Annotated in this window: 54 protein-coding genes, 1 pseudogene and 3 riboswitches (1 of these 58 only partly in view); of the genes and pseudogenes, 30 read left to right on the top strand and 25 right to left on the bottom strand. The window is 44.6% G+C overall.

From position 1 onward, the window contains the following. Positions 1-474, top strand: partial view of a DnaD domain-containing protein gene (locus tag ASC42_RS02105; protein WP_055440341.1) — the 3' portion only. Its footprint begins 345 nt before the window's first position; 474 of the gene's 819 nt are visible here — the last part of the coding sequence; its start codon lies off the left edge, out of view; the stop codon is at positions 472-474. A gap of 11 nt (positions 475-485) precedes the next feature. On the opposite strand, the gene ASC42_RS02100 is transcribed toward ASC42_RS02105, so the two are convergent. The 4 genes from ASC42_RS02100 to ASC42_RS02085 all read right to left on the bottom strand — a co-directional run bounded on the left by ASC42_RS02100 (position 486) and on the right by ASC42_RS02085 (position 6,281). After that, complete coding sequence (locus ASC42_RS02100) at positions 486-1,832, bottom strand: (Fe-S)-binding protein (protein WP_055440340.1); 1,347 nt, start codon at positions 1,830-1,832, stop codon at positions 486-488. After that, positions 1,829-3,241: a glycolate oxidase subunit GlcD gene (glcD, locus tag ASC42_RS02095; protein ID WP_055440339.1), complete on the bottom strand. Its 1,413-nt coding sequence runs from the start codon at positions 3,239-3,241 to the stop codon at positions 1,829-1,831. Before glcD ends, ASC42_RS02100 begins: the two co-directional genes overlap by 4 nt. A 94-nt stretch (positions 3,242-3,335) precedes the next feature. Then, entirely contained in the window at positions 3,336-4,439 is a 1,104-nt protein-coding gene (locus tag ASC42_RS02090) for a CdaR family transcriptional regulator (RefSeq protein ID WP_055440338.1), read from the bottom strand. A 75-nt stretch (positions 4,440-4,514) separates the two neighbouring features. Further along, positions 4,515-6,281, bottom strand: coding sequence for a methyl-accepting chemotaxis protein (locus ASC42_RS02085; RefSeq protein WP_055440337.1), 1,767 nt, complete (start codon positions 6,279-6,281; stop codon positions 4,515-4,517). A gap of 173 nt (positions 6,282-6,454) precedes the next feature. Between ASC42_RS02085 and ASC42_RS02080 the strand changes: the two genes are divergently transcribed. The 6 genes from ASC42_RS02080 (at position 6,455) to ASC42_RS02055 (ending at position 13,713) form a co-directional block, all read left to right on the top strand. Beyond that, on the top strand, positions 6,455-7,471 hold the full coding sequence (locus tag ASC42_RS02080) for a LacI family DNA-binding transcriptional regulator (protein WP_055440336.1): 1,017 nt from the start codon (positions 6,455-6,457) through the stop codon (positions 7,469-7,471). Positions 7,472-7,541: 70 nt separating this feature from the next. After that, on the top strand, positions 7,542-9,884 hold the full coding sequence (locus ASC42_RS02075; protein WP_055440335.1) for a glycoside hydrolase family 65 protein: 2,343 nt from the start codon (positions 7,542-7,544) through the stop codon (positions 9,882-9,884). Then, the gene (gene pgmB, locus ASC42_RS02070; protein ID WP_082435664.1) at positions 9,881-10,570 is read left to right on the top strand and encodes a beta-phosphoglucomutase; all 690 of its coding nucleotides are present in this window, start codon (positions 9,881-9,883) and stop codon (positions 10,568-10,570) included. Before ASC42_RS02075 ends, pgmB begins: the two co-directional genes overlap by 4 nt. 52 nt (positions 10,571-10,622) lie before the next feature. Continuing rightward, entirely contained in the window at positions 10,623-11,891 is a 1,269-nt protein-coding gene (locus ASC42_RS02065; RefSeq protein ID WP_055440395.1) for an ABC transporter substrate-binding protein, read from the top strand. Positions 11,892-11,994: 103 nt separating this feature from the next. After that, positions 11,995-12,885 carry a carbohydrate ABC transporter permease gene (locus ASC42_RS02060; protein WP_055440334.1) on the top strand — a complete coding sequence of 297 codons (891 nt, stop codon included), beginning with the start codon at positions 11,995-11,997 and terminating at the stop codon, positions 12,883-12,885. Between the two features lie 12 nt (positions 12,886-12,897). Continuing rightward, positions 12,898-13,713, top strand: coding sequence for a carbohydrate ABC transporter permease (locus ASC42_RS02055; protein WP_055440333.1), 816 nt, complete (start codon positions 12,898-12,900; stop codon positions 13,711-13,713). Between the two features lie 2 nt (positions 13,714-13,715). On the opposite strand, the gene ASC42_RS02050 is transcribed toward ASC42_RS02055, so the two are convergent. Beyond that, entirely contained in the window at positions 13,716-14,051 is a 336-nt protein-coding gene (locus ASC42_RS02050; RefSeq protein WP_055440332.1) for a DUF3905 domain-containing protein, read from the bottom strand. Positions 14,052-14,134: 83 nt separating this feature from the next. Here ASC42_RS02050 and ASC42_RS13975 point away from each other — a divergent pair, with 83 nt between their 5' ends. From ASC42_RS13975 to ASC42_RS13965, 3 genes are read left to right on the top strand one after another with little or no spacing between them, the layout of a single operon-like run. After that, entirely contained in the window at positions 14,135-14,281 is a 147-nt protein-coding gene (locus ASC42_RS13975) for a hypothetical protein (RefSeq protein WP_167338085.1), read from the top strand. After that, positions 14,278-14,433, top strand: coding sequence for a hypothetical protein (locus ASC42_RS13970; protein ID WP_032100646.1), 156 nt, complete (start codon positions 14,278-14,280; stop codon positions 14,431-14,433). Before ASC42_RS13975 ends, ASC42_RS13970 begins: the two co-directional genes overlap by 4 nt. Then, positions 14,430-14,573, top strand: coding sequence for a hypothetical protein (locus ASC42_RS13965; RefSeq protein ID WP_167338084.1), 144 nt, complete (start codon positions 14,430-14,432; stop codon positions 14,571-14,573). The genes ASC42_RS13970 and ASC42_RS13965 overlap by 4 nt, the downstream gene beginning before the upstream one ends. Before the next feature lie 105 nt (positions 14,574-14,678). Here the strand turns inward: ASC42_RS13965 and ASC42_RS02040 are convergent, their stop codons facing one another. From ASC42_RS02040 to ASC42_RS02030, 3 genes are all read right to left on the bottom strand, one after another. Further along, positions 14,679-15,221 (bottom strand): LabA-like NYN domain-containing protein, encoded by a 543-nt coding sequence (locus tag ASC42_RS02040; RefSeq protein WP_009362505.1) that lies wholly within the window; start codon positions 15,219-15,221, stop codon positions 14,679-14,681. A gap of 191 nt (positions 15,222-15,412) precedes the next feature. After that, the gene (locus ASC42_RS02035; protein WP_055440331.1) at positions 15,413-17,143 is read right to left on the bottom strand and encodes a B12-binding domain-containing radical SAM protein; all 1,731 of its coding nucleotides are present in this window, start codon (positions 17,141-17,143) and stop codon (positions 15,413-15,415) included. Between the two features lie 93 nt (positions 17,144-17,236). Then, the gene (locus tag ASC42_RS02030) at positions 17,237-19,012 is read right to left on the bottom strand and encodes an L-lactate permease (protein WP_055440330.1); all 1,776 of its coding nucleotides are present in this window, start codon (positions 19,010-19,012) and stop codon (positions 17,237-17,239) included. Between the two features lie 167 nt (positions 19,013-19,179). Between ASC42_RS02030 and ASC42_RS02025 the strand changes: the two genes are divergently transcribed. The 6 genes from ASC42_RS02025 (at position 19,180) to ASC42_RS02000 (ending at position 27,160) form a co-directional block, all read left to right on the top strand. Further along, entirely contained in the window at positions 19,180-19,926 is a 747-nt protein-coding gene (locus ASC42_RS02025) for a FadR/GntR family transcriptional regulator (protein ID WP_055440329.1), read from the top strand. Between the two features lie 106 nt (positions 19,927-20,032). Then, the gene (locus tag ASC42_RS02020) at positions 20,033-20,749 is read left to right on the top strand and encodes a (Fe-S)-binding protein (protein WP_055440328.1); all 717 of its coding nucleotides are present in this window, start codon (positions 20,033-20,035) and stop codon (positions 20,747-20,749) included. Between the two features lie 12 nt (positions 20,750-20,761). Next, positions 20,762-22,180, top strand: a complete 1,419-nt coding sequence (locus ASC42_RS02015; protein WP_055440327.1) for a LutB/LldF family L-lactate oxidation iron-sulfur protein — start codon at positions 20,762-20,764, stop codon at positions 22,178-22,180. Further along, a complete protein-coding gene (locus ASC42_RS02010; protein WP_055440326.1) occupies positions 22,180-22,842 on the top strand; it encodes a LutC/YkgG family protein in 663 nt (220 codons plus the stop codon). The genes ASC42_RS02015 and ASC42_RS02010 overlap by 1 nt, the downstream gene beginning before the upstream one ends. 359 nt (positions 22,843-23,201) lie before the next feature. After that, entirely contained in the window at positions 23,202-25,370 is a 2,169-nt protein-coding gene (locus tag ASC42_RS02005; protein ID WP_055440394.1) for a PAS domain-containing sensor histidine kinase, read from the top strand. Positions 25,371-25,423: 53 nt separating this feature from the next. Next, positions 25,424-27,160, top strand: coding sequence for a methyl-accepting chemotaxis protein (locus ASC42_RS02000; RefSeq protein WP_055440325.1), 1,737 nt, complete (start codon positions 25,424-25,426; stop codon positions 27,158-27,160). Between the two features lie 6 nt (positions 27,161-27,166). Here the strand turns inward: ASC42_RS02000 and ASC42_RS01995 are convergent, their stop codons facing one another. From ASC42_RS01995 to ASC42_RS01970, 6 genes are all read right to left on the bottom strand, one after another. Continuing rightward, positions 27,167-28,126: an ABC transporter permease gene (locus ASC42_RS01995; RefSeq protein ID WP_032100638.1), complete on the bottom strand. Its 960-nt coding sequence runs from the start codon at positions 28,124-28,126 to the stop codon at positions 27,167-27,169. After that, positions 28,123-29,616 (bottom strand): sugar ABC transporter ATP-binding protein, encoded by a 1,494-nt coding sequence (locus ASC42_RS01990; RefSeq protein WP_055440324.1) that lies wholly within the window; start codon positions 29,614-29,616, stop codon positions 28,123-28,125. Before ASC42_RS01990 ends, ASC42_RS01995 begins: the two co-directional genes overlap by 4 nt. Then, positions 29,613-30,731 carry a sugar ABC transporter substrate-binding protein gene (locus ASC42_RS01985; protein ID WP_055440323.1) on the bottom strand — a complete coding sequence of 373 codons (1,119 nt, stop codon included), beginning with the start codon at positions 30,729-30,731 and terminating at the stop codon, positions 29,613-29,615. The genes ASC42_RS01990 and ASC42_RS01985 overlap by 4 nt, the downstream gene beginning before the upstream one ends. Beyond that, positions 30,728-31,762 (bottom strand): S-methyl-5-thioribose-1-phosphate isomerase, encoded by a 1,035-nt coding sequence (gene mtnA / locus ASC42_RS01980; RefSeq protein ID WP_055440322.1) that lies wholly within the window; start codon positions 31,760-31,762, stop codon positions 30,728-30,730. Before mtnA ends, ASC42_RS01985 begins: the two co-directional genes overlap by 4 nt. A gap of 10 nt (positions 31,763-31,772) precedes the next feature. Then, positions 31,773-32,942: an S-methyl-5-thioribose kinase gene (gene mtnK, locus ASC42_RS01975; protein WP_055440321.1), complete on the bottom strand. Its 1,170-nt coding sequence runs from the start codon at positions 32,940-32,942 to the stop codon at positions 31,773-31,775. Between the two features lie 69 nt (positions 32,943-33,011). After that, positions 33,012-33,111: riboswitch (SAM riboswitch) on the bottom strand. An 87-nt stretch (positions 33,112-33,198) separates the two neighbouring features. Further along, a complete protein-coding gene (locus ASC42_RS01970) occupies positions 33,199-33,993 on the bottom strand; it encodes a carbon-nitrogen family hydrolase (RefSeq protein ID WP_055440320.1) in 795 nt (264 codons plus the stop codon). Positions 33,994-34,093: 100 nt separating this feature from the next. On the opposite strand from ASC42_RS01970, the gene ASC42_RS01965 reads away from it, so the two are divergent. The 5 genes from ASC42_RS01965 (at position 34,094) to ASC42_RS01945 (ending at position 38,556) form a co-directional block, all read left to right on the top strand. Further along, positions 34,094-35,266, top strand: coding sequence for a pyridoxal phosphate-dependent aminotransferase (locus tag ASC42_RS01965; protein ID WP_055440319.1), 1,173 nt, complete (start codon positions 34,094-34,096; stop codon positions 35,264-35,266). 89 nt (positions 35,267-35,355) lie between these two features. After that, a riboswitch (SAM riboswitch) is annotated at positions 35,356-35,465 on the top strand. Between the two features lie 59 nt (positions 35,466-35,524). Next, positions 35,525-36,748: a 2,3-diketo-5-methylthiopentyl-1-phosphate enolase gene (mtnW, locus tag ASC42_RS01960; protein WP_055440318.1), complete on the top strand. Its 1,224-nt coding sequence runs from the start codon at positions 35,525-35,527 to the stop codon at positions 36,746-36,748. Further along, complete coding sequence (locus ASC42_RS01955) at positions 36,745-37,401, top strand: 2-hydroxy-3-keto-5-methylthiopentenyl-1-phosphate phosphatase (RefSeq protein WP_141653480.1); 657 nt, start codon at positions 36,745-36,747, stop codon at positions 37,399-37,401. The genes mtnW and ASC42_RS01955 overlap by 4 nt, the downstream gene beginning before the upstream one ends. Next, complete coding sequence (locus tag ASC42_RS01950; RefSeq protein ID WP_055440316.1) at positions 37,398-38,006, top strand: methylthioribulose 1-phosphate dehydratase; 609 nt, start codon at positions 37,398-37,400, stop codon at positions 38,004-38,006. Before ASC42_RS01955 ends, ASC42_RS01950 begins: the two co-directional genes overlap by 4 nt. A 13-nt stretch (positions 38,007-38,019) precedes the next feature. Further along, positions 38,020-38,556: a 1,2-dihydroxy-3-keto-5-methylthiopentene dioxygenase gene (locus ASC42_RS01945; RefSeq protein ID WP_055440315.1), complete on the top strand. Its 537-nt coding sequence runs from the start codon at positions 38,020-38,022 to the stop codon at positions 38,554-38,556. A gap of 8 nt (positions 38,557-38,564) precedes the next feature. Here the strand turns inward: ASC42_RS01945 and ASC42_RS01940 are convergent, their stop codons facing one another. From ASC42_RS01940 to ASC42_RS01930, 3 genes are read right to left on the bottom strand one after another with little or no spacing between them, the layout of a single operon-like run. Then, the gene (locus tag ASC42_RS01940; protein ID WP_072242640.1) at positions 38,565-39,416 is read right to left on the bottom strand and encodes a DMT family transporter; all 852 of its coding nucleotides are present in this window, start codon (positions 39,414-39,416) and stop codon (positions 38,565-38,567) included. Between the two features lie 12 nt (positions 39,417-39,428). Continuing rightward, the gene (locus tag ASC42_RS01935; protein WP_055440313.1) at positions 39,429-40,163 is read right to left on the bottom strand and encodes a ZIP family metal transporter; all 735 of its coding nucleotides are present in this window, start codon (positions 40,161-40,163) and stop codon (positions 39,429-39,431) included. A gap of 11 nt (positions 40,164-40,174) precedes the next feature. Beyond that, on the bottom strand, positions 40,175-41,590 hold the full coding sequence (locus ASC42_RS01930; protein WP_055440312.1) for an ATP-binding protein: 1,416 nt from the start codon (positions 41,588-41,590) through the stop codon (positions 40,175-40,177). 181 nt (positions 41,591-41,771) lie between these two features. On the opposite strand from ASC42_RS01930, the gene ASC42_RS01925 reads away from it, so the two are divergent. Next, positions 41,772-42,317: a matrixin family metalloprotease gene (locus tag ASC42_RS01925; RefSeq protein WP_055440311.1), complete on the top strand. Its 546-nt coding sequence runs from the start codon at positions 41,772-41,774 to the stop codon at positions 42,315-42,317. 18 nt (positions 42,318-42,335) lie between these two features. Further along, complete coding sequence (locus ASC42_RS01920; protein ID WP_055440310.1) at positions 42,336-42,926, top strand: membrane lipoprotein lipid attachment site-containing protein; 591 nt, start codon at positions 42,336-42,338, stop codon at positions 42,924-42,926. Between the two features lie 44 nt (positions 42,927-42,970). Here ASC42_RS01920 and ASC42_RS01915 read toward each other — a convergent pair whose 3' ends face one another. After that, positions 42,971-44,392 carry an amino acid permease gene (locus ASC42_RS01915; RefSeq protein ID WP_055440309.1) on the bottom strand — a complete coding sequence of 474 codons (1,422 nt, stop codon included), beginning with the start codon at positions 44,390-44,392 and terminating at the stop codon, positions 42,971-42,973. Positions 44,393-44,527: 135 nt separating this feature from the next. Beyond that, a riboswitch (Lysine riboswitch) is annotated at positions 44,528-44,706 on the bottom strand. A 163-nt stretch (positions 44,707-44,869) separates the two neighbouring features. Between ASC42_RS01915 and ASC42_RS01910 the strand changes: the two genes are divergently transcribed. From ASC42_RS01910 to ASC42_RS01900, 3 genes are read left to right on the top strand one after another with little or no spacing between them, the layout of a single operon-like run. Next, the gene (locus ASC42_RS01910) at positions 44,870-45,586 is read left to right on the top strand and encodes an ABC transporter ATP-binding protein (RefSeq protein WP_141653482.1); all 717 of its coding nucleotides are present in this window, start codon (positions 44,870-44,872) and stop codon (positions 45,584-45,586) included. Next, positions 45,583-46,614 carry an ABC transporter permease gene (locus ASC42_RS01905; protein WP_055440307.1) on the top strand — a complete coding sequence of 344 codons (1,032 nt, stop codon included), beginning with the start codon at positions 45,583-45,585 and terminating at the stop codon, positions 46,612-46,614. The genes ASC42_RS01910 and ASC42_RS01905 overlap by 4 nt, the downstream gene beginning before the upstream one ends. 9 nt (positions 46,615-46,623) lie before the next feature. Further along, positions 46,624-47,271: a TetR/AcrR family transcriptional regulator gene (locus ASC42_RS01900; RefSeq protein WP_055440306.1), complete on the top strand. Its 648-nt coding sequence runs from the start codon at positions 46,624-46,626 to the stop codon at positions 47,269-47,271. 12 nt (positions 47,272-47,283) lie between these two features. Here ASC42_RS01900 and ASC42_RS01895 read toward each other — a convergent pair whose 3' ends face one another. The 5 genes from ASC42_RS01895 to ASC42_RS01875 form a co-directional block, all read right to left on the bottom strand. Further along, positions 47,284-49,365 carry an ATP-dependent Clp protease ATP-binding subunit gene (locus ASC42_RS01895; RefSeq protein WP_055440305.1) on the bottom strand — a complete coding sequence of 694 codons (2,082 nt, stop codon included), beginning with the start codon at positions 49,363-49,365 and terminating at the stop codon, positions 47,284-47,286. Between the two features lie 131 nt (positions 49,366-49,496). Further along, complete coding sequence (locus tag ASC42_RS14325; RefSeq protein WP_055440304.1) at positions 49,497-50,351, bottom strand: methyl-accepting chemotaxis protein; 855 nt, start codon at positions 50,349-50,351, stop codon at positions 49,497-49,499. 36 nt (positions 50,352-50,387) lie between these two features. Next, positions 50,388-51,794: a sensor histidine kinase gene (locus ASC42_RS01885; RefSeq protein WP_055440303.1), complete on the bottom strand. Its 1,407-nt coding sequence runs from the start codon at positions 51,792-51,794 to the stop codon at positions 50,388-50,390. Further along, on the bottom strand, positions 51,781-52,452 hold the full coding sequence (locus ASC42_RS01880) for a response regulator transcription factor (RefSeq protein ID WP_055440302.1): 672 nt from the start codon (positions 52,450-52,452) through the stop codon (positions 51,781-51,783). The genes ASC42_RS01885 and ASC42_RS01880 overlap by 14 nt, the downstream gene beginning before the upstream one ends. 2 nt (positions 52,453-52,454) lie before the next feature. Then, positions 52,455-53,429, bottom strand: coding sequence for a YncE family protein (locus ASC42_RS01875; RefSeq protein WP_055440301.1), 975 nt, complete (start codon positions 53,427-53,429; stop codon positions 52,455-52,457). A 92-nt stretch (positions 53,430-53,521) separates the two neighbouring features. Between ASC42_RS01875 and ASC42_RS01870 the strand changes: the two genes are divergently transcribed. From ASC42_RS01870 to ASC42_RS01860, 3 genes are all read left to right on the top strand, one after another. After that, complete coding sequence (locus ASC42_RS01870) at positions 53,522-53,896, top strand: FixH family protein (RefSeq protein WP_055440300.1); 375 nt, start codon at positions 53,522-53,524, stop codon at positions 53,894-53,896. A 72-nt stretch (positions 53,897-53,968) separates the two neighbouring features. Continuing rightward, positions 53,969-54,964, top strand: a complete 996-nt coding sequence (locus ASC42_RS01865) for a YkvI family membrane protein (protein ID WP_082435661.1) — start codon at positions 53,969-53,971, stop codon at positions 54,962-54,964. 42 nt (positions 54,965-55,006) lie between these two features. After that, entirely contained in the window at positions 55,007-55,465 is a 459-nt protein-coding gene (locus ASC42_RS01860; RefSeq protein WP_055440299.1) for a hypothetical protein, read from the top strand. Between the two features lie 15 nt (positions 55,466-55,480). On the opposite strand, the gene ASC42_RS01855 is transcribed toward ASC42_RS01860, so the two are convergent. Continuing rightward, a complete protein-coding gene (locus ASC42_RS01855) occupies positions 55,481-57,094 on the bottom strand; it encodes a methyl-accepting chemotaxis protein (protein ID WP_055440298.1) in 1,614 nt (537 codons plus the stop codon). A 106-nt stretch (positions 57,095-57,200) separates the two neighbouring features. Here ASC42_RS01855 and ASC42_RS14180 point away from each other — a divergent pair, with 106 nt between their 5' ends. Continuing rightward, positions 57,201-57,314 (top strand): DUF6254 family protein, encoded by a 114-nt coding sequence (locus tag ASC42_RS14180; RefSeq protein ID WP_245191130.1) that lies wholly within the window; start codon positions 57,201-57,203, stop codon positions 57,312-57,314. 45 nt (positions 57,315-57,359) lie between these two features. Here ASC42_RS14180 and ASC42_RS14175 read toward each other — a convergent pair. Next, positions 57,360-57,671, bottom strand: a pseudogene (locus tag ASC42_RS14175) (hypothetical protein); the annotation flags it as partial.

Below are 57,671 nucleotides of genomic sequence, written 5' to 3'. Positions count from 1 at the left end.
ACGAACGCGCAACATAAACAAACGACGATGCAACATGACGTGTCGCACATGTCAACGTGCCAAGACGCACATCGCAATATGAACAGACAAACAAATATAACAACAGATGATACGTTACAACATATTATCTATTTTTATGAACAAAACGGATTTGGGACGATAAATAGTTATGTCGAAGAAAAAATGGCGGTATGGGTGAATGAAACGTCAGAGGAATGGGTGCTAGAAGCGTTAGCGACTGCATTAAAAAACGGGGTGAAAACGTGGACATATGCGGAAGGTATTTTACGTAACTGGAAGAAAAACGGATATATGCGTTTCAAACATAAGGGAAAACGAGCGGTGCGAACGGAGATGATTCCAGAATGGCTACATATCGACTATGCACAATATGAACGAAAAACGTATAGCGAAGCAGAGCTCGAACAAAAGAGGCGTGAGTTAGAAGCGAGATTAAAAAAGAAAAGGGCATGAATCGTCATACCCTATCCCATTTGTTTGAGCGGTTCGTCCATTTGTTTTGTCGTTTCAACGGCTTCTAAAAGCAACTCAACGAGATGAACGGCGCGCACGTTTGTGAGTCCTTCCCGTTCAATGCCGAGTTTCATTTGCAGTAAGCAACCCGGATTAGCGGTTACAATCGTCGTCGCTTTCGTTTGTTTTGCTTGTTCCATTTTGTAATCGAGCACTTGCATCGACATGTCCGGCTCGATGATGTTATAAATGCCTGCAGACCCACAACATCGGTCGGCATCTTTCATTTCGCGAAATTCGATACCTGCAATAGATTGCAGAAGAAGGCGGGGCTCTTTTGCTGTTTTCATGACGTTTCGCAAATGGCACGAGTCTTGATACGTCACAATTTGGTTTGGTACGTGCCAATCTTTATGATGAAAGCCAAGCTCGACTAAAATGACCGATACGTCTTTTATTTTTGCGACAAACGCTTTTGCGCGCTCCGCCCAAACGGGATCGTCTTTTAACAAATGGTCATATTCGATTAAAAACGCGCCGCAGCCGCCAGCGTTTGTGATAATGTAGTCGACATCAAGTGTTTCAAACGCTTCAATATTGCGTTTTGCTAACGTTTTTGCGTCCGCTTTTTCACCGCTATGTCCATGAAGCGCCCCGCAACACGTTTGCGCCTCAGGAATGACGATGTCGCAACCAACAAGCTGTAACAGTTTCATCGTCGCATCGTTTATGTCCATAAACATCGTATCCATTAAACAACCGCGAAAAAAGGCAACGCGTCGCTTGCGAGGAATGAGTGCTTCAACATGCGTCGGACGTTCGTTCATTTGTTTCCACGTCGGCACGTTCGGCAATACGTTTTCCATCGTTGCTAAATGGCTTGGCAATAGGCGCAACAAGCCGAGTTGACGAACGAGCGTCTGCAAGCCTGAACGTTGATAAAAGCCGATCAGTGCCGTCACCATGCGCATTCGATTTGGATGTGGAAAAAGCTGTTTAAATACGATATGGCGAATGAAACGGACGATGGGCGAGTACGTTTTATGTTGTGCGATAATGTCGCGCGCTTCTTCAAGCAAATGACCGTAGCGCACGCCAGAAGGGCAAACCGGTTCACAGGCGCGGCAGCCAAGACATAGTTGAAGGGAACGTTCGACATCTTCATCCGGTTCAATGATTCCATCGACGACCGCTTTCATTAACGCAATGCGTCCGCGCGGCGAATGCGACTCTTGAAAGCCGGATTCAATATACGTCGGACATGTCGGCAAACAAAAGCCGCAACGCATACAATTTAATAGCTCGTCTTCATTCATGCGCGCTTGAAATTGTTGTTGAATATGCGGTTTGTTTGTCATCGTGTAATCACCACCCGTTTGCGCGTACTTTTCGCGAACACTTTCCCCGGATTCATAATGTTGTTCGGGTCAAGCGCTTGTTTAATCGCCTTCATCGCCGCAATGCCTTCTTTGCCAAGCTTCCATTCTAAATAAGGCGCTTTCATGACGCCGACGCCATGTTCGCCTGTAATTGTACCACCAAGTTCAATGGCTTTCGCGAATATGTCTTCAAACGCTTGCTCGACGCGATGTAGTTCGTCTTTGTCGCGCACATCCGTCGGGCATGTCGGATGAAGGTTGCCATCTCCAGCATGGCCGAACGTACAAATGTTGACGTTATATGTTTTTGCGATGTCGTTAATCGCTTTTACCATATTCGCAATTTGTGAACGAGGGACGGTCGCGTCTTCTAAAATTGTCGTCGGTTTTAGACGGGCGAGCGCTGATAACGCCGAGCGTCTTGCGGTGCGCAAGTTGTTTGCTTCTTCTTCCGTTTGCGCCACTTGGACAGAAATGGCGTTTTGTTCTCGGCAAATGCGCGCCATCGCTTTCATATCGCGTTCGACGACTTCTTTTGGTCCATCTTGTTCGATCAGTAAAACGGCTTTGACGTCCGTCGGTAAGCCGATGTTGACGAACGATTCAACGACTTGTAGCGTCGGTTGGTCTAAAAATTCAAGCGTCGTCGGGATGATTTTATTGGCGATGATCGCGGAAACGGAACGCGCTGCTGCTTCTAAATCTTCATATAGCGCAAGCATCGTTTTTTTCGTCTCGGGCATCGGAATGAGCTTTAACGTCGCTTCTGTAATAATGCCGAGCGTACCTTCCGAGCCGACAAAAAGGCGCGTTAAGTCGTAGCCCGCGACGTCTTTTGCGAGCTTTCCGCCTGTGCGAATGATGTCGCCGTTGGCAAGCACAACTTCCAGACCGATGACGTAATCGCGCGTCACCCCATATTTTAAGCCGCGCAAACCACCGGAGTTTTCGTTAATGTTGCCGCCGATCGTTGAAATTTTCATCGAGCTTGGATCGGGCGGGTAAAACAGCCCTTTTGCTTCAACGGCGTGAATGAGGTCAAGTGTAATGACGCCCGGCTGAACGGTCACCGTTAAGTTTTCTTCATCAATTTCTATTATGCGATTCATATGTTTAAACAACATCACGATGCCGCCTTCCGTTGGGCATGTGCCGGCGCAAAGGTTCGTGCCTGAGCCGCGCGGGATGATCGGAATGCGATGTTCGTTACAAATTTTTACGATTTCACTCACTTCTTTCGTATGGCGCGGGGCGATGACTGCATCAGGAAGCGATTGAAAGTTTGGGGTAGCGTCATATGAATAAACGAGCCGTCCGGCTTTCGAATCGTCATAGTTTTCGGCACCGACAATGTCAATGAGCTGTCGTTTTACTTGTTCGGTGATCATATCATCGACCTTCTTTCTCCGTTTTTACTATAAGCATAAAAAAAAGCGAGGGAGCCCGCTATGGATGAATATATAAAAATAAAACGCTTACTCATTATTTTTTTGTTGTTTCATCTAAAAAACGAATGGCTAAATATAAGGTGATGATATGTTCAAGGTTGCGTACGTGTAAATTTGTATATTGCTCTATTTTTTTCAGCCGATAATGAAGCGTATTAATATGAATATGAAGCGCTTCAGCGGTTTGTTTGAGCGATAAGTCGTTGGCGAAAAACGTGCGCAACGTATGAAGCAGTTCTTGTTCATGCATGAGCGGGTCGATCGTTCGTTTCACGAGCTCTTGTTTTGTTGGGAGTGAAATGTCTTCTAAACACATCTCTAATCGTAAATCTTCATCAAAGACGATCTTTTTTGTTTGTTTCGCAATATGAAGAGCGCGTTCCGCTTGTTTATACGAATGATGCACGTGTTTACTATCTACCATTTTTCCGCATCCGATATAAAGCGTTACAGCGTATTTTTCGATGAGCGCTCGTTGCACCGTTTTTATTTTTGCGGTCGTTCGTTCTTTATCTTCATCCGTTTGTAAAATAAGTAAGCGGTCGTTTCCCCAACGGACGATGATGTCACGTTGTTCGTTCCACATGTTTTGTACGTATTTCCACATATCAACAGAAAGCGATGGCTCGTTTTCATGAAATGAAGCGATAATTACGCGGCGCTTCATCGTCAAATCGATATGAAACAGTTGAGCGCGTTCGTAAAACGATGGCGACCAGTCGCGCGCTTGCAGCCATTCAAAAACGAACGTTTCAAGCGCGCGTGCTTCGAGTTGAAGCTGCTCTGTATAATAGTTTTCTTGAATGAGAAGCTCGGTCATTTTTTTTAACAGTTCTCCGTATGGCGACACTTTTTTCGGATCGCCTGTAATGCCGATGACACCGATGACGTCACCGCGAAAAAAGATCGGCAAGTTAATGCCAGCTTTCACGCCTCGCAATATGTTTTCATCTTGCTTTGTAATGATGCGTTTTTTCTTTTCTTGACAGACGAGAAACGCCCCTTCATGAAATTGACCGAGTCGCGTCGTATCGGTGCTTGCCATAATGATGCCGTTCGTATCGACGATAATAATGTCTTCATCAATGAGGCGGCGGACGTCAGATACAATTTTTTTCGCAAGGTGAGGGGAAAGCATTCATTCACTTCCTTTCGCAGCTAAACTAAAAAAGCAACCGTCCTTTTTGCTTGCAAAGAAGGACGGTTGTCCGAGTTACATATGAAAACGTGCGACCGCTTGGCGAAGTTGTTCGGCGGTGCTTGCGAGCTCTTGGGAAGAAGCGAGCAATTCTTGCATCGTTGCGTTTTGTTCTTCCGTCGTTGCGGCCACTTGTTCAATATTTCTTGCTGATTGTGATGAAATGTCAATAATTTGATCAGCAAATGCGGTCATCGTTTTTACTTTTTCATCTACAGCACGAATCGTATCATGCACTGTATTACTTTCTGATTGGACGCGTGCCATATGGGTGGAAATCGAACGGAAAATGTTTCCGACTTGTTCGACGAGCGAGTGACCAAATTGGAACGATTCGCTACTTTCGTTCATCACATGTACGGCATGTTCGGTTTGTGTTTGCGACTGCTCAGCCAGTTTGCGAATGTTTCCTGCCGCATGTGCGGTTTGTTCAGCTAGTTTTCGCACTTCTTCAGCGACGACCCCAAATCCTTTGCCATGTTCGCCTGCTCGTGCGGCTTCAATTGCGGCATTTAACGCAAGCAAATTCGTTTGATCGGAAATGTTCGTAATAAAGCCGACAATTTGATGAATTTCTTTTGACTTATCGTTGAGCGATTCAATGACGATAGCCAGACGTTCAATTTGTTCACGAATGAGCTTCATTTGCGCAACCGTTTGCTCTACTAGTTCCGTACCTTCATGGACGCGCTTCGTTGTTTCGTTTGTTCGTTTGGCTGTTTCAGATACTTTTTCCATGACAGTCGTTAACGCATCAGATACGTCATGCACTGCTTCGTTCGTTTGTTTCGATACATTCACTTGCTCATCTGCGCCGGAAGCGACTTCGAGAATAGCTTGCGTAATTTGTTCGTTCGCCTCCGTCGTTGCTTCGGCGTTCAGTCGCAACGTTTGCGACATGTCGTTGACATGCGTGGCAGCCGCTTGAATTTGGGCGATCGATTGTTCAAGCCCGTCCGCTAATTCATTCATCGCTTTCGCAATTTGTCCGACTTCATCGGTTTCTGTATCCGTTAAACGCTCAACGCGTAAATTGCCGCGTGCGAGCTCATGGCAAACGTCGACGACTTGCTTCAATCGTTTGCTTATTTTTCGGCTGACAACGATTAAGGAGATGACCGATAAAACGATCGCAACGATGACGGTCGCAATCATCATAAAAATATTTTTCGCAATGGTGTCGTTCATTTTCGTCGTTAATGTCGATCGATCATCTACGACGATTTTTCTTAATATATCAAGCTTTTCGATGCTCATATCGCGAATCGTTGCCGCTTTATTTTGAAAACTAATCACTTGGAAAATATCCATCACTTCCCCACGATCGCGGTATGACAACACAGCAGGTTGAATGGTTTTATAAAGCATTTCGTTCAGTTGGTTTTCAATCGAAATGGTCGAATGGTAAATCGTTTTTGCTTCTTCTGTGTTCATATGTGGCTCAAGCTGTTTCATTTTCTTATTGAATTGATCGGTTAAGTCGTTGTATTGCCAAAGCGTCTCTGGGCGCGGGTTTGTCATATAGTCGGTAATGACGATATATTTTTGTTTAAACAAAGCGTTAAGATCGGTAATTAAAATCGCTTGGTCGCTTTTTTGTTCGACTTGTTTGACGACGTTTGTTAAGTTGTTGACGAGTAAAAAGACAAAAATGAAAACGCTGACAAATAAAAGCGTAGCAAAGCTGAAAACGATCCCATATTTTTCCCCGATCGTCATCGTTTGTTTCGATTGCGCCGTTTTCGTTTTTTTCTGAAAACGCTTTGTCCATCGTCCGTTCATCGTGAAGCCTCCTTTGCTTTTTTCTCATTATAGCACGATCGATCGCAAAGAAGGGAGAGCATTTTTGGACAAAATGCCACGAATTTTGTCACAAATTTTTTGTTGCAATCGGTTTCAAGTTCGTTTACAATTCAAATCAACAAGGAATCCGAAACGTTTTGGAGGAAATGAAAGTGACAACGATTAAAGATATTGCGAAAGCAGCTGGCGTATCGGTCACGACCGTTTCGCGCGCGTTAAACGGTTATTCGGACGTCAGTGAAAAGACGCGCAAAAAAATTATGGATATCGCGAAGCAATTAAATTACAGTCCAAATACGCTGGCGCGAAGCCTTGTCATGAATAAATCGAAAACGATTGGGCTACTCGTTTCAGGCATGACGCGTTCGGCGTTAAAAGATAACTTTACGTTTGAAGTGATGACAGGCGTCAACGATTATATTGCGAAAACAGACTATGACGTCATTTTGTTTAATACAAATTCGACGAAACAACGAGAAAAAACATATTCGCAATTATGTCGCGAACGGCGCGTCGACGGCGTCATTTTACAAGGCATTAAAACGGATGATCCGTATTTAACAGAAGTCGTTGAAAGCGACATTCCGTGCGTATTAATCGACATTCCGATTCAGTCGGATCGCGTCGGCTATGTGACGACCGATAACGTGTACGGGGCAAAAAAAGCGGTGCAACATTTGCTTGAACTTGGTCATCGCAACATTGCGATGATGAACGGACACGATTACGCATTTGTGAGCAAACAGCGCCTGCAAGGGTTTTGTGAGGCGATGCAAGAAGCGAACGCGCCGATTCAAAAAGAGTGGATTGTAAATGGCGATTTTTCCGAGGAGATGGCGGAAGCGCGAGCGTATGAGCTGTTTACGAAACATGAAAACATTACCGCGGTGTTTTGCGCGAGCGATTTAATGGCGCTTGGCGTGATGAAGGCGCTCAAACAGCTTGGCTTGCGCGTACCTGAAGATGTGTCGGTCGTTGGATATGATGACATTTTGCTTGCTTCATACGTCTCCCCAGCGCTAACAACGATTGCGCAAAATAAATTTCAAATGGGCTATGAAGCAGCAAGCATGCTCATTGATATGCTCGAAGGAAATGAAGCGAAAGTCGTGACGTTGCGGACGCAACTTGTCGTGCGCGAGTCAACGACAGAAGTGAAAAAAGGGTAGCCCTTTTTTCATACACAAAATCCGAAACGTTTTGGAAAAACTACATTCACACGGGGAAAGGAAGTTTACGATGCTGCAATACAACTTAGGAACAGGCGAGTATAAAAACTGGATCGTGTCGGAAGTGCAATTTAACCCATATGCACTCGGAAAGTGTGAAGCGATTATGGCGCTCGGTAACGGGTATATGGGGCTTCGCTCGGCGACGGAAGAGTCGTACGTCGGGCAAGTGCGCAACTTGTTTGTCGCGGGGACGTTTAACCAGTTTGATGAATATGAAGTGACAGAATTGCCGAATGCGCCAGATGTCGTTGAATTGGACATTTGGTTAAATGGGGAAAAGTTTTCGCTAGAAAAAGGGGAAATCATACATTATCGCCGCGATTTAAACATAAAAGATGCGGAATTAGTGCGCCACGTCATTTGGGAAAATGCGCGCGGCGAGCAGTTTGAATTCATGTTTCGCCGGTTTGTATCGCTAAAAAACTTGCATCTCATCGGCATGAAAGTCGAGATCAAACCGTTGAATTGCGCGGCGAACATTCACATCACATCAGGCATTAACGGACAAATGACAAATAGCGGTGCGCAACATTTCCACGAAGGCGAAAAGCGCATTTTTGATAAAACATATTTGCAACTCATTCAAACGACAACCGAATCGAAAATTGATTTTGTTGTGAACGCGACGCATCGTTATATGATTGACGGAAAAGAAATTGAAAAAGAGCCGCGCATGGCGATCGACCGTCGCAAAGTGTTTATTCAAGTCGCATTTGATGTGAAACAAGGAGAGACGCTCACATTTGAAAAGCTTGCGAACGTGTATACAAGCCGCGATAAACAGTACGATCATGACGCATACAGCCTTGATGTCATGCGCCAAGATGCGTTAAACGACTTAAAAGAAGAAGCGAAAAAAGGATACGACGCGCTCTTTTCCGAAAACGTTTCGGAATGGAAAAAACGTTGGGAGCAAATGAACATTACGATTGAAAGTGAAAACGAATTTGACCAGCTCGCCATCCGTTTTGCGCATTATCATTTAATCATTATGACGCCAGCGCATGACGCCCGCTTTGGCGTTGCGGCGAAAGGATTAACAGGTGAAGGATATAAAGGTCATTCGTTTTGGGATACAGAAATTTTCATTTTGCCGTTTTTCACGTACACGTTCCCACATATTGCTCGCAGCTTGCTTGAATATCGCTACAACACGATTGAAGGAGCGCGCCGAAAAGCGAAAGCGAACGGCTATGAAGGAGCGATGTATCCGTGGGAGTCGGCGTTTACAGGCGATGAAGTGACGCCGGTATGGGGCGCAGTCGATATTGTAACAGGAAAAGCGACGAAAATTTGGTCGGGCTTTATCGAACAACATATTACGAGCGACATCGCCTTTGCGGTATGGCAATATTACAAAATTACGGGCGATGACGACTTTATGGAACGTTATGGCTATGAAATGTTGTTCGATACGGCAACGTTTTGGGCGAGCCGTCTAGAGTGGAACGAAGAAAAACAACAATACCATATTAACGACGTCATCGGCCCAGATGAATATAAAGAGCACGTCAACAATAACGCCTTTACGAACTATATGGCGCATTGGAACATCGAAACGGCGATTCGCTATTATGAAAGATTAAAAGAAACGAATCCCGCGCTTCTTGACGCATTACACGAAAAAATTGGCGTGCATGAAGCGTATAAAAAATGGAAAGAAAAAGTCGATCTCATTTACTTGCCACAGCCGCGCGAAGAAGATCTCGTCATCCCACAAGATGACACGTATTTAACAAAACAAATCATCGATTTAACGAAATATAAAAAGCAAACGCGCGTCGGCACGATTTTTGAAGATTACAACCTCGAACAAGTAAACAACATCCAAGTATCGAAACAAGCGGACATTATGGTGTTGTTTTACTTATTAGAAAATAAGTTTTCGCAAGAAGTGAAACGAGCGAACTGGAACTACTATGAGCCAAAAACGTTGCATGATTCTTCGCTCAGCTTATCGACGCATTGTATTTTAGCGAGCGATATGGACGATCGCGAGCTAGCGTATGCATTGTTTGAACAAGCAGCACGCATCGACTTAGGTCCGAATATGAAATCGTCGGATCACGGCATGCACACCGCGTCCATCGGTGGCGTCTGGCAATCGGTCGTGTGCGGATTTGGTGGCGTGCGCATGCTAGATGGAAAATTGCGCATTCATCCGAAGCTTCCAAAACAATGGACGAAACTATCGTTCCCGATCTATTGGCGCGGCGATCGGCTAGAAGTGACGGTGACGCATGAACAGCTTGTTGTGAAAAAAGTGACGAACGTTCACGATGCCGTGACGTTTGACGTGTTCGGCACAGCATATGAAGTAAAAGATGAAATCACAATTCCACTTGCATGAAAGGGTTTGACATGATGAACAAACAATTAAACGCAGTGATTTTCGATTTAGACGGTGTCATTACCGATACGGCAGAGTATCATTTTATCGCATGGAAACAGCTTGCAGAGGAATTAGGCATCACGTTTGATCGCGCGTTTAACGAGCAGTTAAAAGGAGTAAGCCGCATGGAGTCGCTTGAGCGCATTTTAGCGCTCGGCGACCAAGCGGATCGCTGTACGATGGCGGAAAAAGAGGCGCTTGCGCATAAAAAAAATGAGCATTACAAACAGCTCATTGCGCGCATGACGCCAGACGATTTACTTCCCGGCATGCTCGATTTATTGCGCGAGTTGAAACGCCAAAACGTAAAAATCGGCTTAGCCTCCGCAAGTAAAAACGCCTTTACGGTTATCGAGCGGCTACAAATTGGCGCATATTTCGATACGATCGTCGATGCCGCAAAAGTAAAAAACAGCAAGCCGCACCCAGAAATTTTTCTGACTGCCGCTAAGCAGTTACGTGTCGATCCGTCTACGTGCATTGGCGTAGAAGATGCCCAAGCAGGTGTGGCAGCCATCAAAGCAGCAAACATGTTCGCGATTGGCGTCGGCGACAAAGAAGCGTTAAAAGAAGCGGACTATATCGTCGAAACGACCGCCGATTTAACGTACGATGCGATTGTACGTGCATTTTATCGGGAATAAGGGAGCTCGTCTCCCTTCCATATAACATTCAATAAGAAAGGGGTCTTATATGATGAACAAGAAAACATGGTTTGCCGTCGGTATGTCGACAATGCTTTTTGGAAGCGTTTTAGCCGGATGTGGTGGTGAAGAGAAAACAGCGAAAAACGAAAACAAAAGTGACACGAAAGAAGAAACGGTTGAAGTGACGCTTGCCGGTTGGGGCGGCAACCCAATGGAGCAAAAATTGTTGAAACAAACGTTAGATGAATTTGAGAAAAAATATCCGAACATTAAAGTAAAACATGAAGTCATTTCCGATCAATATATGGACGTCATTAAAACGCGCTTAATTGGCGGCGAAGGTCCAGACGTATTTTATTTAGATGCGTTTGAAGCGCCAGCGATGATTGAAACAGGCGTGTTAGAGCCATTAGATGACTATGTAACAGACGATTTTGACATCGATGATTTTGAAAAGCCGCTTCTTGACGCATTTAAAGGTCCAGACGGCAAAATATACGGCTTCCCGAAAGACTATTCGACGTTAGCGCTTTTCTATAACAAAAAAATGTTTGCAGAAGCAGGGCTTGACGTACCAAAAACGTGGGATGAATTACGTGAAGCGGCGAAAACATTAACAAAAGGAACAGAAGTGTACGGGTTTGGTGTCGCGCCAGAATTAGCGCGCTTATACTACATTGCGGAATCAAAAGGCGGCAAAGTCGTGACAGACAATAAAGCAAGCTTTGCCGATCCGAAAGTTGTTGAAGCGCTGCAACCGATTGTCGATATGCGCTTAAAAGATAAATCAGCCGCACAACCGAGCGAAGTTGGTGCCGGCTGGGGCGGCGAAATGTTCGGTCAACAAAAAGCAGCGATGGTCATTGAAGGAAACTGGGCGATTCCATTCCTCCAAGAAACGTTCCCGAATACGGAGTTCGGCACCGCAGAAGTGCCAACGATTGACGGCAAAAAAGGAACGATGGCTTATACAGTAGCGTACGTCATGAACAAAGATTCACAAAAGAAAGAAGCAGCATGGAAACTCATTTCATTTTTGACAGGAAAAGAAGGAATGAAAATTTGGACAAGTAAAGGGTTTGCGTTGCCAACACGTAAATCGGTTGCGTCAGAATTAGGATACGACAAAGATGAATTGCGCGCCGCGCTTGTTGCAGGGGCACCGTATGCGACTGTATGGCAAAACGGCACGAACTTGCCAATTATTATGAACAACTTTAACAACCAATTTGTCAGCGCCTTTTTAGGTGAGCAACCGCTTGACGAAGCGCTTAAAAAAGCGCAAGACATTGCGAACAAAGAAATTGAAGCGAAGTAACGGCCGAGGGGATGTTCCCCTCGCTGTTCCCTTCTTTCAAGTGAAGTGTTACACAATCTTCACTTGAAAGAGGCGAATAGCACGACGTAAAGGAGATGAACATATGTTTAGTCGTAAGCGATGGAAAGAAGCAGGCACAGCATATACGTTATTGTCACCAACGTTATTTGTCCTTCTTTTATTTGTCATCGGTCCGATTTTATTTGCGATTTATTTATCGTTTCATAAAGTACAACTATTAGGAACAGCAAGTTTTCAGTTTGTCGGATTCGATAACTTTACACGTATATTAGACGATACACGAGCAAAAATTGCGCTTTGGAATACGGTCAAATATGTGGTGATCGTCGTGCCGACACAAACGATGTTAGCGCTCGTTTTAGCCGCAACGCTGAATGCGGGCTTGAAAGGGGAAAAGTTTTTCCGCATCGTCTACTTTTTGCCGACATTAACGTCATCGGCTGTATTGACGCTTATTTTTATGTGGATGTACAACCAAAACGGGCTTGTCAATCACGTGCTCGAGTTTTTCGGTTTGCCGACGTACAACTGGCTTGGCGATCCATCTGTCGCGTTAAACGCCATTATGATTATGAACATTTGGTCAACGGCACCGTTTTTTATGGTCATTTATTTAGCCGCACTGCAAGACATTCCGGATTCGTTATACGAAGCGGCAGAGCTAGACGGGGCGAACGCTTGGCATAAGTTTTGGTATGTTACGGTGCCATATTTAAAACCTGTCACATCGTTTGTCGTCATTATGGGCTTAATCGGTACGTTCCAATTGTTTGACCAGTCATACATTTTCTCTGGAGGTTCAGGTGGTCCAAACAATGCAACGTTAACGGTCGTTCTACTTATTTATCAATATGCATTTAAATCGCTCGGAACGATGGGCTATGCGGCAGCGTTGGCGTTTGCGTTAGCGATCGTCATTTTACTTGCGACGTGGCTGCAGCGGAAATTTTCAAAAGAAGAGTCGCTTTATTAAGGAGGGAAGAACATGCGATTAGGTAAAGCATTATTATATACGATTCTCGTATTATATGCGATCGTGACGATGATTCCATTTTTATGGGCGCTTTCGTCATCGTTTAAAACGCTTGAAGAAATTGTTAGTGGTTCGATCAGTTTTATTCCGAAAGACTTTACACTTGATAATTATAAACAAATTTTTGTCGAACAAGAGCTTTTCCCGCGTTGGTTTATGAATAGCGTCATCATTGCGGTAACGGTGACGATTTTGAATTTAATGTTTAACTCGATGGCTGGTTATGCGCTTGCTCGTCTTCATTTTCGAGGAAAACAAACGATTTTTATGATCATTTTGGCAGTGTTAATGATTCCAGCGCAAGTGACGATGATTCCAAACTATTTAATTTTAAAGCAGCTCGGTTGGTTGAACTCTTATCAAGGCATGATTGTGCCAGCCATGATTAACGCGACATTTATTTTTATGATGCGTCAGTTTTTCATCAATTTCCCGAAAGAATTAGAAGAAGCGGCAGCGTTAGATGGGTTAAGCCGCATCGGTACGTTTTTCCGCATCGTGCTGCCGCTCGCTCGACCAGCGCTCGCCGCGCAAGCCATTTTCGTCTTTATGGGTTCGTGGAACGACTTTATGCGTCCGCTTATCATTTTATCCGATCCGCAACTGTTCACGTTGCCGTTAGGGTTAAATAGCTTTAAAGGACAATACATTAGCTATTGGAACTACATTATGGCGGCGTCAATGGTGTTTACGATGCCTGTATTAGTCATTTATGCATTTTTCAATCGCTACTTTATCAAAGGTATTTCGTTTACAGGTGGGAAATAGCTTTAATCCGCCCCGTATCCGACGTCTTTATCTGGATGGGTAAACGGTGCTAGTTCGCTCCGTTTTTCTTCGAGTAAGGCGCGGTTTTCTGCCGTATTCCAGCCGATGTCGTTTGTCGGGTGCACCCATTCATCACCTGCCATCACGCTTGGGTCGGTTTCATCGCTCCACTCGTTGAGCGGGGAGTTTGGCGAATTGTATTGGCTGTCGCCGATAACGACCCCGTGTGTATTGACAAACGGTGGCTGCATGCGAATGCCCGTTCCTTTAAACGAAGGGGCATGGATTTGATGCGGTTGCGTTTCATCGAAAATTGGCGATTCGATTTCTTTTTCCATTGTCCTCACCTCGTTATTAATGTGGCTAAATGGCGTATAAAATATGTCGCTTTGCATGACATTACTCATGAGGGGGGATTCACATGCGTTTTCCAATTGCGCAGTTGCATGAACGCGACATCGCCCAAGTGCAACAATTTGAACGACAACTTCGCCAACAAACAGGCGAAAACATCATACTCATCGCATACAAAAAAGAACAAACAGACGAACGAGGTGAACGATCATGAAGCGAAAAGTAACACGTGATGCGGCAAAAACGAACAACCAAACACCGACAGAAAGCATGCCGAAAGACGAATTTGAAGCGCAATATGCTGGTGGAGAAGATATGAGCCGCGGCGCCAATCGCAATTCGAAAAAAGGGCGGCAAGGGAAATGAAAAACAAACAAGCAGGCAAAACCATCCCAATTCCAAGCGACATACTAAAGGAAGAATTCGGGCAAGAACAAGGCGACATCAATGCGCATAAAGTGATGGAGCTAATCGAAGAGGCGAAAAAGGAAAAGAAAAATGAGTAAAGTATATTTATGAAATAATTGCATAGTATAAAGTGGAGGCTACATAGGTTCGGACTATGTAGCTATAGAGAAAGGGCTGCTTACGTATACACGAAAGCAGCCCGATTATCGTTGTACATGTTCAAAGTCTTCTTTCTTTAGAAAAAAGTGGTCATCACATAAATCTTTTAAATATCCAGCTTTTTGTTGATCAACGAGACAGGCTACGACATTTTTCCCTAGTTGTTGTACGACCCGAATAGCAGGTTCATAATCCGTATCTGCGCTTAACAAAATGGCTTCGTCGTAGGCGTGATGATAAGCTAAAGACACTAAATCAACGGCTATATTTACATCTGTGCCTTTTTCAATATAAATGTCTTTTCCGCTCCCATCTTGACCGACATATTTAAGATAGCCAGCTTTTGCAATGCAGTAAGGGACATGCTTGTTTAATGTATCAATAAACTTTTTTGTTGCGGCTGCCTTCGATTTATCGTGACTACTCATAGCCGTATAGTAATATAACCTTTGTAGATGACCGTTTCTTATGTCAGCTATATAATGAGCTAATTTTCCATAGTCAATCCGCTGATAATTTCCGCTGAAAAGATTCGTAACAGCGCTTTCGAAATTATTTCCATCAATAAAAACCATGATTCTTTTCACATCCTTCTCCCCCCTAATACGACTAAAAGCGCTAGCTCCTCATGCTAGCGCTTTTTACATCATCTCTAAGCTATCGAATTTCGAACATTCGACAGCTATCTTCTCTAGCAAGGAACATCTCCGGATGATGTCCTTCTCGCAACTTAAATCTTCCTTATAGTTGAAATTATAAAACTTCAATAAACGCTTTGTCAATTCGTGTCCACTTCCAAAAAATACGTCTCCGCTTTCATCGTCGTTTGGTTGAAGTATACGATCATTGCCATGTCGCATCGGCGGACGTGTTTCGTTTGTAAATAATGCGGTAAGTCGAACGGGATCATTTCAACGACCGTATGTTTAAATAGCTCTTTTTCCGTTAATGAAAGAAGATGCGGTTGTTTTGACAATTGTTCGTATACATGCGCGCGTACATGTTTGTCCGTTTTTTCGTCCCACCACGGTTTGCGCGGTTTTTGTTTTTGATTGCGCAAATAGTCGTATTTCATGAGCGCCTCAACGATCGGCAAGTCGTTTATGTCGATCGTTTGTAAAAACGAATAGAGGCGGCGGAATAAATCTTCAAGCTGGTGACCGATGCGCGCCCAACCTTGTTCATCCCAATATGTGCCGAACGATTGGAAAAAGTCAAACGGCGTGTCAAACAGATGGGTGACGATATATTCGATCGTCTCATCCATGCGATGATCGTTCCAATATTTTTCAAGCACATCTTCGACTTGTTTTAAGCGAATGATGTCATGAAACGACAAGACGTTATTTCGTAAAATTTCATACGGCGCGCGGTCCATAAAGACGTAACCGTACTCGTTCGCCTTATGGCGCAAGCCTGTGCCGCGCAACATTTTTAAAAAGCCGAGCTGCAATTCTTCCGGGCGAAGAGCAAACACGTCGTTAAACGTTTTGCGAAACGATGTGTAATCTTCTTCCGGAAGTCCGGCAATTAAATCGAGATGTTGCGCGATTTTTCCGCCTTGTTTCACCATCGTCACGGTGCGGGTGAGTTTTTCGAAATTTTGTTTTCGCATGACGAGCTTGTTTACTTCATCGTTTGTCGATTGCACCCCAATTTCAAAGCGAAATAGTCCCGATGGCGCCTGTTCGTTTAAAAACTGAATGACTTCTGGGCGCATAATGTCGGCAGTAATTTCAAATTGAAAGACGACGCCGGGGACGTGCTCGTCAATTAAAAATTGGAACATATCCATCGCATAGCTGCGGCTAATGTTAAACGTGCGATCGACAAATTTAATGACTTTTGCCCCATGTTTCATTAAATAACGTAAATCTTCCTTTATTTTTTCCCGATCAAAGTAACGGACGCCGACTTCAATGGACGATAAACAAAATTGACAGCTAAACGGACAGCCGCGACTCGTTTCGACGTACGTGACGCGTTTCGATAAATGCGGTATATCTTCTGGAAAGCGAAACGGCGACGGCATGTTCGCTAAGTTGATTTTATTTCGTTGCGGGTTGATGACTGCTTTTCCGTTTTGATGATATGCGATTCCGGCGATATTGGCGACATCTTCACCGCGTTCAAGCGCGGTGAGAAGCTGTTTAAACGTTTCTTCGCCTTCGCCGATAACGATGTAATCAAATTCCGGCACACGCTCAAGCCAATAAGCGACGTCGTATGACACTTCTGGCCCACCGACGACGATCGTGACGGTCGGATGCACCTTTTTCAGCAATTGCACGACTTCAATCGTCTGTTCGATGTTCCAAATGTAACAGCTAAACCCGATGACGTCAGGTTTGCGACGGTATAAATCGGTGACGATATTTAACACCGGGTCTTTAATCGTATATTCGACAAGCTCGACATCAAATTCCGGTTGAGCGTATGCTTTTAAATAGCGAATGGCTAAGTTTGTATGAATATATTTGGCATTTAACGTTGTACAAATAATATGCACGGCAAACGACCCTTTCATATATAGGTTGCGACGAATTATTATACCATATAGGAAGGGAAGGAAAAAAGGTGCCCGGCAAGGCACCTTTGTGTATTACGCAGATATTTGGTTTTCTGCTCGTTTCGTTTTCCCGCGGTTTGATGCCATAAACAAAATGAATGCGACAACGACAACGGCATAAAGGATAAACCATATGTTGAAGCCACCGACGATCAAGCCCATGCCGAGCATGCCAGCAGCTAAAATGTAATACGTCATCGGAATGAGCGCTTTGCGAATTAAGCTTCCTTCTTGACCGATGAGCCCGACTGTGGCGGAAGCGGCGACGACGTTATGAACACAAATCATATTTCCAGCTGCGCCGCCAACCGCTTGTAGGGCGACGACAACAGCAGCACCTGAAGCCGATAAGCCGATGCTTTCTGCTGTACCGAATTGGAAAAGCGAGAACATCATATTGCTGAATGTGTTACTTCCCGCGATAAACGCTCCGAGCGCACCGATGAGCGGCGCAACGACCGGCCATGAGGAACCGGCGATATGTGATACACCTTCGGCTAAAACGAGCGGCATGCTCGCAAGCTCATCTGTTTTCGTATTAATGAAAATGTTGATCATCGGCACGGCGAAAATGAGTGCGGACCCTGCGCTTAATGCTGTTTTAAACGAATCGCTAAACGCTTTTTTGTAGCTTTTCGCATCCATGCGATGTAACACGTACGTGACGAGCGAAACGATGACGAAAATCGTACCCGGCAAATAAAGTGGTGTCGATTTAATCGCAATGCCGGAGTTAAATACGTTGTCGATGAAAATCGTGACGCTTTCTCCTGTTAAAAACGCTTTTACTTCAGCGACGGTGCGCGTAATGACAAGCAAAATCGCAACTAACACGTACGGAAACCAAGCGTTTAAAAGCGAAATGCGCTTTTTTCCTTGCCCGATGTTCGTTTGTTCGTTGTTTAAACGACCGATCCACTCTTGTTCCCATGCGTGACGATGTTCAAAATCAAACGTATCTTTCGGCATAAATAGTCCGGCTTTTGCGGCTGGGACGACGATCATAAGACCAATGAGTGAACCGAGCAATGAAGGAAACTCCGGTCCGAGCACGTTCGCGATGATCGCATACGGAACAGTGAACGCAAAGCCGGCAAGCATCGCAAACTTCCATACGCGCAATCCTTCACGGAACGAACGATTTTTGCCGAAAAAGCGCGTGAGCATACCGACCATAATAAGCGGAATAAACGTTCCGACTAAGGCGTGAATGATGCCGACGTTGGCGGCAATTTGTAATAAGTAATCGGTAAATTCCATATTTCCAATTGCTTTCATGACCGATTCTTGATTCGCAAGCCCTGTATTGACCCCGACGAGAATAGGTGTTCCGATTGCTCCGAACGACACAGGCGTGCTTTGAATAATTAGTGCAACTAATACAGCAGCCATCGCAGGAAAGCCGATTGCCACAAGAAGCGGGGCAGCGATTGCCGCTGGCGTACCGAATCCTGCCGCACCTTCAATAAACGAACCGAACAACCAGGCGATAATGATCGCTTGAATGCGGCGGTCTGGCGAAATGTGAATGAATCCTTGACGAATCGTTTCGATCGCACCGCTTTCTTTGACCGTATTTAAAAGCAATACGGCTCCGAATACGATAAACATAATTTCAATGGCTGTCTTTATACCGTTTACGCTGGCGGCGGCGACGACATTCATTTTCGTCCCCCAAACGAATAGGGCGATTGCCGCAGTGACAACGAGTGCGACGGGCATGGCACGACTCGCTGGCCACTTCAATACAACAAGAAATAAGAAAACTGTTAAAATTGGCAATAGTGCGATAAATGATAACATATTCATCCCCCTTTGTTTCATTGTGATGATGTCATTCCTTATCCCCTCATCATAAGGTCATACAATCATCTGATGAGTATATCATAATGTAAGCGTAACCATTTTTCAATATGAATATTTAAAAATTTTTCACAGTTATTTTGTAGAAAAATATGATATGACATTCTATTTGTATGGGGGAGCAAACAAGAGATGATGGGGTGGACAAAGTGTATAAGCAAATTAAACCGAAAAAAATATATGAAGAAGTAGCAGAAGCGATTTTACATATGATTCAAACAGGACAGTTAAAGCCCGGAGATAAACTCGATTCCGTTCAACAGCTCGCCGAAAACTTTCAAGTTGGGCGCGCAGCTATTCGTGAAGCGTTGACAGCGCTTCGAGCGATGGGGCTGATCGAAATGAAGCAAGGGGAAGGGACGTACGTGCGCGAGTTTGATCCAGCGATGTTGTCGTTCCCGATTTCTGCGGCTGTGCTTATGAATAAAGAAGATGTCGCTCATTTACTTGAAGTGCGCAAACTGCTTGAAGTCGGTGCTGCAGGGGTGGCAGCTAGAAAGCGAACGGAAGAAGATTTGCGTGCGATGCAAAGCGCTCTGACACAAATGCGTGAAGCGATTGGCGATGAAGAGCTTGGGGAAAAAGCCGACTTTTTATTTCATATGGCGATTGCGGCGGCAACGAAAAATCCATTGTTAGTCAGCTTAATGAACAACGTATCGGGTATGATGATGGAGACGATGCGAGAAACGCGCCGCATTTGGCTGTTTGCCAAACAAGCGACGACCGAACAACTCCTTGAAGATCATATCGCCATTTTTGAAGCGATTCGCGACCAACACATTGAACTAGCCCAAGAACGAATGAAAGAACATTTAGGGCATGTTGAAAAAGTGCTTGCTAGCTACATATCTTCATAATGGAGGTTCTCCCTCCGTGCTTACTCATCAGATGACCGGTTGACTAATTTGGCAATGAGATGTAAAGTGAAAAAAAGAAAACGTTTTCTTAGAGAGGGGATCGGGAATGAACGTCACATTATTTGTTACATGTTTGGTGGATTTATTTCACGTCAATGTTGGCAAAGCGACAGTAGAGTTGTTAGAACGGCTCGGCTGTACCATTCATTTTCCAGAGGCGCAAACGTGCTGTGGACAGCCGGCCTACAATAGCGGCTATGTAAAAGAAGCGAAAGAAGCGATGAAACATATGATTCGTACGTTTGAACATGCCGAATATATCGTTACGCCATCCGGTTCATGTGCAACGATGTTTAAAGAATATCCGCACATTTTTAAAGGCGACAGTGAATGGGAAGAACGAGCACAACACGTCGCTAATAAAACGTATGAACTGACGCAATTTATCGTCGATGTGTTGAAAATCGAAGACGTCGGGGCGCGCTTAGAAGGAAAAGCGACGTATCATACATCATGCCATATGACGCGCTTACTTGGCGTCAAAGACGCACCACTTACGTTATTGCAACACGTCAAAGGGCTTGAAGTCGTTCCGTTGCCGAACGCGCACAATTGCTGTGGATTTGGCGGCACGTTTTCCGTAAAAATGGGGCCGATTTCAGAACAAATGGTCGATGAAAAAATTCAATGTATCGAACAAGTCGAAGCCGATTATTTAATCGGTGCTGATTGTGGCTGTTTAATGAACATCGGCGGGCGCATTGAACGAAAAGGGGAGCCGATTCGCGTCATGCATATTGCCGAAGTGCTGAATAGTCGATAGGGGGGATTGGATATGGCAATGAAAATTAACATGGGAGAATTTCACGAGCGAGTAGAAAAAGGGATTCATAATACGTTTATGCGCGGCGCGGTTGCTGGAGCACAAGAGCGGTTGCGCACGCGCCGGCTCGAAGCGGCCGAAGAGCTCGGCAACTGGGAAGAATGGCGCGCGCTCGGAGAAGAAATTCGTCAACATACGCTCGAAAACTTAGATTATTATTTAATGCAACTGAGCGAAAACGTAAAAAAACGCGGCGGACACGTCTTTTTTGCGCAAACGGCGGAAGAAGCGAACGACTACATTTGTCGCGTCGTTGCAAGCAAACAAGCGAAAAAAATTGTGAAATCGAAATCGATGGTGACGGAAGAAATTCATATGAACGCTGCGCTAGAGAAGCTCGGCTGTGAAGTCATTGAAACCGACCTTGGCGAATACATTTTGCAAGTCGATGACCACGATCCACCGTCGCACATCGTTGCGCCTGCGCTTCATAAAAATAAAGAACAAATTCGCGACGTATTTCAAGAAAAGCTGGCGTATACGAAAACGGAAAAGCCGGAAGAGCTGGCGCTTCATGCGCGCCATATGCTTCGCCACGAATATATGACGGCAGACGTCGGCATTACCGGCTGCAATTTCGCCATTGCCGAATCCGGTTCAATCACGCTTGTGACGAACGAAGGAAACGCCGATTTAGTCACCGCATTGCCGAAAACGCAAATTACAGTCATGGGAATGGAGCGGATCGTACCGACGTTTGAAGAAATGGAAGTGCTCGTTAGTTTACTAACAAGAAGTGCGGTCGGGCAAAAATTGACGAGTTACATTACCGTGTTAACTGGCCCGCGAGAAGAAGGAGAAGTGGACGGTCCAGAAGAATTTCATCTCGTCATCGTCGACAACGGACGTTCCGACATATTAGGAACGGAATTTCAGCCGGTGTTGCAATGCATTCGTTGCGCCGCTTGCGTCAACGTTTGTCCGGTATATCGCCATATTGGCGGTCATTCGTACGGTTCCATTTATTCAGGTCCGATCGGGGCGGTGTTGTCGCCGCTTCTTGGCGGCTATGACGATTATAAAGAATTGCCGTACGCATCAACGTTATGCGCCGCTTGTACGGAAGCATGTCCGGTAAAAATTCCGCTTCATGAACTGTTGTTAAAACACCGCCAAACGATTGTCGAACGGGAAGGAAAAGCGCCGATTTCGGAAAAATTGGCGATGAAAGCGTTCGGATTAGGTGCGGCGTCGTCGCTGTTGTATAAACTCGGTTCGAAAGTCGCACCGAATGCGATGAGTCCGTTTACAGTAAACGACCGCATTTCCAAAGGTCCAGGACCGTTAAAAGCGTGGACGGACATTCGCGAATTTCCAGCACCAGAAAAAGAACGGTTCCGCGACTGGCTAAAACAAAGGGGGAATGAATGATGGAAGCTTTTTTACAACGGATTGCCTCCCGTCTCGGACGCGACGTCCGCACGTCTGTTGAGCGCCCACAGTGGAAACATGCACCGCAACAAACCGTGTTTCAAGGATATAGCCAAGACGAGCTGCTTGATGTGTTGAAACACCAATGCATGCGCATTCATACGACGCTCGTTGAAACAAACAGCGCTGAGCTTTATGACACGGTCGAACAAGTCATTTATGCGCATGGCGGCGGTCCGATCGTCATCGCTAACGATGAGCGCTACGAACAGTTTGGACTATCTTCTTTTTTAAAGCGGGAAGATGTGTACGTATGGGACGCTACACGTGGACGAGACAACATTGAAGCGGCAGAACGAGCAAACATCGGCATCACATGGAGTGATATGACGTTAGCGGAATCAGGGACAGTTGTGTTATTAAACAATCAAAATCAAGGGAGAACGATTAGCTTTTTGCCAACAACGTACGTGGCGCTTATTCCGAAAAGTACGATCGTTCCACGTATGACGCAAGCAGCGCGCATCATTCGAGAGAAACACGTCCCGTCATGCATTAACTTTATTACAGGCCCAAGCAACTCGGCAGATATTGAAATGAATTTAGTTGTCGGTGTGCACGGACCAGTGAAAGCCACATATATCGTTATTACCGATCGTTGAGCAGCAAATGTGAGCTGCTCTTTTTTAAAAGATAAGAAAGTATGGAATTCCATATTTAGGATGTAAGCGCCATCGTCTCGAGTCGCTTCACCCCTTCTTTCGGCGGCGACACATTGAGATACTTCAGTGATATTACCCACGCAGAAACAAGCGACCGCTTGGTTTGAGCTCTCCTCGGTGGGGTTTATGCGCTCTTCGCCGATAGGCGGGCGCTTTGCGCTTTTCTTAATCCCGATAAGATTAGTAAAATTTTCGGAATTTTAAGAAGGAATAAAAAAACATCGGGCGAATATACATCATAACCATATACATATAGAGAGGGAGTTTGTGGGGAGGGAACGCGTTTGAGTTTGAAAGGTATGATGGAAGATTCGCGATTTGTTCAGCTTTCGAAACAAGAAAAGGAAGCGATCGATGAGCGAATAAGTCAGTACGATTTCATTTTACAACAAGTGACGGATGCAATTGTATTAGTAAAAGATGACGGGACGTTCGTGGATGTGAACGAGGCGGCGTGCCGTTTATTTCGCACGTCGCGTGAACAGCTGTTGCAAAAAAATTTTCATGAATACGTATATCTCGTCCCGGAACATATTTTTCATTTTCAAAAACAAATGTTGCATAAATTTGGCACATACGATGATGAAATGGTCATTCGCTTGGCAGATGGCGAAATGAAGCATGTGCAACTATTTATGCGCCGTCATAAAAAGCAACCGTTTGATTTATATATGATCCGCGATATTACCTCAAAAAAAGCGCTTGAGCGTGAACGAACAATTAATGAAACGTTATTTAAAGATTTGTTTAATCGTGCTGGCGATAGCATTGTCATTTTCGATGGACAAGGGCGATTTATTGATGCGAATCCTTCCTTTTGCACAAGCGTCAACATTACAAAAGAAGAACTATTTAAATTATCAATCCAAACATTTATTCCAATGGAGTATCACGATTTATTCGACCAACTGTTAGTGACGTTAAAACGAAACGGGACTGTATCGAGCGAATTGCCGTTTATTTTAGGAGACGGCATGCAAAAGTTGTTTGAGCTAACGTTAACAACGAACGTACATAGCGGCTTTTTTATGGCGATTATGCGCAACGTGACTGAAAAACGAAATATGGAAATGAACTTGCAACGGAGTGAAGAGCGATTTCGCGCCATTTTTGAACAAGCCCATGAAGCGATTTTAATTTGTGACGATTTCGGAAATATTTTGCGCGCCAACCCTGCCGCAAGCCGAACGTTTGAATTGCCGCTTCACGATCTCGTTCATGCGAATTTAATGCAGTTTATTGATGCAAAAGATGAAAAAGTACGTCACGTGTTACGGCAATTTTTCCGCGATGGAGAAATTCGTGACGAATTGACATTTCATATGCCGAACGGCGAAAAAAAACAGCTTGAATTTACGTCGAAAAAAGGGGTCATTAACGGCTATCATTTAACGATTTTTCGCAATGTGAGCGAACGTCGGAAAATGGAAAAACAGTTGCGCGAACAAGAACAAAAGTTTCGCAACGTCTTTAATCATGCGATGGATGGCATTGTGTTAATTGACGACAAACAGCGCATTTTTGATGCCAATCCGGTGGCGTGCCGCATTTTCGCTCTTTCAAAAGAACAGCTCGTTACAAAATGTATGCATGCTTTTATCGGAAGCAACGAATTAAACAAATTTCAAAAATGGGTAAACAATGGGAAGGAAGAAGAAGAGTTTACGATTACAGACGGCGAAGGAAAGAAAAAAATTGTTGAACTGTCGTTTAAACCGAACATTATTGAACATGTCGGGCTGATGATGGTACGCGATATCACGGAGAAAAAAGAAATGGAAGAGCAATTACGTAAGTCTGATACGTTAAGCGTCGTCGGTCAACTGGCGGCAGGCATCGCCCATGAAATTCGCAATCCGATGACGGCGTTAAAAGGATTTATCCAACTATTACAAGGAAGCATAGGCAACGGTTGCGAGCAATATAATATGTACTTTCACGTCATTATGTCGGAATTAAAGCGCATTGAGTCGATTATTACCGAATTTCTCGTATTGGCAAAGCCGCAAGCTGTTCATTATGAACGGGGCGACGTGGCAAAAATTATGCAAGAAACCGTCGATTTACTAAGCGTGCAAGCGACGATGCATAACATTCAAATTGAAGCAACGTACGAGCAAGTGCCGCGTATATATTGCGAGCCGAAACAATTAAAACAAGTGTTTATTAACATATTAAAAAACGCGATTGAGGTGATGCCAAACGGCGGAACGATTACCGTCTCCGTTCAGCATGTCGGAGATGATATACGCATCGCCATTCGTGATCAAGGTTGCGGCATTCCGAAAGATAAAATTAAAAAATTAGGCGAGCCGTTTTATACGACGAAAGAGCGCGGAACGGGGCTTGGCTTAATGGTCAGCTATAAAATTATTGAAGAACATCGTGGGCGCATTGATGTTGAAAGCGAAGTTGGTGTGGGTACAACGTTTTATATTACCTTACCGATAAATAATGACATGCGGTAAAGCAATGTAGTACAATAGACTTATATGTCAAGACAGCTAAAGAGGTGAATAGCATGTTATTTAAACGCCTTCGTCCGTCGTTAAACGAATTGCTTGAACAAGGGACAGACTATTCGTTTCACGGACGATTTGTTGACACGTTATCGTACAACCGTTTTACAACAGAAGATTTCGAAAAGTTAAAACAAATTAATGAACTTATCGCTCCACATAAACAAGAAATGGTTCGTCTCTTTCATGAAGGGCTAAAACAAGTGCAGCCAGAAGCGGCAAAAACGATTACGGAAGCCCGCATCGAAGCATATTTGAACGCCTTTTTTACGATGGAACGAAACCGCGCGTACGTCGATGAATCGCTTCGCTTTTTCCATTTGTTGCGTAAAGAAAAAGTGAACGTTGGGAAGCTCATCGTTGCGTTTAACCAATTCAATTTCTTCGTTTTAACGACGTTGTTAGCGAGAGCAGCGCTTGCACCGAAACGGTGTTTAACGCTCATGGAGACGTTGCAGCGGGCGATTAATATTGAGCAACAGCTGCTCGTGGAAGTGTATACGGAAACGATGATGGAGCAGATCGCAAGCGGCACAGCTGAACTGATGGAACAAAATGCCGAAATTATGTTTATTAAAGATTTGCTGCAAGCGCTCGATCAACAAAATAGCGATGTGCAAATGGTGACGGCGGCGACGGAAGAAATGACGACGGCGGTGTCGGAAGTAGCTCATGCGGCGACAGTGATCGCTGAAAAAACGACCACATCCGTTGAACGGGCAGAAAAAGGACAACAAATGATGACGGAAGCGTTCGGAGAAATTATTGAAACGTCGGAACAATTTACGAAAATGGTTGACCGTTTTGAACATTTACAACAACATTTAAGCGCGATTGAAAAAGTGATGCAACTCGTTAACGGCATTGCAGATCAAACGAATTTGTTAGCGTTAAATGCATCGATTGAAGCTGCACGTGCTGGGGAATACGGAAAAGGGTTTTCGGTCGTCGCAGAAGAAATTCGCAAGCTTGCCGATCATACGGTGCAGTCGCTCGGCGAAGTGCAGCGAAATGTCGGAGAGTTGCGCACCATTTCCTCTGAAGTATCATCAGCCATTTATTCAACGTCAACAACGATTCGCCAAGCCGTTCATCAAGCGCAAGAAGCGATGCCGCTTTTACAAGAAATTGTATCGGTTATGGGAGAAATTCAAGACAGTACAAATACGAACGCCGCTGTCGCTGAAGAGCAAGCCGCTGCCGTCGATGAAATCGCGACGCGTATGTCATCCATTGCTTCACTGACGGAATACGTGCGCGAACTTGGTGAAAAAACAGGAGGCACAGTGCATGCGTTAAGTAAAGCAATCGACCGGTTCCGTTTAAATATGGTGAATGAAAATAGCGTGAAACTATCTGCGAAAGCGTTATTGCATTTAGCAAAAACCGACCATTTATTATGGAAATGGCGCATTTACAATATGATCGTCGGTTATGAAACGGTGCGACCTGAAGATGTCGCGTCTCACCATCAATGCCGATTAGGCAAATGGTATTTTGATGAACAGACGAAAAAACAACTGCAAGGCACGCCAGCGTATGAAAAGTTAAACGCACCGCACGAACGCGTTCACGTTGCAGCAAAACAAGCTGCTGAAGCGTACGCGAAAGGCGATATAAAGGGTGCCGAAGCGCAATTAATCGAATTAGAACAAGCGTCTGTAGAAGTCATTCGTCTGCTTGATGAACTCATCGAAAAAGTAGAAAAAGAACGGACGTTTGAAACCCACCTCGCGTAAGGTGGGTTATTTTTTAACCATATGGGACAACGCAAGTGCGAAAATTAATAGTGCGCCTTTTACAATATCTTGCGCGTAATACGGAACGTTCATCATCGTCAGCCCGTTTAACAAGACGCCAATAAAAATCGAGCCAAGTAACGTACCGATCACATTCGGTTTGCCGATGCCAAATACAGAAAAGCCGATAAACGCAGCAGCTACACCGTCCATTAACAGTGATGCGCCCGCCGACACTTGCCCCGTACCGATGCGTGAAGCGAGCACAATGCCGCCTAAAGCCGCAAACATCCCGCTAATGACATACGCATACGTGCGGTAGCGGTTGACAGGAATACCGGTGAGATGGGCTGCTTCACGATTTTCTCCTGTCATATAAAATAAACGTCCCGTTTTTGTATACGTTAAAAAAAGATGAGCGCCAATGACGAGCAAAAGCATAAGCAACACAGAAAACGGAATGCCAAACAGTTCCCCTTGTCCGATAAATAAAAATGATGGAATGAATTTTCCCGGCGCCACGCCACCTTCTGGAAGTGGCATGTCGTTATAAATGGAAAATCCTTTCGTGTATGTGAGCTGTACGCCGTTAATGATGTACATCACCGCTAACGTCGCCAATAAGTCAGGTAAACGAAGACGGATAATGAGAAACGCATTAAGTATTCCAACGAGCGCACCGAGTATAAGTGGGACGATAAGCGCAACAAGCAGCTCTTGGCGATGTAAAACGAGCGCGGAGGCGCTTGCGATGGTTGCCAAACTGACTGTCGAGCCGACGGATAAATCGAATCCATCGACAACTAACGAAAACGTAATGCCGATCGCAACGAGCGTGACGATCGAAATCGAGCGCAAAATGTCGCTAAAGTTCGCATACGTAAAAAATGAATCGAGCGTGAGACTAAAAAAAGCGATGACGATAACGATGGCGAGTATCGTTCCGTATTTGTATAAAAACTTCAATTCGTTCCACCCCCAGTCATGTCATAGACGAGCTGTTCATATGTCGCTTCGAGTGCGTCCACTTTTTTTACGAACTGACCGTCGACCATAACGTAAATCGTATCGGCGATATGGAGTAATTCTTGACATTCGCTCGTGAAATAAATGATCGCTTTTCCTTTTTCAGCAAGCGTGCGAATAATCGAAAATACTTCTTCCTTCGCATGTACGTCAATGCCTTTTGTCGGCTCATCAAAAAGAAAGACGTCGCTATTGGTTTGTAACCATTTCCCGATCACCACTTTTTGTTGATTGCCGCCGCTTAAATGTTTCACAAGCGCCGTCGGCGAAGATGGGCGAATATGTAACGATGAAATGAGGCTTGTTGCGATGGCGCGCTCGTTCCGTTTTTGAATCCATTGCCATGGGGCAATATTTGACAATAGACGGACGGTCAAATTTTTTTCGACCGTTTCGCTCATAAAAAGCCCTTGTTTCCGGCGTTCTTCTGGAATGAAACAAACGCCCGCTTCAATCGCATCTTTTGGAGAGGTCCATGTTTGTTTTTCTCCACGCACGATGCGTTCGCCTGTCGTTTCGACATGAGCGATGATGCTTTCGGCCAACTCTGTTTTTCCTGCCCCGACAATGCCAGCGATGCCGACAATTTCACCGCGCCGAACCGCAAGATCGACCGTTGTTTTCGTTTTTGGAATGTACAATTGCTTGACTTCAAATATCGTTTCTTTGCTTATGTTGCGTGCCCGTTCGTTGCGCATCTCTGTTTGCCGTCCGACCATATGGCGAACGATGTCTTCTGTCGCGAGCGACACATCGCCTTCGTATACGACTTCGCCATCCCGCAAAATCGTCATTCGATCGCATATGCGTTTTACTTCGTGCAATTTATGCGAAATGTAAATAAACGACACCCCTTGCGCTTTTAGCTGTTCGATCATCGCAAACAATCGTTTCGTTTCTTCTTCGCTTAACGAGGCGGTTGGCTCATCTAAAATAATGTAGCGAGCAGAAGAAGAAAGGACGCGTGCTAGCAAAATGAGTTGTTTTTCATGAAGCGTGCATGTTTGTACAGAGACATCAGGCGACAAATGTGTTAAGCCGACGCGCTCAAGCAGTTGTAAAACAGCAGCCCGATGTTTCGTTTTAGAAAACGATATTTGTTTTTGAGCGACAATTTGTTCAGCGAGAATATTTTCATATACGGACAAAGCAGGGAATAATGCCGCATCCACTTCTTGTACGACATGTCCGATGCCTGCTCGTTTTGCATCTTTCGGAGAAGAAAATGTATGCACCTTTCTGTCTATTTCAATCGTTCCGCTCACCGGCTGCAAGACGCCAGCTAAAATGTTCATTAACGTGCTTTTTCCAGCTCCATTCATACCTAAAAGGGCGTGAACTTCGCCCGGTTGGACATGGAAGTTCACGCCGTTTAATACGGTCACATCGCCAAATGTATGGACGATTTGTTTCATGCGCAAACCGCTCATTGCTTTTTCACCTTTTCTTCAAGCGTCTTCATCCATGGGGAGATGGCAACGTTCGATTGTCCCCAGCTTGGCATGTAGTTGTTTAGCTCGTTCATCGTAATTGGTGTGCTCGGCAAGTCTGAACGTTTCACTAAGTGTGGTTCAAGTGAATAAATGTTTGGCGTTTGTTCTCCGGCGATTTTTTGATACGCAAAGCGCACTTGAACGCGACCGACTTCCGCTGGGTCGGTTGCCGTTGTTGCGACCCATGGGCTATTTGGTTGTTGAATGAGTTGTAAATCTTCGTCGCTTAAGTCGATGCCGTACACTTTAATTTCTGTTCGACCGGCTTGTTGAATGGCGCGCGTTGCTCCTTTGGCGAACTCATCCCATGTCGCAAAAACCGCGTCGATGTCGCCTTTGTTCGGATATTTTTTTAAAATGGCTTCCATTTGTGTTTGTGTATCTAAAGCGGTATTGGCGCTTGCGGTGCCGAATTTCGCTACTTCTTTAATGTTCGGATACCGTTTTTGAAATGCTTCGTAAATGACATGGCGGCGTTCCATTGGCGTAAAGCCGCCGACCCAAATCGTGACAATTTCGCCTTCCCCGTTTAAATCTTCCGCTAACGTTTTTAACGTTTTCCATGCTAAGCTGTAATCGTCTTGGTCAATGACGGTGACTCCTGGAATGTTTAAATCGTTATCAAACGCAACGACGTGAATGCCTTTCTCCAGCGCCTTTTCAACAGGTGCTTTTAATGCATCTGCGCGCCCGTGGTCTAATAAAATCGCATCGACGTTTTGGTTGATCGCTGTTTCGACGTATGATGCCATTTTCGTTAAATCGTTGTCAGCGTTATAAATTTGCACGTCGCCACCAAATTTCGCGACTTGTTCTTTCACGCCTGCGATATATTGCGATGAAAACGTGCCGATTGACATTTGCATAATGGCAGCTATTTTAATCGGTTTGTTTAATGCTGCAGGGATATCCGCTTTTGCATCCGTTGTTTCGTTCGTTTGTTTCGCTTCTTCTTTCGGTTGTTCCGCTCGTTTTGAGACGGCGTCTTGTTCGTTTGTGCAACCGACTAAAAGCGCGAATAAAAGCACGATGATTGCCCATATGTTTTTCATGCCAAAACCTCCTCAAATAATGTCGGCAGTTTCGTTTCGTAGTCGCCGAAGATAATCCCTTTTTCCGTAATGATGCCGGTAATGAGTTCATGCGGTGTGACATCAAATGCCGGATTGTAGACGTTCACATCTGGCGCGATGCGCACGCCGCCGATATGTGTGACTTCTTCTTTCGCTCGCTCTTCAATCGGAATGTCGTCGCCTGTTTTCGTCTGTAAGTCGATCGTCGATAGCGGGGCGGCGACGTAAAATGGAATGTTGAACGCTTTCGCTAAAATGGCTAAGCCGAACGTGCCGATTTTGTTTGCTGTATCGCCGTTGGCGGCGATGCGATCTGCCCCGACGATGACTGCGGAAATATGCTTCGCTTTCATCGTTTGTGCCGCCATGTTATCTGTAATGAGCGTCACATCGACGCCAGCTTCGGAAAGTTCCCATGCGGTTAGCCTTGCTCCTTGCAACACCGGGCGTGTTTCGCAAGCGTACGCATGAAGCGTGATCCCTTTTTCTTTCGCTAAATGAAACGGCGCAAGTGCGGTGCCGTAACGGGCTGTGGCAATCGCTCCTGCATTACAAATCGTCATGATACGGTCGCCGTCTTGAAACAAGGAAAGGGCATGTTCACCGATGCGGCGGCAGACGTCTTCATCTTCGATTTGCATGCAAATCGCTTCATGAATAAGCGTCGTTTTCGCTTCGTTGACGGATGTAGCGTTCGCGACGCTTTTTGTGAGCCGGTCAAGCGCCCAAAATAAATTGACGGCGGTCGGTCGCGAACTTGCTAAATAGTCGCGGTCGCGTTTTAGTTCGGTATGAAATGTCGCTAAATCATCGGTCTCATATGATTGAGCCGCAAGTGCCAAACCGTAGGCGGCAGTCATGCCGATCGCTGGCGCTCCGCGCACTTTTAACGTAACGATCGCGTCCCATACGTCTTCGATATGTTTTAATTCTAAATATTCAGTCTTATGAGGCAACGCTTGTTGGTTTAAAATCGTAATATGTGTATCATGCCATTGTATTGCTTTCATCGTCTTCCTCCTAGCTGTTCACATGCACCGTTTGTTGCACGAGCTTTTTCACGTCATCGATCGCTAGTTTGTTTCGCTGCACGATAAGTTCGCGACCGAGACGGAGGGCGTGGCGTTTTGCGTGAAGTCTGCGCTCAAGCGGCAATTCATCAAGGTCCGCCACATGCGCCAACCCGATCGTCCGGCGAATGACTTCGCAACCGGCAAAGCCGATCGCCTCAACGAGCGCATCGCCTATGATGTCATCAAGCACGCCAGATGTGCGCGCATACGGTTCGTTGCTTTCGCGCCAAAGTTCAGCAAACGTGCGGGTAAAGACGTCCCATGTGTTTTCAATATGAGCAAAAAGCGGTTCGCGGTCACGTTCATGACGGGAGAGAGCGTTTAATAGTAAGTTGGCAAAAAATTGCCCTAAATCGAAGCCGATCGGACCGTAAAACGCAAACTCCGGGTCGATCACTTTCGTTTCCTCGTCGCTTGCGAAAATGCTTCCCGTATGTAAATCCCCATGAAGCAACACATCCGCTTTCGTTAAAAAAAGCCGTTTTAATTTCGCTGTTTCGCGCTGAAGCACATCATCTTGCCAAAGCTGTTCGACATCGGCACGAAGCTCTGTTTCAAAGTTGTTCGTGTCGTGGTCAAAAAACGGATCAGTAAAGACGAGGTCTTCCGTAATTTTACATAGTTCGGGATTTGTAAATTGTTGTACGAGCTTCTTTTTTTGTTGTTGATTCATGCCAAAGTCCGACGTGTAAAACGCTGTTTTGGCGACAAATTCGCCGATATGTTCCGATAAACGCGGAAACGTTTTTCCTTCGATGAGCCCGCGGCGTGCAATGTGTAAATGCGACAAATCTTCCATCACTGTAATCGCTAATGTCTCATCGGAATAGTATACTTTCGGAACATAGTGAGGAACGTAGCTCGCGAACGTGCGCAACGCTTGGCTTTCAATTGTTGCCCGTTTTAATGTAAGCGGCCAGCTTTCGCCAACGACTTTCGCATACGGCAACGCTTGTTTAATGATGATGCTGTCGTTTGTTCGCTCGTTGACGATGCGAAAGACGAGATTTAAGTTCCCGTCACCAATTTCTTCGCTAGAAAGAAGCGCATCTTCTCCAAATAGCCCTAAACGAACAGCAAGGGCAATCGCTTTTTGTTCTGTCAATGGTTCGTACATATACATGCCTCCTCTCAAAATAAAAAACCTCTTTCGCTGAACGAAAGAGGTTTGAAGTTTGCTTCGCACCTCTTATCTCTCAGCCTACTGCTGCAAGAATTAGCACCGTGCGTCATCGCCGGTTGCCGGGCTTCATCGGGCTCGTCCCTCCACCTGCTCTTGATAAGAGTGTTTGTTATTATTCGAATGTTATAAACAGTGAAAAAGTTGTGTGAATTCGCTTGATTCGAATCATACATCGCATTATGCTCGTTTGTCAATCTTTTTTTTCAAACATTTTATACACGTCTGGGCGACGATCGGAAAAAATCGGGATGCGCGCACGCACGTCTTGCACGTCGTTTATATCGATATTCGTCACAATGACCGTCTCTTGTTCGCCTCCTTCAGCAAGCACGTTTCCCCACGGATCAATGATCAGCGAATGTCCAGCAAATACGTTGTTCGGGTCTTTTCCTGCGCGGTTGCAAGCGACAACGTAACATTGATTTTCGATCGCCCGCGCCGTTAATAGCGTACGCCAATGATGAAGGCGAGAAAGCGGCCATTGCGCAACGACAAACAATACTTCTGCACCATGTAGCGCATGCGCGCGAATCCATTCTGGAAAACGAATGTCGTAACAAATGACGCCGGCACACGTCGTTTCATCGAGCGAAAATAGCCCCATCGTTTCTCCTGCTTGCAAATACAAATGCTCATCCATCAATTGGAACAAATGAAGTTTACTATATTCGCCAACGACGTCGCCGTTTCGGTTGACGACATACATCGTGTTCGTCATTCGTTCGTTCGTTTTTTTTGCGACCGATCCACCGACGATATGCACATCGTACGTGCGGGCAAGTTCGGAAAGAAACGATTTTGCCTCTTCGCCGTTTTCGTCAGCGATATGAGCAAGTCTCGTTAAATCATAGCCTGTCGTCCATAGTTCAGGCAAAACGACGACGTCAACGTCACGAGCGATTTGTTCGATGTAGCGCAAGGCGGTTTGTTTATTTTTTTCGGGTGTTCCAAACGCAATGTCCATTTGTATGCAAGCGATGTTCATATCATTCACCTCAACAAAAAATTTTCTTTACATTTTGATTTTTACGATATATGATACTTGACTAGAATTTCAACCTTTTTGTGAAGTAGGTGTGAAAAAAATGAACATATTTCCACAATCGAACGTGTTACAACAACTACCGAAGCAATTTTTTGCGTCGCTTGTGCAAAACGTACAGGCGGTCATCGCTGAAGGGCACGATGTCATTAATCTCGGACAAGGAAATCCCGATCAGCCGACGCCCGCACATATTGTGCGCGCGATGCAACAGGCGGTGGCAAAGCCGATGTATCATAAATATTCGCCGTTTCGCGGCTATTCGTTTTTCAAAGAGGCGGTGGCGACGTTTTATAAGCGTGAATACGGGGTGACGGTTGACCCGGAAAAAGAAGTCGCTATTTTATTTGGCGGAAAAGCAGGGCTTGTCGAAATGCCGCTTTGTTTATTAAATTCAGGTGATGTCGTCCTCGTTCCCGATCCCGGTTATCCGGACTATTGGTCGGGAGTCGTGCTTGCGCGGGCGCGCATGGAAATGATGCCGCTGCGGGCGGAAAACAGCTTTTTGCCCGCTTACGATGAGCTACCGAAAGACGTCGTTCGCGAGGCAAAATTGATGTTTTTAAACTATCCGAACAATCCGACAGGCGCGACAGCAACGGAATCGTTTTTTCAAGAAACCGTTTCATTTGCGGAAAAACATCATATCGCTGTCGTGCACGATTTCGCATACGGAGCGATTGGCTTTGATGGGAAAAAGCCGGTCAGCTTTTTACAAGTTGAAGGGGCAAAAGACGTCGGCATTGAAATTTATACGTTTTCGAAAACGTACAATATGGCAGGGTGGCGCATCGGCTTTGCGGTCGGCAACGAAAGCATGATTGAAGCAATCCACGTACTCCAAGACCATTTGTACGTCAGCATGTTCGGTGCTATTCAAGAAGCGGCAGCAGTCGCGCTACTCGAGTCGCAACAGTGCGTCGCCGAGCTTGTCGCCACGTATGAAGCAAGGCGAAATACGTTTATTCATGCTTTGCGTGACATCGGTTGGGACGTCCAAGCGCCAGCAGGTTCGTTTTTCGCTTGGCTTCCGGTGCCGAACGGTTATACGTCAGAAACATTTGCTGACCTGTTGCTTAAACAAGCGCACGTGGCGGTCGCTCCGGGGATCGGGTTTGGTGAACATGGGGAAGGCTATGTGCGCACAGGGCTACTGACGAGCGAAGACAGGCTAAAAGAAGCGGCTTGGCGCATCGGACAACTGCAACTTTTTTAAAAAATGATTGACAAATGCCACATGTGCTGTCATAATTCGAAGTAAATTTATGAAAAACGAACCATTCAAAAAATTTCATACATTGCGAATTCTTATCAAGAGTAGGCGGAGGGACGAGCCCGATGAAGCCCGGCAACCGACTTAAACAGCTGTTTAAGCACGGTGCTAATTCTCGCAGCAATACGCTGAGAGATAAGAAGAGACGAACAATTAGCCTCTTCTTATGAAGAGGTTTTTTATTTGTAAAGGGGTGGACATATGATTACCGCAACGTATTTGATTCATGACGACAAAGATTTAGCGAAAAAAGCAGAAGGTATCGCGCTTGGACTGACTGTCGGGTCGTGGACTGATTTACCGCAACTGGAACAAGAACAGTTAAAAAAACATAAAGGGATCGTTCAGTCGATTGAAGAGCTAGAGGAAGACGAGCGTGTCAATACGTTTTTTGGAAAGAGACTAAAACGTGCGCTTGTGCGCATTTCGTATCCGAGCGTCAATTTTAGTGCCGATTTGCCTGCCATTTTGACAACGACATTTGGCAAATTGTCGCTTGACGGAACGATTAAACTGATTGACTTAACGTTTTCCGACGAACTGAAGCGCGCATTCCCTGGTCCGCGCTTTGGGATTGACGGCATTCGCGAAAAACTTGGCGTCTTTCACCGTCCGCTTGTCATGAGCATTTTTAAAGCGGTGATTGGGCGTGATTTACAATACGTCACCGAACAATTGAAGCTGCAAGCGCTCGGTGGCGTTGATCTTGTGAAAGACGATGAAATTTTATTTGACAACGACTTGACGCCGTTTGACAAGCGCATCGTGGCAGGAAAACAAGCGCTTCAGGAAGTGTACGAACAAACAGGGCATCGGACGTTATATGCGGTGAACTTAACCGGAAAAACGTTTCAGTTAAAAGAAAAAGCGAAGAAAGCAGCGGAGCTTGGCGCGGACGTATTATTGTTTAACGTGTTTACATATGGACTTGATGTGTTGCAAGCGCTTCGTGAAGATGATGACATTCGTTTGCCGATTATGGCGCATCCGTCGTTTAGCGGAGCGGTCGCCTCATCGCGCGTATATGGCGTAAGCTACGCTTTGCTTCTTGGAAAACTGTTGCGCATGGCAGGGGCGGACTTTTCACTCTTCCCATCACCGTACGGAAGCGTTGCGCTTGAAAAAGAACAAACGGTTGCGATTCGCGATGAATTAACGAAAGAAGAACCGTTTTTGCGCGCGTTTCCTGTCCCATCTGCCGGCATTCATCCGGGGCTTGTGCCGCTTCTTGTGCGCGACTTTGGCATCGACTCTGTCATTAACGCAGGCGGTGGCGTGCACGGGCATCCGAGCGGAGCGGTCGGCGGCGGGCAAGCGTTTCGCGCTGCTGTCGAAGCGGTGCTTGCTGGGCGTTCGCTTCATGAGGCAGCGAAAGAACATGAAGCATTAAAACAAGCGCTTGACTTATGGGGAAGTGCATCATGAAGCCAGTCATTTTTTGCGACTTTGACGGGACGATTACGTTAAACGATAACATTATTGCTTTAATGAAACAGTTTGCTCCGCCGGAGTGGGAAGCGATCAAAGACGATATACTCGCCCAAACATGTTCCGTACAACAAGGGGTCGGGCGCATGTTTTCGCTGTTGCCGACGACGTTGAAAGAAGACATCGTGCAATTTTTGCTTGATACCGCACGCATTCGCGACGGATTTTCCGATTTTGTCGCGTTTACGAACGAACGACAAATCCCGCTTTATATTGTGAGCGGCGGCATTGACTTTTTCGTGTATCCACTTCTTCACGGACTCGTTGAAAAAGAGCGTATTTTTTGTAACAGCGCCGATTTTAGCGGGGAAACGATTCGCATTACGTGGCCGTATGCGTGCGATGAACATTGTCAAAACGGCTGCGGCTGCTGCAAGCCGTCGCTTCTTCGCAAACTTGCACCAAAAGGGGCAAAAACGATCGTCATTGGCGACTCCATTACCGACTTGGCAGCAGCCAAACTAGCCGATCACGTCATGGCGCGCGACTTTTTGCTTGAAAAATGCCGTGAGCTCCACTTGCCGCATACGCCGTTTACGACGTTTTTTGATGTCATTGACGTGTTAAAAGAAAGCGAGGTGATCGCGTGAGACAACAAAAATGGGTAGAGCTTGCCGAGGTGAAACGAGAGCTAGCGGCGCGCGACTGGTTTATGGGGACGAGTGGCAACTTGTCGATAAAAGTGAGCGATGAGCCGCTTACGTTTCTTGTCACTGCGAGCGGAAAAGATAAGCGAAAAGAGACGGCGGAAGATTTTTTACTTGTCGGTGCCGACGGACAGCCAGCGGAGGCGACGCACTTGAAACCGTCAGCCGAGACGCTTCTTCACGTTAAAATTTACAATAAAACGAACGCCGGTTGTGTGCTTCATGTCCACACCGTCGACAATAACATTATTTCCGAATGGTACGGCGAAGAAGGGGAGGTCATTTTTACAAATCAAGAAATGATTAAAGCGTTCGGCTTATGGGAAGAAGATGCGGCGTTTCGCATTCCGATTATTCCGAATTTCGCTCATATTCCGACGTTAGCAAAAGCGTTTGCCGACCATGTTCATGAAGATCGAGGAGCAGTGCTTATTCGCAACCACGGCGTGACCGTATGGGGAAAAGATGCGTTTGAAGCGAAAAAGTTTTTAGAAGCTTGCGAGTTTTTATGTCAGTACTATGTAAAATTACTACTTTTAAAACGATAAGGGGGAGTATGGTATGGCAGTTATTAAAGTGCGCAACACAGGTGAAGTGATTGAAGGAAAGGAAAACGTTGCAGCGTTTTTAAATAAGCAAGGAGTGTTATATGAACATTGGGATGCAAAGAAACTTCCCGCTCATCTACAAAACAAATTTGTATTAACAGACGAAGAAAAAGCGCACATTTTAGCAGCGTTTCAAACAGAAATTGAAGATTTAGCAAAACGAAGAGGCTATCAAGCGTGGGATGTTGTTGCCCTCTGCGAACAAACGCCAAATTTAGAAGAGCTATTGAAAAAATTTGAACAAGTGCATACGCATACAGAAGACGAAGTGCGGGCGATTGTTGCTGGTCATGGCATTTTCGTTATTAAAGGAGATGAACAAACAGGCTACTTTGACGTTGAGCTTGAAGCGGGCGATGTCATTTCTGTTCCAGAAGGAAACCCACATTTCTTTACATTAATGGACGACCGCCAAGTTGTTGCCGTTCGGTTGTTTATTGATCCATCTGGTTGGGTAGCACATCCATACGAGGAAAAAGAAGGGGTGTAACGCCCCTTCTATTTTTTTGTGAACAAAATGACGCCTGCAATCGTAATGAATGAACCGATCCATTGCGGTGCGGTGAACATTTCGCCAAGTAATATGTACGCAAACAGCGCAGTAAAAAGCGGATTGAAATTTAAAAACATCCCCGCGGTTGTGGCACCGACTTGTTTCACGCCGACGTTCCAAAGAAACATCGCAAGCACCGTCGCCCCGACGCTCGTATATAAAAGCGCCAATACAAACGAGAAGTTGACATCATGGATTGAAAAAGAAGAAAGAAACGGCAACAATCCGATGACGCCAAAGACGCCGGACCAAAACGTTGCCGCAAGCGGGGAATACGACTTCATAACCGCTTTTGCACAGGCGGAATAGACGCCCCAAATGATGACTGCGGCAACCATCCATATATCCCCGACGTTGATGTCCGATAGGCGATGAAGTTGTCCATGCGTCATCACGATCAGCACGCCGATCAGGGAGAGAACCATGGCCAGCCATTGTCGAATCGTAAGTTTATCGCGGTAAACGGCGTATGCCACAAGCGCAATCGCGATCGGATTTAATGTCGAAATTAACCCGACATGATCAGCAGATGTATAGCGCAACGCTTGAAACATAAAAACGTTAAATAAGACGACGCCTGAAAGCCCCATCGCAATAAGTGGTACGATACTTTGTTTTTGTAAACGAACGGATCGTTCTTTTTTCAACACGATTGGAAATAAAAAAAGGACGGCGATCGTCCAACGAATAAACGTTAACGAAAGCGGAGAGGCGTGTGCAACAAGCAGTTTGCTTGCGACAAAGTTGCCTCCCCATAAGGCGCTTGTCAATAAAAGAAGCATATAATATTTCGACATGTTCATCATCCTTTAAAACGTTTCAATTAAAAACACCATGACTAACAGCCCGATAATGAAGGCATACGTTGACGATTTTTCATTTCCATCCCCATGGCTTTCAGGGATTAACTCTTTATAAATAATAAATAGCATCGCCCCAGCAGCAAACGCTAATCCGTACGGAACGAGCGACTGAACGACCGCCGTTAAATAAAAGCCGATGACAGAGGCGACAAGTTCAATGAGCCCCGTCCCTGTTGCCATGAAAAACGCTTTTCCTTTTGATATATGTTGATTAAACAAAAAAAGCGCAACGAGCAACCCTTCAGGTGCGTTTTGAAAGCCGATCGCTAGCGCAATTAAATCACCGATATGACTTTGTTCACCGGAGGCATAGCTGACGCCGACAGATAACCCTTCTGGAATGTTATGAAGCGTGATTGCCGCAAGCACAAGCAACGATTTTTGATCCATCTTCATGCCGCTTTTTGTATGGGTTAAATCGATATGCGGTACGATGTTTTCAAGAAACGTTAACGTAAATACCCCAATGCATAATCCGATCGCAAGGGAAAAAAATGTGCCAGAAGAAAGAGCCTCTGGAATTAATCCGAGCATCGATGCGGCCATCATAATGCCAGCTGTAAAAGCAAGCAATATATCGCGCCATTTGTGCGTTAATGAGCGCGACAAAAATAAAATCGGAACAGCGCCAGCCCCTGTCGCTAGCGCGGATAACGTACTGCCAACAAGCATGTCAAACATGTTTCCACCTCCTACTGTAAAGGAAGGCGAACGGTAATCGTCGTTCCTTTCTCTTCTATACTATGAATGTCGATTGTCCCTTTGTGCATATCGATGATACGTTTACATATGACGAGCCCAAGCCCTGTTCCCGTTTGTTTCGATGTGACAAACGGTTGAAACAGTTTGTCTTTCACATGCTTTGGCATGCCGCAACCTGTATCAGCGACGTGCAACACCGCCCAATCGTTTTGTTTCGTAAGAGAAATGGTCAGTTGTCCGCCACGTGACATCGCTTCGATTGCGTTTTTTGCTAAATTGAGTATGACTTGTTTTAAATGGTCTTTTGAACAGCGAATCGGCAGCGGCACATCGGCACGATGAAACGTATAGACGACGTTATGTAAATGTGCTTGCGACTCGATCATCGGATGAATGCTTTGAACAATGGAGTTGAGATCGCACGTTTCAAGTTTTTGCGCTGTTGGTTTGCCGAGAATTAAAAATTCATTCACGATGTCATTAATGCGTGTAATTTCGTTTTGAATAACGGAAAAATAAAGCTGTGATTCGTTATCTTTATGTTTTTCACTTAATAGTTGAATAAACCCTTTGATGCCAGCGAGCGGATTGCGAATTTCGTGTGCCGTACTCGCAGCGAGCGTGCCGACTAACTCAAGCTTTTGTGCTTCTGTTTCCATGCGCTCGATCATCGTTTGTCGCTTAAGCAGCCAATATTGAATGAATAACCAAATGATATGAATGAAAACGATGAGCGACAAAATATATGGAAGAGCCGTTTTCATTTTTTGCTTTATACTGACGCTTGGCACGTTCGCCTCAATCATCCACGGTGCGTTATTTAAATGGACGGTCACCGTTTGTTTCGACGGACGAAGTGGATTTGTTGACATCAGGATAGCACCGTTCTCATCGTATAAGCGAAACGAAGCATCTGGGTGAATAATTTTCATACGATTTTGTATATAATTTGTCCGTAACTTGGCTACTAAAAAGCCAGCTGTTTCATTTGTTTTTTCATATATAATGGGTGTGACGATCGTCGTCGTATGATGGCTGTCGATGACCGTCCGTTTTGTTGTTTTTGCTAACTGCATTGCCGCAGTTGTACTTTCCGAAAAAAAGGAGATGCGTTCAAAACGAACGTCTTGTTTTTGCATGTCATGCAAGATGTCATGAATTTCTTCTTCTTTTAACATGGCCATATGTTTGCTTATGATGAGCGCTAACGTTTCCAGTCGAGCTGTCGTTTCCGAAAGAAAGCGATCTAAATCGTTTTTATGTATATTCGCAAACAGACGCGTTTCTTCGACGAGTTGCTGCTGTTGTTGTTCATCTTGCCAAAGCACAATCCATGCGCTCCCTACAAGGCACGGCACAATGACAAGCAAGATGTACAGCCATCGTCTCATTTTCTCTCTCCCCATATATGCTCCCTCAACAAAACAAAATTCAAAGAATATTATAACATAAACATGCGAAAATAGGGTCTTGTTATGCTGAAAAAGATGGAAATATGTTCTGATCGAAAAGCGGTTTACAAAAAAAAAAAAAATGGTATGATCATTTAAAAGTTAAAACAACGACAAATTGTCAGGGGGAGCGGATTTGAGACGATTTATTTTTTCATGTATTATCGTGATATACTTCATTCTTAGCAGCAATACGTATGCTTATGAGCTATTTGGCGGAAAATATAGGAACCCAAACTCGCTAAAATATTGGATCGATTCGTCGGTTATTAATGCTGGTTATGAAGCGAGGGTAGTGTATGGTTCGGAAGCGTTCGATAGCTCCCCACTTATTGGTACGACCAGAACGTACGATGCCTCCCAAGCTAACTATAAATGGTGGGCTAGTACGAAGGATATGGGTTCCGTTGTCGCTGATTGTATCAACTATAATGTGAACTGGCTAGGGCAAGTGACTGCTTGTTGGGATTGCACATACGATAAGTCGCAGTTGAGGATCTATTTACCAGGTTTTCAAAAGTTGTCTTGGGTTCAGACGAGGGAAACAACAGCACACGAGGTCGGTCATGCTCTCGGATTGGATCATGAAGACGATGTTCGTGCTATTATGCTTTCAAAGGGTTTCCTAAATGACGAGTATCCGCAAAGTGATGATTGGAATGGAATAAATGCTATCTATTAGTGGAAAGGAAGTAGCCTGATGAAAAAGATTATTTTTCTTTTTTTTACCATTTTATTTTTGTCTGCCTGTAACAATACACAATCTGAACTAAGCAATGTGAATACAAAATATGTTCATAGTGAGTCGAAAATTATAGACGAATACAATTATTTAGAAGAAATGGAGAATGATAGTGAAGTTATTTTGATAGGTACGAAAAAAAATGGAGAGAGTTATTTCGATAAAGATGGCGATATGGTGACGGGTTTTTACACGATAAGTGATGTTGAGATCAAAAAAGTGTTTAAAAATGAAAAGGGATACGCGTTAAATAAGGGTAATATCATAAAAGTTATGGAGAACGGAGCGTTTGATAAAAAGGCTAATACAATGTACGGTTCGGCAGGGTACCAGTTGATGAAAGATAATAAAAGCTATCTTTTATTTTTAAGAAAAAGTACGACACATGATGAGTATACGATTAAAGGTGTTTATTATGGAAAAGTGCCATTAGAGAGTAATGAAATCGAATACGACGGTCATTTGAACGATAGTAAGCAAGCAAGTAATAAACAAATTGAAAAACTAAATCGAATATTTGAAGAGGCAAGAAAAAAATATAAAGAATAAAGATGGTGAGACCATGAACCCCCGCCAAATGGACGGGGGTTTTGTTATGCCGATTGTTTTTGTTTGTTCGGTTGTTCGTTATGTTGCTTCATAACCATTGGATAGAAAAGCAAGCTGCTGGCAAGCAAGGCGATGCCGAGCAAAAATGTTTTCATATCAGCCGTTCCTGCTTTCACAAGCCAAATGGAATAAACGGTCGCAAGAAGGGCGATGATGCCGTCTGTCATTCGTTGTTTCGTCGTTTTATACGTTTCACCCGTCCAAACGAGCTTCAATTGGAAGACGGAGGCGATGAAATACGGAACGAGATAAGATAATGTCGCAATATAAATGACGAAATCAAATGCCGCTGCCATCGAGTTTGAAATCGTTGAAAAAATAAATAGCTGGGCAATTAGATTGGAGACAATTAAAGAAAAGCGCGGCATCCCTTTATTGTTTTCTCGTAAAAAGGCGCGAATAAACAACCCTTGCTTAGCCGCTTGGTACGGCACTTCAGCACTTAAAAAAATCCAGCCAAGCGTTGAGCCGATTAAACTAATTAAACCGAGTCCGGCAAGCAGTTGTGATCCGATAGGACCTAATACAGTACCGATTGCATCGACGAGCGGTTTTTCAGATTGAATAAGCGCTTCTTGTTTTAACAGTCCCATGACGAGGATGCTAATGCCAATATAAATGGCTAAGGCAATGAATAGTCCGACAATCGTTGCGCGTTTCACATCGCTTTGTTTTCGGGCACGCGAAGCAAAAACGATCGCCGATTCAATGCCGATAAATGCCCAAAGTGTGCTTAATGCCACATTATTGATTTGCGAAAGAAGTCCGAGCGTATGACCTGCTTCATCGTAACGCGGAGCAACAAACGGTTGGATATAGCTTTTTTCAAAGGCGAACAGCCCGATAACAATGAATAAGAAAAAGCCGAGCACTTTCGTTGCGGTGGCAACAAAATTTAATTTTCCAGCGCTTTCTGCTCCTTGTAAAATAATTGTATGCATCATCCATAAAAGCGCCGTACAAACGAGAAACGTCAGCAAATTGCCGAGCTTTAACGTAAATGAACCGGCGGAAAAGACGACATGCCCGCTCGTTAAAATAGGGAAAAACGTTGATAAATAACTAGCAAACGTCGTAATAATCGCGACGTTTCCAGCGACGTTGCCGATCCAATATCCCCAAGATGACATAAAACCGGATAAGATCGACGCATTTGAACCTTTCGGAAACAGTTCTTTTGCATAAATTTGCGGTCCGCCGTTTAATTCTGGTTTGCGAATGGCTAAGTTGCCAAAAATAATGGCAATCATGAGCACACCAGCCCCCGTCAACAGCCAGCCAAGCAACACGCCAGCAGGGCTTGCCGCCTCCGCAAGCGAGCGCGGAAGCATAAAAATGCCCGATCCGACCATATTGCCGACAACGAGCGCTGTCAATACCCAAAAGCCGAGTGTTTGTTGTTTCATGTTATTCATCCTTTCATGTATATAGTGATCGAAGCGGTAGAGCGCTGTTGTCGTTGGAAGCGGGCGTGATAAATAAAAAAGTGCACCCTAAGTTTTCAACGGGTGCACAATATATGACACATCCGCATCAAACTTAAGATCGATAGCTCTCCACCGCATGCGCGATGACAGTCCTGCACCTATTCGGCCACAGGCCCAGCTTATAGCGCCAGAGCACGCTACAAACTTCGGCGACAAATCCTTTCATCTCACTTCATCGACGTCTCTGCGTCTCCATGAAACTACTATTATTTGCCGCGACCTCTATCTCATCTTAGTTGACGAGAAAGATTTCGTATGCAATTGACGTTACTATCGTACAAAAATCTTTTCCTTTCGTCAATGAAAAAATTTTTAGCACATATTTACAAAGTACGCGACAAACATATATAATTAAAGTGAGTAATCACTCACTTTGACGAAGGCGGGGAAAAAATGATGGTCATTCAATTACAGCACGTGTATAAACAGTTTCATCAAAAAGAAGTGATTCATGATGTATCGCTTACTGTAAACGAAGGAGAAATTTTCGGCATGCTCGGCCCATCAGGCGCCGGGAAAACGACGATTGTCAAAATGATCGCCGGCATTGATATGGCGACAACAGGGGAGATTTACGTACTCGGCGAACGCATGCCGAACTTGCAAACGATGGCGCGCATCGGCTTTATGGCGCAATCGGATGCGTTATACGGGGAACTTACCGCACATGAAAATTTAGATTTTTTCGCATCAATTTACGGGCTAAAAGGAAAAAAGAAAAAACAGCGCATCGAAGACGTGTTGCAGCTCGTCCATTTGACAAACGATAGGAACAAAGCGGTGCATCAATATTCAGGCGGGATGAAGCGGCGGTTATCGCTAGCAGCGGCGCTTTTACATGAACCTGAAGTGCTCATTTTAGATGAGCCGACCGTCGGCATCGATCCGCTTCTTCGCCAAGCGATTTGGGAAGAGCTTGAGCGCATTCGTCAACAAGGCACGACGATCGTTGTGACGACGCACGTGATGGATGAAGCGGAAAAATGTATGCGGCTTGCGATGATTCGTAACGGGCGACTCATTGCGGTCGGCAGCCCAGATGAACTAAAAAAACAAACGAACGCGTTGACGCTTGAACAAGCATTTTTACAATTTGGAGGGATGCAGGCATGAGAATACAAGCGATTGTCGTCCGTATTATTCGGCAGTTTTTTCGCGACAAACGAACGCTTGCGTTAATGATTGTCGCACCGATGTTTGTGTTGTTTTTAATGGATTTCGTGTTTAACGGCGAGTCATATGAACCGCACATTGCGCTCGATTCAAACGTGCCACAACAGTTTGCCGATGCATTAAAACAAGCGGATGCACACGTGACGACAATGACAAAAGCGAAGGCGATGACAGAGCTTGACGAGCAACAAATCGATGCGTTTATTGAAATGGACAAAACGAGTTTGCGCATGACGCTTGAAGGAAGCGACCCGTCTATCAGCAAAACGGTGCTTGTTACCGTGCAAAAAGCGGCGCAAACGCTTATGCCCAAAGCGAACCAAACGTTAGCGATTGATACCGTATATATGTACGGTTCCGAACATATGTCGTTATTTGACAATTTCGGTCCGGTATTAATCGGCTTTTTCATTTTCTTTTTCGTCTTTTTAATTGCTGGGGTATCATTTTTACGTGAACGGACGAGCGGCACGCTTGAGCGATTGCTAGCAACGCCATTAAAACGATGGGAAATCGTCATCGGCTACGTCATCGGTTTTGGCATCTTTACAACGATTCAAGCGAGTTTAATTTCTTGGTTTGCCATCCACGTGTTAAATCTGATGATGGAAGGTTCGTTCGGCTACGTGCTACTCATCACGTTTTTATTAGCGATGACGGCGCTCACATTAGGGACGTTATTGTCCGCATTTGCGAACAATGAACTGCAAATGATTCAATTTATTCCGCTTGTCGTCGTTCCGCAAGTGTTTTTCTCCGGATTGTTTCATTTAGATACGATGGAACCGTGGCTTCGTTCGATGAGTACTGTCATGCCGTTATATTATGGGGCGGATGCGTTAAGAGAAATTATGATTCGCGGCAAAGGTTGGGAAGCGATTTCGTTTGATGTGTACGTTTTGGTTGGCTTTTCACTTTTATTTATGATATTAAATGTATTAGCATTAAAGAAATATCGGAAGTTGTGAGGATATATGATGGACGAACGAAAATGGTTATTTGATTTATTAAATGTTGATGAGCAACAGTTAAGTGAAAAACAATTGAACATTTTACAAGCGGCGATTGAGATGTTTGCGGAAAAAGGATATGCGGCTACATCGACAAGCGAAATTGCCAAGCGGGCAGGTGTCGCTGAAGGGACGATTTTTCGCCACTATAAAACGAAAAAAGATTTGTTGCTCGCCATTGTAAAACCGACGTTATTTCAATCGGTTGCGCCGTTTTTAGCCAAAAAGTTTGTAAAAGATGTATTTGAAAACGAATATGAGCATTACGAGCAGTTTGTGCGCGCCGTTTTTAAAAATCGGTATGAGTTTGTAAAAACATATTTGCCTGCGATTCGTGTATTGTGGCAAGAGATGGCGTTTCACAGCGATATTAAAGTGCAGTTTCAAACGATTTTTATCAATCACGTGTACGATAAGTTTAAAGAAATTGTTGAGCATTTCCAACAAAAAGGGGAACTGGCGCTGCTCCCTCCGGAGACGATTATTCGCTTGACAATTACAACAATTGCTGGATTTTTAGCGACACGTTTTTTAATCATGCCCGATTATCCGTGGGATGATGAACAAGAAATGGAACGGACGATTCAGTTTTTGATGAATGGACTTAAAGCCTAATCCATGTGCGGATTAGGCTTTTTCAGCATGAACGACGATGCGATCGTCTTTTACATCGATGTGGATCGTGCGCACATCTTGTTCATCAAGCAACACGTCGGCAATTTCGTCTTCGACATGTTCTTGAATGACGCGGCGGAGTGGACGAGCGCCGAACGTTGGATGATAGCCGAGCTCAGCTAATTTTTCTTTCGCTTTGTCGCTAATGGTCATCGTCACATGTTGTTCCGCAAGCGTACGTTGCAACTCCGCAAGCATGAGGTCAACAATTTGTAACATATGCGCTTTTTCAAGCGGTTTAAATTCGATAATCGCATCGAGACGGTTTAAAAATTCTGGTTTAAAGTATAGACCGAGACGTTGGAGCAAGTCGCCTTCGATGTTTGTGCCCGCATTCGATGTCATAATGATGACTGTATCTTTGAAGCTGACGGTACGACCTTGGCTATCCGTTAAACGACCGTCTTCTAAAATTTGCAAGAACATATGTTGCACATCTGGATGCGCTTTTTCCATTTCATCAAGCAAAATGATGCTGTAAGGGTTGCGGCGCACTTTTTCCGTTAATTGACCAGCTTCTTCATGGCCGACATAGCCAGGAGGTGCACCGATGAGTTTGGCGACCGCATGTTTTTCCATATATTCGCTCATATCTAAGCGAATCATCGCGTCTTTTGAGCCGAATAATTGTTCCGCAAGCGTCTTTGACAATTCTGTTTTACCGACACCCGTTGGACCAACGAACAAGAACGAACCGATCGGACGGTTTTTCGCTTTTAAGCCTGCGCGGCTTCGACGAATCGCTTTTGCGATTTTTTTCACCGCTTCTTCTTGACCGATCACTTTTTTCGCTAAGTTTTCTTCTAAATGTTTCATTTTTGCTTGTTCATCAGCTTGTAATTTGCCGACTGGAATACCTGTTTTTTCTTCAATGATTTGTTGAATGTGAATGACATCGACAACAGGTTGTTCTGCTTGTCCGTTTTGTTGTAATTGTTTTTCAAGCTGCAATTCTTCGGTGCGCAATTTCGCCGCAAGTTCGTAGTTTTCTTCTTGCGCGGCTTTTTCTTTTTCTTTTCTTATTTGTTCGAGACGTTGTTCGATGGCTTCTTTATTTGTTGGCGTTGCTTGTAAGCTCACTTTCGAACCAGCTTCGTCTAACAAGTCAATCGCTTTGTCAGGAAGGAAGCGGTCTTGAATGTAGCGATGTGACAACGTGACGCAAGCGTGAATCGCTTCGTCTGTATATTTCACTTGATGGAATTGTTCATATTTTGGCTGAATGCCTTTTAAAATGTTGATCGCTTGTTCGATTGTTGGTTCGGAAACGATGACAGGCTGGAAGCGACGTTCAAGCGCAGCGTCTTTTTCAATTTGGCGATATTCTTTTAACGTTGTTGCACCGATCATTTGTAATTCACCGCGAGCAAGCGTCGGCTTTAATATGTTGCTTGCATCCATTGAACCTTCTGCCGAACCGGCACCGACAAGCAAATGAATTTCGTCAATGAACAAAATGACGTTTTTCCGCTCTTGCAATTCGGCAATAAGTTGTTTCATTCGCTCTTCAAATTGTCCGCGAATGCCTGTGTTGGCGACTAACGAAGCGACGTCAAGCACGTACACTTCTTTGTTTAATAGTTTGGCAGGCACGGCCCCTTCGACAATTTTGAGCGCCAATCCTTCGACGATTGCCGTTTTCCCAACGCCCGGCTCACCGATTAACACCGGATTGTTTTTATTGCGCCGATTTAAAATTTCAATGACGCGTTCAATTTCTTTTTCGCGTCCGATGACAGGATCGATCAATCCTGCTTTCGCTAATTGCGTTAAGTTGCGACCGAATTGGTCAAGCAATCCGCTTCGTTTCTGTTGTTGTTCTTGATGTTGGATGTGGGAACTTTCAGCAAGCGGTGCGAAGAAGTCGGAGAACCATTGATCGAAACGGTCAAAGTGGAATCCTGCTGGAACTTTTAATTGTTGTTTTTGTTTTTCATAGCACGCATCGCAAAGGTGTAATTGTTGTTTTTCGTTATTGACTTGCACGTGTAAAAAGACGTTTGCTTGTTTTTGTTTACATACTTGGCACATCATAGGCACCAACCTCCTTTTGACTTTGACTATATTTGACCTTTCCGTCTTTATTATAATTTGACCTTTTTTGACTTTCAACACCTTTTTTAAAAATTTTTTTAGGATGTAAAAAAAACTGCCGCAAAGGGCAGTTATAAAAGTTTTGTCAACTTATCTGTAATTTTTACCATATGTTGTTGTACTTGGTGAAGTTCATCAATTGCTTCGGTGCTATTGTTTATTTTTTCAGCGACTTCTTCGAGCATATGCACCATCTCTAACACCGAGCTTGTAATGTGATTGAGCTGTTCAGAAATGTCTTCCGCGGACGTTTTGCTTTTTTCTGCCATTTTGCGCACTTCTTCTGCAACGATCGCAAAACCGCGTCCGTGTTCGCCAGCGCGGGCTGCTTCGATGGCAGCATTTAATCCGAGCAAGTTGGATTGCATCGCAATGTCTTTCACAAACGAAATGACCGATTGAATTTGTTCGGTGCTTTTGCTTACGCGCTCGGCTTTTTGGCTAAGTAGTTGAAGATGTTCATGAATGAGCTGCGACGTTTGATGAATATCGTTCGTGCTCGCATTCATTTCTTCTAGCAAACTTGCAAACTCGTCATTTAACGTGTTTTGACGGTCGGTAACGTCAGTGGCCAATTTAAATATCGCTTCTACTTCACCATTGGCGTCTAGCACAGGAGCGTATAAGGCTTCAAGCCATATATGTTTCCCATGACGAGTAACGCGTTGCACCGTTCCGTAAAACGGTTGTTTACTTTTTAGACGATTCCAAAACTCCGTATACGCGTAGCTGTTAGCGTATTCTGGAAGACAAAATTGACGGTGGGATATACCGATCACTTGTTGTTCCGTATAGCCCATCGTATGAAGAAACGCGTCGTTTGCCCATAATACGGTTGTATCCGGACGAAATAAAATCATCGCAAACGACCGTTCCATCGATTCAAACAGGCGCACGCAATCAATCGGGAGTGCATGTAATTTCATTTCTTTTCCTCCTTCAAATGTCATACGTATATTTTACTATGATTCGTCATATAGTGGAAGTTCGACGTATACGGTCGTTCCTTTTCCTTGTTCGCTTTCAAAACGGATGGAGCCGCCGTGTAGCTTGACAATTTGTTTGACGATCGCAATGCCGAGCCCTGTGCCGCCATGCTCACGCGAGCGCGATCGGTCGGCGCGGAAAAATCGCTCGCCTAATCGTTCCATATCTTCTTTTGACATCCCTTGTCCGGAATCTGTAATAACGAGTTCACACATCGGATGTTTGTTTGTCGCACGCAACGAAATCGTGCCGCCAGAAGGAGTGTAGCGCAACGCATTATCAAGTAAATTTTGCAACACTTGTTCGATGCGGTCGGGATCGCCGTCAACGATTAAGTCATGGTCGAGGTCGAACAAAAGGTGGATGTGCTTTTCTTGCATGATCGGTTCGTATTTTTCCATCGTTTCCTCGATTAATTGGGCGATCGAAAAAGGGGTGCGCACGAGCGGATACGTGCCTTCCAGTTGTGCTAAATCGAGCAAATCACGCACGAGACGTTGCATGCGGCTTGCTTCGCGGTGAATGAGTTTCATATATTTTTTTTGTTGTGCTTCTTCTTTGACGACGCCGTCTAATAGCGCTTCGCTATATCCTTTCACATAGCTTAGCGGCGTGCGCAATTCGTGGGAAACGTTCGCTAAAAATTCTTTTTTTCGTTCATCTTCTTTCGCCAGCGCATGCGCCATTTGATTGAACGCTTTTGCTAATTGACCAATTTCATCTTCTGTCTCCACTTCAATGTCGACAGAAAAGTCGCCTTGTGAAACGCGGTAAGCCGCCTGTTGCATATGTTGTAACGGTTTTGTGAAATGCATCGCAATTTTTCGACCGACAAACACGGTAATAAATAAAAAAAGCATGCCGCCAATCATGACGAACGTTTGAATACGCTCAAGCACATCTTCAATCGATGCGAGCGGAACGTACAAATATAAAATGCCCATGAGGCGATGTTCATCGAGTAGCGGAATAATAACGCCGACGATTTGGCGATCAAACGTTTGTTCATATCCTTTTTTCGTGACCGTTTTCCCTGCAAGCAGTTGCTGCCGCTCTGTTTCGCTAATAATCGAATGGTGATCGACTTCAAACGGCAAGCAGGCGCTTAATTCGCGCGGATTGTTCACAAGTACAATTTCCGTGTCAGATATGTCATTCATGAGAGAGACGATGTGACGAAACGAGTCGGTCATCGCGCCGCCTTCGTATTTGGCAGCGATATTCATTCCTTCTTGTAATAAACGTTGTTCGACGTTTGCGATATAAATGTTTTCATATATATAGATGACAACGATATATAAAAGAAACACCGCAAGCACTAAAAAAGCGCTAATCGTGAGCCATAGTTTTTGTTGGAGTGAAAGGGAATTAAATTGTTTCATCAAATTTATATCCCACTCCCCATACTGTTTGGATGAGTTGTCCTGCTTCGCCTAGTTTAATGCGCAACGTTTTAATATGTGTATCAACGGTGCGCGTGCTGCCGACGTAATGAATGCCCCAGACGCGATCGAGCAACTGTTCGCGTGTAAATACTTGCCCGCGATGTTTTAAAAACAACATAAGCAGTTCAAATTCTTTTAACGTTAACACAACCGGTTTTCCATGTACTTTTACTTTCCGAGCTTTTTCATCAACGATAATCGGACCAGCTTCATATTGTGATGTTGCATCTGTTCCTTTCGTGCGTCGAAGGACAGCATGCACACGTGCGACCACTTCATTAGGGCTAAACGGTTTGACGATGTAGTCGTCCGCACCAATTTTTAGTCCATATACGCGATCCCACTCATCGCTTCTTGCTGTTAAAAAAATGATTGGCACTTGTGACCGTTCGCGTACGTGCATGCAAAAGCGGTAGCCGTCAAGTTTTGGCATCATAATATCAAGCAAAATTAAATCGATATGTCTCCGTCCGAACTCGGCAAGTCCTGCTTCGCCGTCCTCTGCCTCAATGCACGTAAATCCTTCTGGTTCTAAATAAAGGCGGAGCAATTCCCGCATATCTTTTTCATCGTCAACAATTAAAATCGTTGCCATGCTTATTCCTCCTTCGCACCACGGAAAAAGATGTAAAACGGTCCATGTCCGACAGAAACCGTTTTTGTTTGTTTTAACGTTTTTTCGTCGACAAAAATGAGTTCATTGCCATCGTAGCTTGCGATGACGAGCTCCTTTTTTGCTTTTACTATGGCGAAAGGATTCGCACCAATATCAAGTGAGCGCATCAAATGTTTCGTTTTCGGATCAAATGCATATAGCATGTTCGAGCCGTGGCAAAGCACGTAGATCGTATCGTTCGTTTGTACAAATTGAATCGGCATCGTTTCTGCCTTCACCCGTGTGAGCAAACGGCCGTCCACCAGTGAATGAACGTACGCTTCTTGTTGAATATTCGCTCCGCTTCCATGTCCGCCAACCCATAGTTCATCCGTTTCAGGTACGACTAAGCCACTTACGGCAAAATCGAGCGTATCGACTGTTCGTTTCACTCGTTTTGTCGCTTTGTCAATGAATGAAATGGCGCCATGTTTAAAATGAATGACGATCCATTGATGATGTTTTTTATCTTCGATGATCGAAAAAGGGGAAGGGGGAGTAGCGATCGTATGTTTCACTTTCCCATCGAACGTCATGATCGACACCGTACTATCTTTTTCGTTCACAACAAGTAACTCATGCGCGGTGACAAGTATGTCCGTCACGCCTTTATGTACGTTCCATCGTTTCTTTTCTCTTCCTGTCGATAATGAATAGGCGATCATTTCGTCCATATCTTGTCCGAATAACATCACTGTATCGTTATCAGGAAGTAGGATCGCTTTTGTTACCGGTTTTTTCATCTTCCATGTTGCAATAAGTTTTTTCGTGTTATAATCAATAAATGACAAGCTCTGTTCTTTTATATTGACGACGCTAACGACCGATTTGTCCCGTGGAATCGGAGTGTACGTTTGTGGGGCGCAGCTTGCCAACAAAACGACGACCATGAGCCAAAAAAAGAAACGAATTTGCATCGCACGCATCCTCCATCAAGTATGTTTATTATGATTGTATCAAATATTTGTGATCATTTTGTGAAACTATTGTAACATGGAGGGAGATTCAAATGAAAAAATGGTTATTGTTGTTTGCATTTGCTTTACTCGTTGTCGCTGGCTGTGCGAACAAAGCGGAAGAAGAAGAGCTGGCATATTTAGACGTCAAAATGGCGATCGAAGAAAAGCTCCCAGTTAATCAAGAAGTCGAACTCGCTTGTTTTGCGACATATGGTGATGAAAAAGTGACCGATGCCTCAGAAGTGAAGTTTGAAGTATGGAAACACGGTGAAGAAGATCGGCAAATGATTGAAGGGAAACACGTCGGTGACGGAAAATATGTTGCGCGATATACGTTCCCAACGAAAGGGACGTATTCGGTTGTTGCACATGTGACAGCAAAAAATATGCACAATATGCCAAAAGTTGATGTGGTAGCTGAATAAAAAAAACGGCGGAAAATATTCGCCGTTTTTTTTCATATATATAGAAAAAATGGACGAGTGGGGGAGAGTATCGTGTGGATGCGGGCGATTCAAATTGCGTTTGTGTATGTCGGAACAGTCGTTGGTGCCGGTTTTGCGACCGGAAAAGAAATTGTGCAATTTTTTACGCAATACGGAGCGATTGGGATGGTGATGATTGCGGTCAGTGGGGGGCTATTCATTTTTTTCGGGACGCGCTTGATGCTTATGGCCAATCGGCTTCATGCGCGTTCATATGAGCAGTTGAATGCGTATTTGTTCGGAAAAGTGAGCGTTGTTGTGAATATATTTATGTTTGTTGTGTTGTTTAGTGTCACATCAGTCATGTTGTCAGGAGCGGGGGCGGTGTTTGAAGAGCAGCTTCATATGCCGGCATATGTTGGACTTTTATTCACCATGGCGGTGACGTTTGTGACGATGTTATTTGGCTTAAATGGCATATTAAGCGTCAATATGGTCGTTGTGCCGCTGATGATCGTCTTTAGTTTAGCTATTGCGATGATGAACGGAGGCGACATCGTCTGGACGAAACCGCCGTTTGCTGCGTTTTTTTCTCCGTTTGCGTATGTCGCGTTTAATTTGGCGATGGCACAAGTCGTGCTCGTTCCACTTGCGACAGAAGTGAAAGATGAACGAACGATTCGACTTGGAGGGTGGCTTGGTGGCATATTGCTTATGGGCATTTTATTCAGCAGTCATTTGGCTCTGTCTTTGCTTCCAGACTTGCAATCTTACAGCATTCCGATGGCGGAAGTGGTGAAACGTTCGCTCGCGTCATTTTATGGACTATATGTCGTCATCATTTACGGTGAAATTTTCACATCGTTTATTGCAGGCGTGTTCGGATTATATCGAAAATTAGCGCTTTTTTTTCGGACACCGATCTTTGTCCTTATTGCGCTGTTGATGGCGATGTATGCGTTTAGTTTAGTCGGATATCACTCGCTTCTTACGATGTTATATCCTTTATTTGGATATATGAGCATCATATTTATTTTCTTACTTTTCTATCGAAAAATGCCTAGCTAGAAAAAAAGAAGTATAGTACATTGAATGTAAGGGGGTGAAATGATGCGTCAAACGGTCATCGCTATTATAGCTTTACTGATTGTATTTACGCTTGAAACGTTTCACATCATTCAATGGTACGATACAAGTGTATGGCCTCTCATCGTTTTTTCTTTTGGACTTATTGTTCATATATATGTGTTCAAGCGCGGTGTACGTGAGCATGAAGTGTTTCTTTTATTGCCAGCAGCCATCGCATTATGGATGGGAGCTCTTGCCTTTGGCCATTATTTTTCGCTGAATGACGGAACGATGTACGTATTGGCGTTTACGATCGGTTTATTCGAATGGTGGTTGTTCAGCGGTGAAGAGTGGCTGAAAACGCCGCTTCTTTTTTGTTTCGGATGTAGCGTAGCGGCTAGTTTAGAAACAGGGGACATATTTTTACTGCTTGTTGTTTTAACGATCGGCATCGGAGCATATATGTATAACATAAAAAACGAGCGAGCCAATGCACATTAGGCTCGCTTTTCTTTCTTATTTCATACGAAAACGATGCAACATTTGTTTCAGTTGCTGTACTTCCTCTGCTAATATCGCTGCTTCTTTTGCGAGTTGATGAACGCTCGTTGCTTGTTGTTCAAGACCGCTTGCCGTTTCGTACACCACTTTTGTAAAGTCGTTTGCGATCGTGTAAATGTCTGTAATGGCTTCATGTAGTTCATTGCCTTCTTTTGTCGTTTGTTGCATAAGCGTTCGATTGCGCTGAATTAAAGCGTTTAATTCGTGAGACATCGTTTGAAAATGGGCAATACTTTCGGTCATTTTTGTTAAGGAAACGGTCGTTTCGTCGATCGTATTCGCTTGTTTTGTGACCGCATGTGCGACGGTTGATAGTTGGCGATGGGTATTCGCAAGCGATGATAAAATTTCATGCGCAAATGCATTCGTATGTTCAGCAAGTTTGCGCACTTCGCTTGCGACGACCGCAAATCCTTTTCCAGCTTCTCCTGCTCTGGCGGCTTCGATGGACGCGTTTAACGCTAACATGTTCGTTTGTTCCGCAATGGCGGTAATAGCGGATACTTTTTGCATTAACGTATCTGCTTCTTTCGCCACCGTTTGAATGCCATGTGCGGTGTCATTCATTTGTTGTTTCGTTTCTTTCATTTGTTGTTCGATCATTTGCATATCGTCATATCCTGTTTTGGCAGATTCAAACGTTGTTTGTGCCCGTTCGACGACTTGTTCGATGTCTGTTTGGACGTTGTGCATATATTGTAACATCGTTTGAATGCGCTCTTTCGCCTCATTTACAAATGCAGTTTGTTTTTGCGCCCCTTCGCGAAATGTTTCCATCGTCGCGGATACTTCATCGAACGCTTCTGCAATGCGTTTCGCTTCTTCTTTTTGTTCATGGCTCACGTGTTCAACGGAGTGGGTAGCTTTAGCAATTTGTTGTAAAATCATGCGCAAACCGAGAATGACTTTGTTTATTTCGTAGCCAATTTGATGAAACTCGTTGCGCTTTCCGACCGTTTTCACTTCTGTATGAAGCTGTCCAGATGAAACGGCACGAGTGACATGATACCATGCGCGGAGACGATTCATCATGATGCGATAAAATGAAAAAGAAACGAGAAAGCCGACTACACATGTGCTGACAACAAGGACGATCGTTTGTTTTAGCGACAAATGTATGAGAAAAGCAAGAATGAAAAGAGCGATAGCCGGCAATAAGACGATCGAGCCGAACCACATTTCCATATACGGTTGATGAATCAACCGACCCATGCGTAAATTAAAGCGCTTTCCATTTTGTTCGACAAGCGGACAAGAAGCGTCAATAAGCACTTCGCCTGTGTTTCGCTTATACAGTTGTAATAGAGGAGTAGTCGTTTTAGCTGATTTTTTCCCTACTTCATCATCAAACATCATCCCTTCGCGCAACCGATTTGTATGCACAAGACTGCGCCCGTCTTCATCGACGATGACGAAATATTCATCGCGATCGAGATGACGGTCTAATATGTCGCGCAACGAATCAAGTTGTTGAGCGAGCGGTTGGTCAGAACGGATGGCTTGTTTTACTTCTTGAGCTACCCGTTGTACTTTTTGTAACGCTTTTTTTGCTTGTTTCGATTGTAGCAATATCCTTACCCCCTTTTCCCCTTATTTTAAATATACACAATTTTCAAACAATAAAAAAGTCATAAAAAAGGAAAAGGAACAAATGATAAAAAGGGAGGTGAGACGAATGACCCAATCAAAAAGACAAAAAGAGCGACAATGGACGGTTCGTAAGCAAGCGCAAAACGAACCACATGGGAAAGTGAAGTCGTTTGAACAACTATGGAAAGAAGAAAAATAAATGGAGAAGGCTGTCCCAAAGAAGTTTGTGACAGCCTTTTCATCGTTACCTTGCTTTTAACGCGCGAATTTCGTTTTCATGTACAAGTGACCGAACAGCAAGTGATTGAATGGCAAGTTCTTGTTGCGCTTGTTTACGGATGACATCATCTAGTTTTTGGGACATTTCAGCGAGGTTTTGCTTGATCGTTGGAATTTCATTGACTGCTTCTAGTATTTCGAACACCGCTTGCTTAATGAGAGGAATATCAGCGATGTCATCTTTTGTGGCCATACGTTGTTCGATACTTGCGATATCGTCTTTTGTAGCCATACGTTGCTCGATACTTGCGATATCATCTTTTGTAGCCATACGTTG

Origin of the sequence: Anoxybacillus suryakundensis, assembly GCF_001418025.1 — a bacterium.
In the GTDB taxonomy this organism is placed as follows: Bacteria; Bacillota; Bacilli; order Bacillales; family Anoxybacillaceae; genus Anoxybacillus; species Anoxybacillus tengchongensis.
Note: the sequence above shows the minus strand (reverse complement) of the source record. Positions and strands in the feature narration are given on the sequence as shown.

Coding starts and splice junctions, on each gene's coding strand:
- ASC42_RS02100 (WP_055440340.1), bottom strand. CDS start 1,832: ATGACAAACAAACCGCATATTCAACAACAATTTCAAGCGCGCATGAAT.
- glcD (WP_055440339.1), bottom strand. CDS start 3,241: ATGATCACCGAACAAGTAAAACGACAGCTCATTGACATTGTCGGTGCC.
- ASC42_RS02090 (WP_055440338.1), bottom strand. CDS start 4,439: ATGCTTTCCCCTCACCTTGCGAAAAAAATTGTATCTGACGTCCGCCGC.
- ASC42_RS02085 (WP_055440337.1), bottom strand. CDS start 6,281: ATGAACGGACGATGGACAAAGCGTTTTCAGAAAAAAACGAAAACGGCG.
- ASC42_RS02075 (WP_055440335.1), top strand. CDS start 7,542: ATGCTGCAATACAACTTAGGAACAGGCGAGTATAAAAACTGGATCGTG.
- pgmB (WP_082435664.1), top strand. CDS start 9,881: ATGAAAGGGTTTGACATGATGAACAAACAATTAAACGCAGTGATTTTC.
- ASC42_RS02065 (WP_055440395.1), top strand. CDS start 10,623: ATGAACAAGAAAACATGGTTTGCCGTCGGTATGTCGACAATGCTTTTT.
- ASC42_RS02060 (WP_055440334.1), top strand. CDS start 11,995: ATGTTTAGTCGTAAGCGATGGAAAGAAGCAGGCACAGCATATACGTTA.
- ASC42_RS02055 (WP_055440333.1), top strand. CDS start 12,898: ATGCGATTAGGTAAAGCATTATTATATACGATTCTCGTATTATATGCG.
- ASC42_RS02050 (WP_055440332.1), bottom strand. CDS start 14,051: ATGGAAAAAGAAATCGAATCGCCAATTTTCGATGAAACGCAACCGCAT.
- ASC42_RS13975 (WP_167338085.1), top strand. CDS start 14,135: ATGCGTTTTCCAATTGCGCAGTTGCATGAACGCGACATCGCCCAAGTG.
- ASC42_RS13970 (WP_032100646.1), top strand. CDS start 14,278: ATGAAGCGAAAAGTAACACGTGATGCGGCAAAAACGAACAACCAAACA.
- ASC42_RS13965 (WP_167338084.1), top strand. CDS start 14,430: ATGAAAAACAAACAAGCAGGCAAAACCATCCCAATTCCAAGCGACATA.
- ASC42_RS02030 (WP_055440330.1), bottom strand. CDS start 19,012: ATGAATATGTTATCATTTATCGCACTATTGCCAATTTTAACAGTTTTC.
- ASC42_RS02025 (WP_055440329.1), top strand. CDS start 19,180: ATGGGGGAGCAAACAAGAGATGATGGGGTGGACAAAGTGTATAAGCAA.
- ASC42_RS02020 (WP_055440328.1), top strand. CDS start 20,033: ATGAACGTCACATTATTTGTTACATGTTTGGTGGATTTATTTCACGTC.
- ASC42_RS02015 (WP_055440327.1), top strand. CDS start 20,762: ATGGCAATGAAAATTAACATGGGAGAATTTCACGAGCGAGTAGAAAAA.
- ASC42_RS02010 (WP_055440326.1), top strand. CDS start 22,180: ATGGAAGCTTTTTTACAACGGATTGCCTCCCGTCTCGGACGCGACGTC.
- ASC42_RS02005 (WP_055440394.1), top strand. CDS start 23,202: ATGATGGAAGATTCGCGATTTGTTCAGCTTTCGAAACAAGAAAAGGAA.
- ASC42_RS02000 (WP_055440325.1), top strand. CDS start 25,424: ATGTTATTTAAACGCCTTCGTCCGTCGTTAAACGAATTGCTTGAACAA.
- ASC42_RS01990 (WP_055440324.1), bottom strand. CDS start 29,616: ATGAGCGGTTTGCGCATGAAACAAATCGTCCATACATTTGGCGATGTG.
- ASC42_RS01985 (WP_055440323.1), bottom strand. CDS start 30,731: ATGAAAAACATATGGGCAATCATCGTGCTTTTATTCGCGCTTTTAGTC.
- mtnA (WP_055440322.1), bottom strand. CDS start 31,762: ATGAAAGCAATACAATGGCATGATACACATATTACGATTTTAAACCAA.
- mtnK (WP_055440321.1), bottom strand. CDS start 32,942: ATGTACGAACCATTGACAGAACAAAAAGCGATTGCCCTTGCTGTTCGT.
- ASC42_RS01970 (WP_055440320.1), bottom strand. CDS start 33,993: ATGAACATCGCTTGCATACAAATGGACATTGCGTTTGGAACACCCGAA.
- ASC42_RS01965 (WP_055440319.1), top strand. CDS start 34,094: ATGAACATATTTCCACAATCGAACGTGTTACAACAACTACCGAAGCAA.
- mtnW (WP_055440318.1), top strand. CDS start 35,525: ATGATTACCGCAACGTATTTGATTCATGACGACAAAGATTTAGCGAAA.
- ASC42_RS01955 (WP_141653480.1), top strand. CDS start 36,745: ATGAAGCCAGTCATTTTTTGCGACTTTGACGGGACGATTACGTTAAAC.
- ASC42_RS01945 (WP_055440315.1), top strand. CDS start 38,020: ATGGCAGTTATTAAAGTGCGCAACACAGGTGAAGTGATTGAAGGAAAG.
- ASC42_RS01940 (WP_072242640.1), bottom strand. CDS start 39,416: ATGTCGAAATATTATATGCTTCTTTTATTGACAAGCGCCTTATGGGGA.
- ASC42_RS01935 (WP_055440313.1), bottom strand. CDS start 40,163: ATGTTTGACATGCTTGTTGGCAGTACGTTATCCGCGCTAGCGACAGGG.
- ASC42_RS01930 (WP_055440312.1), bottom strand. CDS start 41,590: ATGGGGAGAGAGAAAATGAGACGATGGCTGTACATCTTGCTTGTCATT.
- ASC42_RS01920 (WP_055440310.1), top strand. CDS start 42,336: ATGAAAAAGATTATTTTTCTTTTTTTTACCATTTTATTTTTGTCTGCC.
- ASC42_RS01915 (WP_055440309.1), bottom strand. CDS start 44,392: ATGAAACAACAAACACTCGGCTTTTGGGTATTGACAGCGCTCGTTGTC.
- ASC42_RS01910 (WP_141653482.1), top strand. CDS start 44,870: ATGGTCATTCAATTACAGCACGTGTATAAACAGTTTCATCAAAAAGAA.
- ASC42_RS01905 (WP_055440307.1), top strand. CDS start 45,583: ATGAGAATACAAGCGATTGTCGTCCGTATTATTCGGCAGTTTTTTCGC.
- ASC42_RS01900 (WP_055440306.1), top strand. CDS start 46,624: ATGGACGAACGAAAATGGTTATTTGATTTATTAAATGTTGATGAGCAA.
- ASC42_RS01895 (WP_055440305.1), bottom strand. CDS start 49,365: ATGATGTGCCAAGTATGTAAACAAAAACAAGCAAACGTCTTTTTACAC.
- ASC42_RS14325 (WP_055440304.1), bottom strand. CDS start 50,351: ATGAAATTACATGCACTCCCGATTGATTGCGTGCGCCTGTTTGAATCG.
- ASC42_RS01885 (WP_055440303.1), bottom strand. CDS start 51,794: ATGAAACAATTTAATTCCCTTTCACTCCAACAAAAACTATGGCTCACG.
- ASC42_RS01880 (WP_055440302.1), bottom strand. CDS start 52,452: ATGGCAACGATTTTAATTGTTGACGATGAAAAAGATATGCGGGAATTG.
- ASC42_RS01875 (WP_055440301.1), bottom strand. CDS start 53,429: ATGCAAATTCGTTTCTTTTTTTGGCTCATGGTCGTCGTTTTGTTGGCA.
- ASC42_RS01870 (WP_055440300.1), top strand. CDS start 53,522: ATGAAAAAATGGTTATTGTTGTTTGCATTTGCTTTACTCGTTGTCGCT.
- ASC42_RS01860 (WP_055440299.1), top strand. CDS start 55,007: ATGCGTCAAACGGTCATCGCTATTATAGCTTTACTGATTGTATTTACG.
- ASC42_RS14180 (WP_245191130.1), top strand. CDS start 57,201: ATGACCCAATCAAAAAGACAAAAAGAGCGACAATGGACGGTTCGTAAG.